Origin of the sequence: Rhizobium deserti (genome assembly GCF_004358025.1) — a bacterium.
Taxonomy (GTDB): domain Bacteria; phylum Pseudomonadota; class Alphaproteobacteria; order Rhizobiales; family Rhizobiaceae; genus Neorhizobium; species Neorhizobium deserti.
The window spans coordinates 1-56,471 of sequence record NZ_SMTL01000003.1; the positions used below are offsets into that span (position 1 = coordinate 1).

Below are 56,471 nucleotides of genomic sequence, written 5' to 3' on the forward strand. Positions count from 1 at the left end.
CGGAAACCGACTGGTGCAGGAGTATGCACGTCATGTTCGGGTTGAAAGATAGCTCCCTCGCCTCCTTGGTCAACCCTCAAGATGAGGGGCTGGTGGATTAAATCCGCATCCTCCGAATTCTCCTCAGGACGCTTGTCGGTTTGGTGCGAGCCGCCATAATGTTCTTGAGGCATAATTCTATTGAGGGATTGGCATGTGGACTATGCCTCACCCATGCCCGTGCGATCGAATGGATGAATGATGGCGGCGAAGGCACGAAACAAGCGAGGACAGAATGTTGACCGGATAGGCGACGATGCCGATAGCTATGCCTTGACGCGTGAGGAGCCCAACAAGAACCGCGGCGCCGGCTGGTCGGTTGGCATTCGCCGGCGTGGCCACAGGATCGTGCGCTTGTTCAAGGACAGCATCTACGGCTCATCGGAGGCAAGCTATGCCGAAGCACGTGCCTACCGTGACGCCGTCATTTCGGCTCTGCCACCGCCGACCAATGTTGAGCAGGCCGTCCTCCTGCGCAGGAACAACCAGAGCGGCATTTCCGGCGTGCGGCTTGTTGACACTAAGAGCGGTGAGGCTTGGCAGGCCACCTTGATGACAAAGGAGGGTCAGAAGCGGGAAACCTATCCTATTTCCAAGTATGGATCAGCGGCGAAGTCGATGGCAATCAGCCAAAGGACGCGCTGGCTTGCAGATCTTCCCGTCAAGCATCTCGCTTATGCCCATCACGCCGAGGAGGTGACGCGGCAGACATTCGAGGATCAGCTGACGCCGGCAACTGACGTGATGCAGCAGGTGCAGATCAGCGAACAAGAGGTTTTGGCCCGGCTTGCTGATATCAATGCAAGGTTTGATACCGACCGCCCTCCCCGCCTCAAGGTTCGTGTCAAAAGCTACGGCAAGGGCCGGTTGTCCGTTGCCGTGTCGGATGGTGGCCAGCCGGCGCAACGTAAACTGATCCAGCTGAATACGGCATCTCTTGCTCATGGTGGCCTTCTGGTTGCGGCGGGCAAGATCCAGGAGATCATCACGGAGTTCTACAGTGCCGACGTGGCGGCCTGGTTTGCACAGGAACATGCCAAGCATCTGCTTGATCCGGACCGCTTCAATGCGACCGCAGGGTTGAACGTGACGCTCTGGGTGCCGAGGGGACTTTCATTCTGCGCACGATGACCGCCGGAGAAGGCGACCTGCAGGCTGTGGACCACTAGGGCAGTTAAGGAGCTTCAAAGCTGGCTCCTCCACCATTCCTCCTGACGAACCTCAAGGCGAACCGACACCCAGCCATGGCCAGGCGGCCAACGCCATTGCCGTGAGCGAGGTCATAAGTATTTGCCAGCCTTTGAACCTTTGCTGCGCGTAGACCCAGATTGGCGCTGCCCCTTTAAGGCATGGCCACTTAACGTCGTGTAACTGCAATCAGCGCCCGGTTAACTGCAATCTGAAGCCGCGAGACGACAATCTTCCACCGTGTAACTGCAATTTCTGACGACTTTCGATTGTAAGATATCCGCAGATCGGCGCGAATAGTGCGGATTTCGTCATGCGAATGCTGCTGAAACTTACAGGTTTGGCCCGCCCGATCAACGGGCGAAAATCCTATCCTGCTGAAATTACGACATTTTCTTTAGAGCGCGTGCCATTTCCTGTAATCGGACGGCAAGGGACACACGCGAAGAAATAAATCCCCAGCCAGTTCCATATTTCTAAGCGATATCGTTTCGAAACCAAATAATACACACTTGTCGCCTTAGGCGTTGAGATCGATACGGGCAGACTTCATGTCAATATACTGATCCTGCTCCACCACCAGCTTCACGCCCTTCATGGTGATCGTGCCGTCCGGTTTCATGATGATCTCCGATTTGCCGCAGCGGAGGCAAATTTCTCGAGCTTGAGCCACTTGGGCCCTGAGGAATATATATATATGTGACACTGCGCAGTGGCGACCGAATCAGGTAGACCGCCGTGAGGTCGGGCTTCAAGCGCTACGCCGCGCGCTGCCAGCGATCCCATGCCCGCAGATCAGGCCTGGTTCGGGGGCGGCTGAACAAAAATCCCTGAAACTCGTCACAGCCGATTTCCTGGAGAAGCGCTGCCTGATCGGCAGTTTCCACGCCTTCCGCAGTGACCGTCATGTGGAGGCCATGAGCAATATCCCTGACCGCCTGCACGATGATCTGGCAGTCCGACCGCTCCGCGATGTCGGAAATGAAAGATTTGTCGATCTTCAGTTTGTCGAAGGGGAAGATGCGCAGGTAGCCAAGCGACGAATATCCCGTGCCGAAATCATCGAGCGCGATCCGAACGCCCAAAGCGCGAATGCGCCTGAGGATATCCAAGGCGGCCGAAACTTCCTCGACGAGCAGGCTTTCGGTCACCTCGATCTCCAAACGGGAAGGCGGCAGGCCTGTTCGTAACAGGATGGCCAGGATCCGCTCCGGCAGATCGTGGTCACGAAATTGCACCGGCGAAATGTTCACCGCAACGCGTCGAGAATCCGGCCATTGTACCGCCTCCTGGCAGGCCTGATCAAGGACCCAGTCGCCCATGGGCACGATCAGACCTGTCGCCTCGGCCAAAGGAATGAAATCCGCAGGAGAGATAAGGCCTTTCTCTGCATGCTGCCAGCGGATCAAGGCTTCGCAACCGGTTACCGCGCCCGTGCGGGCGTCGATGAACGGCTGATAAACCAGGCGTAATTCCTCCCGGCTCAAAGCCAAACGCAGGTCATGGGCGAGGCGGTTCCTCGTTTGAACCTGAAGATCCATTTCGGCGCCGAAGAACCGGAACGTTCCGCGTCCATCACGCTTCGCTCGATAAAGAGCCGCGTCGGCGTTCTTGAGCAGATCAGCTGATGTGGCACCGTCCTTGGGTGCGAAAGCAACGCCTATGCTTGCGCCGACCGACAACTCGAAGCGATCTATCTCGACATGCGCTTCGATCACCTTCAGCAGTGTCAAGCACAGGGCTTCGACATTGTCCGGGTCGCAATCGAAGGTCAGCATCATGAACTCATCACCGCCGAACCGGGCAAGGAGGCCGGTGGTCGATGCCAAGGATGCCAGCCGTCGTGAGATTTCCACCAGGAAAGCGTCCCCAGCCGGATGCCCATAGCCGTCGTTAATCGGCTTGAAGCCATCGAGATCTATACTGAGCAACGCGAAGGGTCGGCCCGACTGCTGGGCGGCTTCCAATGCGGAGGTAAAGTTCGATCGGTTCGGAAGGTCGGTCAATCCGTCGTAGAGTGCGAGATGGCGAACCTGCTGTTGAGCCTGCTGCGAGGTGCTGACATCGGACATAACGCCCCGGAATCCCAAGGGATGATTGTCGTTGCTCAGGATCGGACGCCCTGAAATCGCGAACCAGCGAGGCGCGCCATCGACCGTAATCGGGACGATATGGTCGCGAAACGAACGGCTCTCTCGCATCTTGTCCAAAAGTCCCGTGACGGCCTGCTCGTTGTGAGGTTGCAACCGCTCCAAGAGAATCGCCGCCAGGCCTCGACCATCGATAGCTTCGGGAGCCTGGCCGAAGGCGGAAGCAAAGCGCGGCGAAGGACGCACGATCCGCAACTGGGCGTCGACTTGCCACAGCCAGTCGCTTGACTGGTCCTCATGCTCCCTCAGCAGAATCCCGATCACCTCGTTCTGTTTCGCCAGCGTTACCTGCTGGAGGACGGATTCTTTGAAGGTTTCCGAATGTTGCCTGATGAGGCTGTAGCCGCTGCCGACGCCGATGGCGAAGAGGACGAAAAGGATCATGTTGTCCCAGCTGGGGGCTGATGCGGCAGCAATGCCCGCGAGTGTCAGTTCCGTCACCATGAAAGCGAGCGAAGACCGGAACACAGGCGCGTGAACGAAGCTTGCCGACCAGAACGTGCCGATCGAGAGGGCGAGCATGAAGGCAAAGGCCAAGCCACTCTCGTGCATAATGATCCAGGTCGGGAAACTAAGCATGATGGTCGCTGACAGAACGGACCAAACTAGGTAAAGCCGGATCTTGCCTTCAGAAAGTAGAACTGGTGGCTTGCCGATGGTACGTCGGGCAAGCACGATACGGGTTACATTGGCCAGAAAGACAAGTGCAAACCAGCATACGGAGGCGATTGGATAGGACTGGTAGAAGAAGACAACGGACACGGCGGCCGCGATGATAAAGCTGATCAAGCCCCGTTCTACATTTTGTTCAACGGCATAAACCTGACGTCCACGCAGGTAATCATCCACATTAGACACAATCGCTTGGCCCATGTCGTCAGGCGGCAGACTGCCGGTGTCAGTAACCTCAGCCTTGCCGCGCATGAAAGCCTCCGTCGGGAATTGGCGGAACCCTCGCACCTACAAGTAAACAACGTCTTATAAGGTCTTCAAATTCAGCCCCTTAGCGTAAACCTTTCGTTGCAGTCCAGTTTACTGCGACGGGTGCCCCCGCCTCCGTAAGACATGCTGAGCGCGACTTCCTTAGGGGCGCTGTGAAGGCGTCTCGTCGAAGCGGCTGAAACGGCCGCAAGTGTCGCATTTGATGTTGTTGATCAGTACTTCTGGATCGGGCCTATATCCTACAAGCAGGCTCTCGTCACAGTGAGCGCACCTGACGATGTAGCCCTCGGGATCGTAGTCAAATGTCACGGACTTGGCACTGACCGGCATGCCGATGTCTTGGCCAGGCTGGAGCTTCCATTCTTTCATTGCACTCTCCTTGGGCAGTTCATTCACCGACAGAACTGCGGTGCCCTCAAGTAGATCCAGCAATCTGAGAATGAACTGCTCGCGGCGCTGTAGGCTTCACTTGCGGAACCACCTGGCAGTCCACGCGTTACAGGCGGGTCGCGAGGGTAAGCCCTCCCCCTTCGGATTCCCTTCCCCCGGAATTCTCTGCTCTCACGACACCCCGCCTATGAGGTGGTGTTGATGTTGCAGAAAATCGTTTTCGCGGCGACGAGCGTGCTCGGGCTCTTTGTCACCCTTTGCCTTGCTCAATCGGTTCTGTTCTTCGTCCGTTAACGGCGCTCCCCAGATCGCCAGCCCGCGGCTAAGCTCACCAGCCTTACGCATTCTCCTGTTTCAGTCTAACCTTGCCGGATCGGCTGTATGAGTTAGGTTTGTCCATATGATCTGCGTCGGCGCGGCGCCTGCTTCGGCGATCCCCAGTTGGCGCCAGCAGCCATGAGGATGGTACGCAATGGCTTTTTTCCCAAGCGGCACGGCCAATAGCGGCCGAGATTGGGCCGTCGGCCTCGCTCTAGCGTGCCTCATCGTGCTTGCCTGGATGAGCGTTCACATCTGCGCCATCTTCCTCGTCGACTGGACACAGCCAGGGCTCCTGCTTGCGGCACCGTTGGTGATCGCCCTGCAGTGCTGGCTGAGCGTCGGGCTGTTCATCATCGCCCATGATACTATGCATGGATCCCTGACCCCGGGGCAACCCCGGCTCAATCGAACAATAGGAAGGTTCTGCGTCTTCATCTATGCCGGCTTTTCCTATGACAGGCTTTTCGAAAACCATCACTCCCATCATCGACATGCCGGCACTGCCGATGATCCGGATTTCGACGTCGAACATTCCTCAAGCTTCTGGCCCTGGTATGCAAAATTCTTCCGGCATTATTTCGGCTGGCGCGAATTCGGCATGCTCACCATCGCTGTCGTCCTCTACCTCCTCATCCTGCGCGAGCGCTTCCCGACCATGCTGGTGTTTTGGGCGCTGCCGGCCATCCTGTCGTCGATCCAGCTGTTTTACTTCGGCACCTATCGGCCGCATCGCCTCGACGACGAAGGTTTTGCAGATCATCACCGGGCGCGCAGCAATGATTTCTCCCCGATTATGTCTTTGCTGACCTGCTTCCACTTTGGATATCATCATGAGCATCACGACGCGCCCTGGGTGCCGTGGTGGAAGTTGCCCGCGCAACGTCAGTCAGTCCAGCGCGCAAGAGCCAACTGAGGTCGAGAATGGAAAGCCTGATAGATTACCTGGTCCCGACCTTGCTGGTGATCGGCACCGTCGTGTTCATGGAGTGGTTCGCCGCTTGGTCGCACGAACATATCATGCATGGCTGGGGATGGCGCTGGCACAAGTCTCATCATGAGCCGCATGACGAGACTTTGGAGAAGAACGATCTTTATGCCGTCATCTTCGCTGTCTTCGCAGTTGGCCTCTTTTGGATCGGCTCGCACTGGTTCTGGCCCTTGTGGTGGATTGCCGTCGGCATATCGATCTATGGGATCCTGTACTTCTTCATGCATGACGGATTGGTCCACCAGCGCTGGCCGTTCAAATACGTCCCGCGCAAGGGATATTTGAAGCGCGTCTACCAGGCGCATCGCCTGCATCATGCCGTGGAAGGCCGCGATGGCTGCGTTTCCTTCGGCTTCGTTTACGCCGAGCCGGTAGACCAGCTCGTCAGACAGCTTCAGGACAACAAGCAGAAGCTCGGGTCGAAGACGCAAAGGGAAGAAGACCAGCGTGCCCCTGCCGAGTGATCGTCGGCTGATCGATCACGTGATCAGTCGAGCGACTATGGCCGCTGCCAAAGACCAGCGCGCGAGACGTCCGATTTCGTCAAACGCGTGCGTGCCACATCGCCGAGCGCGAGCGCCAACAGTGCCGCCTTTTCTGCCTTCGAGGTGGAAACCCGTTCGTTCCAGGCTGCAGGTCCGCCGGCCCGCAACTTGCTGCCGATCGCCCTATAGACACGGCGCGCTGCGGCAATCGCCCAAGCCGACCGTGGAGGAAGGGCCCCAATGCCGCAAAACGCCGACGCGTAATAGGTCTCGGCCAGGTCCAGAAGCTCGAGCGCAGCCGCATATAGCGCCGGCCGTTGTGACAGGTCTTCCGGATCCGGCCTGTCAATCCCATACCGCGCGAGCAGCTCAGTGGGAAGGTAGACCCGCCCTGCCCGCGCGTCCTCGACCACGTCCCGGGCGATGTTCGTCAACTGAAAGGCAAGGCCAAGGTCGCAGGCCCGATCAAGGGTCCTTGCCTCGCGCACGCCCATGATCATGGCCATCATCACGCCGACAACGCCGGCCACGTGATAGCAGTAGTCCAGCGTCTCCGAGATGGTCGAATAACGGCGGTCCGTCACGTCCATCTCGAAGCCGGTGAGCAATTCCTCCGGATGTCGGGCCGGGATCCGGTGGCGTTCGACGACCCTTCGGAGTGCCTCGAAGACGGGATCGGATGTCCGCTCACCCTGCAATGCCGCGGCCGTCTGACGCCGCAGAATATCCAAGCGTTGCTGCTGGCCGATCCGGAAGTCCTGGCTCTGGGCATGGCCCAGCACCTGTCCGTCGACGACATCGTCGCAATGGCGGCACCAGGCATAGAGCATGACCGCATCGTCGCGGGTTTGGCGATCGAACAGCCGCGCCGCCGCGGCAAAGCTTTGCGACCCTTGAGCGATGGCGACTTCGCTGATTGCGACCACGGCATCGCTCATGCCCGGGCATCCGCGATCATCAAGCCGGCCGTGGCCTTGGCCGAACCGACGACGCCGGGTATGCCGGCACCCGGATGGGTTCCGGCACCGACGATATACAAGTTCGGGATCTGGTCATCGCGATTGTGGGGGCGAAACCAGGCGCTCTGGGTCAAGATGGGTTCGACCGAGAAGGCCGAGCCGAGATGGGCGTTCAGTTCCTCGCGGAAGTCGAACGGCGTAAAGTGCCGCACGGTTACCAGATCTTCCAGAAGGCCGGGAATATAGTGGTCGTTGAGGTATTTCAGGATGCGGTCCCGGTATTTCGGGCCTTCGACATTCCAGTCGATCTCGGCAGTACCCAGATGCGGCACGGGTGACAGCACATAATAGGCGCTGGATCCGGGCGGTGCCAGGCTGTCGTCGGTCACTGAGGGGGCATGCAGGTAAAGCGAGAAATCTTCGGCCAGACCATCGGTGCCGAAGATTTCGGTGATCAGTTCGCGGTAGCGCGCACCGAACAGAACCATGTGGTGCTTCAGTTCGGGATGGGTGGTCTTGAGGCCGAAATAGACGACGAAGAGGGACATGGAGAAGCTCTTCTTTTCCAGCGCCCGAGCGTTCGACTGACCGCGTGCGGTGTCCCGCAGCATGTGCTTGTAGGTATGCACGACATCGGCATTCGAGGCGATCTGGTCGAAGGCGTGACTTCTGCCGTCCTTTAGGATGACGCCGGTCGTACGGTTTTCCCTTGTCTCGATCCGGTCGATTTCCGTGCTGAGATGCACCACTCCTCCAAGATCCTCGAAAAGCTTGACCATGCCGGCAATGAGCGCACCGGTACCACCCTTGGCAAACCAAACGCCGCCCTTGCGCTCCAGGGCGTGGATCAGTGCATAGATCGACGACGTCCGGAACGGATTGCCGCCCACGAGCAGCGAATGAAAGCTGAATGCCTGGCGCAGCTGGTCGTCCTTGATGAACTGGCTGACCTTCGAATAGACGCTGCGATGGCTTTCAAGCCGCATAAGCTGCGGCGCAACCTTGATCATCGACCAGAAATTGAGAAAAGGAACAGTGCCGAGCTTTTCATAGCCTTCCCGGTAAACGTCTTCCGAATAGGCCAGGAACTGGCGGTAACCGGCCACATCATCCGGTGATTTGAGGGCGATCTGCCGATCAATCTCCGTCTGGTCATTGGCGTAGTCGAAACGGAAGCCATCCTCCCAGCACAATTGGTAGAAGGGCGTCACGGGCAGCAGTGTCACGTAATCGGACAGGCGCCTGCCCGAAAGCGCCCAGAGTTCCTCCAGACAGCCCGGATCGGTAATAACGGTTGGACCCGCATCGAAGGTGAAGCCGTCGTCGGTGTAAACATAGGCCCGGCCGCCGGGCTTGTCGCGCTTCTCGAAGATCGTCGTCTGGATGCGAGCGCTTTGCAGGCGAATGGCGAGCGCCAAGCCGCCAAAGCCGGCACCGATCACTGCCGCTGTCTTGATCTGACTGTTCATGGGCTTCCATTTTTCAGCAAGGGCGCTTCCCGCAGACATGCAAGCGCGCGATGGATGGGAACGGGAGGCTTCCCGATGAGAATGCGTGCAATGTCTCCGCGGCTCGTTCGGCCGGCATAGAAGCGTTCGATCAGTGGCTGGGGAAGCTTGTAGAAGCGCTCCAGCACAAGATGGCGCCGGTCCGGACGGGCGGCTCGAAACAGCATCCGGTTGAGCAGGCGGTAGAAGCCGTGTCTTCGGTAGTGCGCCGAAGCATATTGCCGGATGATACCAGCGAGCGTCGCGCTGTTGCTTGGCCACCGGGCGGCGATCAGATTGGCGAGCCGTACCGCTTCCGGAAGACTGTATCCGGTGGTCGGATGAAAGAGCCCGGCTCGCAGACCCGCCTGTGGAACATCGGTCGGCAGTTCGGACCAGAACCGCTCGAAATCATGTGCAAGGGTGATGGGCAAGACGCCCCGCTCCCGGCGGATGATCCGGTCGATAGTCCAGTGCTGGGCGGATGCGTAGTCGCGGACGTCTTCAGCCAAGGCTGTTTCGTCCAGGTTTCGGTCGTCCGAATAGCGCGTGTCCTCGATCAACAGCCGCGTCGGAGAAAGCGGCAGCACGTAAAGGAAGCGGTAGCCGTCACGCTGGTCGACGGAGGCATCCATAATGACCGGGTCGATTAGCGCATGCGGTTGGCGAAGCTCCACTTCGAGACCTAGGAATTTCTGATAGCCCAGCACCATGGCCCGGCTGAGCCGGTAGCCGCGGCAATCGATGACGCAGGAGGCATATTGCGAGGTGCCATTCGACAAGGTGACCTGGTCCGGATGCAGCGCCACCGCGGGCGTGTTCTTCCGCAGCTCGACATTGGCCAGGCGCTCCATCGCAGCGATTACAGAGGCGGAGGTCAGCGAGGAATAGCCGGAGGTCAGATGCCGCCGGTGATTGCGAAACTGAACCGACTGGCCATTCCAGTGATGCGCGACAAGGGGCTGCAGCCATGTCAGGTCGGCAGCCTCCACATCCGCATCGTGAAAGGACCAGGTATGTTCACCAAAGGGTGTGTCGCTGCTCTCCAGGATGAGGATCCGGCCTGGATTTTCTCGGCAGGAGAGTCGCTGCGCGATAATGGCGCTGGCGATTCCTGCTCCAACCAGAACGAGCGGGGGCTGTTCGTCAGGCAAAACTTCCGCTCCCTTTGTTGTCGGCTGAAGCCTTCAAGCCAAGGCTAAGCGTCCGCTGCCACAAGGCGTGCGGTGAGGTCGTGACGGCAATGGTCGGTCCGATTGAATAGGTCATTCCCCGAACGGAACGGCCTCCATTCTGGCGCGGCGCAGGTCTGCCAGGGTGGCCGATCCGGTGCAAAAGCAGGCAACGCGCAATTGCGCCGACATGATCTTGAAATGCTCCGCCACGTCTTCCGGAGACGAAGTGGCCGACTTCAGGACGGAAGCGGCCTGACCGACCAGATCCGCTCCGATGCGGATGGCCTTTGCAGCATCAACTCCCGTGCGAATGCCGCCCGAACCGATGATGAATGCGTGGGGGCTCGCCTTGCGCAGCGCGGCGATCGCCCATGCCGTAGGCTGGCCCCAGTCGCCAAAGGCAGAGGCGACGGCGGCCTCGGCTGGCGTTCTGGCGCGCAACGCTTCTACTGCGGCCCAGCTCGTGCCGCCCGCGCCGGCGACATCGATGATCTTCACGCCGACGGCATCCAGCGTGGCGGCTATGGAAGGAGAGATCCCGGAGCCCACTTCCTTCACCACCACCGGAACGTGAAGAGTTTGGCACAGAGATCCGATCTTCTGGGTGAGCCCGGTCCAATCGCGGTCGCCTTCCGGCTGGACCGCCTCCTGCAAAGGGTTGAGGTGAATGATCAATGCATCGGCATCGATCATCTCCACCGCCCTGCGCGCCTGATCCAGTCCATAGCCGGTATTGAGCTGAGCTGCTCCAATATTGGCGAGGATCGGAACGGAGGGAGCAAGACGCCGGAGCTCTAGGTTCATGCCCCAGTCCGCATTCGTATCGATGGCAACCCGCTGAGATCCTACGGCAAAGGGAATGCCGATCGCTTCACAGGCGATAGCGATATTGTGATTGATCTGTTGAGCCTTCTCCGCACCGCCCGTCATCGAACTGACCAGGAAAGGCATGGCAATCCGCTTGCCCAGAAAATCTCCCGATAAATCAATGGCTGCCATGTCGATTTCCGGCAAAGCGACATGCTCGAAGCGTATTGCCTCAAAACCGGTTGCTATGCTTCCAGAAACAGAACTGCCGGCCAGAACAATATCGAGATGCTGTTTTTTTCGTTCGGCGAGCATTTGGTTCTTTCATCCGGCGATGCGTGCCACAGATATAGTTTGCATAACCGGCAAGCCGGCACTGGAACTACGATATAGGTTAGGCTTGCGGAATGTCCTGCACACTCACTCAATTTTCTGTCACTCCGGATGATGTCAAGGAGCCTGAACTGCAGATTAGCTGGATGCAGAAGAACCCACTGCAGGAAGACTGTCGGCTTAAAATCCAAAATATTAAGGCAAAGGTCGAAGACAGACTGGATCTTCTCCTAGAGGGCAGTGAGTATACGCCGACTAACCTTCTTGCGGCGATGAGACATGCACTGCTCGGCGGCGGCAAAAGGTTTCGGCCACTCCTGTTCATCCTGACCATGCCGGAAGGCAAGCATGAGGACGCCGCCATAGACATCGGCTGTGCGTTCGAAATGGTTCACACGGCTTCGCTGATCCTTGACGATCTGCCGTGCATGGACGATGCCGACCTGCGACGGCAGAAGCCGACGACCCACAAGATGTTCGGCCAGGCAACAGCAATCCTTGCTGCCATCTCTCTCCTGACCCGCGGCATGAACATCGTTGCCTCGGTAGAGGGCGTACCAGCCGAAAGACGGGCTAGGCTAGTCGCCATCTTGACCCATGCCGTAGGTCACACCGGCTTGGCGGCCGGTCAGGAGGTCGATCTGACAGATGCGGTCGACGCTCCCATGGACGTGGAGCAGAAAAACTGGCTGAAGACCGGGACGTTCTTTTCAGCAATGGCGGAAATGGCTTCTATTGTCAGCAATCGGAATGATGCAGAAGCTGCAGCACTTTCAGAACTCGCTTTTCATGTCGGTTCGGCCTTCCAGGCGCTCGATGACCTCTTGGACGCGACAGCGCCGACCAGCCTGCTCGGCAAAGACATCGGCAAGGATATCGGCAAGAGCTCGATGATCAACGACCGGGGCGAGGAAGCCACCCGCCTGGCCTATCTGTTCCATCTCGACTCGGCCAATGCTGCCCTGGCCCTCTGCGGTGTCGAGGAGGAGCCGGTGCGCCTGATCCTGAGGTCCGTTCATCAGATGGCGTTCCGGCAGGAAATGGCCGTCTAACGACGCCCTGTTAACTGGCGCTGCCGGGGCCGTGCCCGGCGGCGGCCTCTATGATGGTGACAGCCTTAGCCAGCCCGCCAGCGACAGCGATGGATGTGCCGACCTGTCTTGCCCGCTCCGCATAACCGGTGTCCGAGAGCAGCGTGCTGATGGCATTCTTCATCTTCCCGGCAGTCAGGAACCGGGAAGACAGGCGCAAACCCAGGCCGTGATGTAGGATGCGAGCGGAAACGCCCGGTTGATCGAAGGCGATCGGCAGCGCGAGCAGCGGTGTCCCGAATTCCAGTGCATCCATGACCGTGTTGAGCCCGCCATGGGTGATGCAGAGATCCGCGCGCGCGAGCACCGCCCTCTGCGGGGCAAAATCGGTAACCCAGGTCGCACCCAAGGCGGCTTCCTGCTTCTTGGTCAAGCCGCCGCAATGGGCGACAAGCAGTTGCACATCAAGCTCCCGGCAGGCCATCGCGGCGGCGCGAAACAGCCGGTAGCGGTGGCCCTGCAGCGTGCCGAGCGACATGAAGATAAACGGCCGATCCGGGTCTACGGCAAAGGGGATCTCCCCTCCTCCGCTCTCTCGTCGCAAGGGTCCGACCATGTGCAGGTTTCGGTCGGAGTTCTGACGGGGGAAGTCGAAGGCCACGGTTGTCTGGGCGATTGTGGCGAGCCTGGAAAGGCAGGTCTGCAAGTCTTCCAAAGGCTCCTGCAAACCAAAACCGCGAGCCCATCGCCTGATCATCCGCCTTTGCTCGGTCAGCAGGAGGCGGGCAATGCGCTCACCTCCGCGGTTGCGCCGGATGCCTTCCTCACTGGGGTCGTAGGGCCATGGCAGGAACGGAAGCGGGATACCGACATCCCGCTCCACAGGCAGCGCGCAGGCAATCAAGATCAGCGGAAGGCCGAGATGCCGCGCCACCAGCCCCGCCGCCGGTTCCATCTGGTCGCCGAGGATTGCATCGACACCCAAAGCCTTGATATGTGCCGGCGCGTTCCGGCAGATCGCGTCCGTCAGCACCGCCGTGTCGTGAACGGTCTTGAGAATCCCAAGGAAACCGCTCGGCCTCGACGCGCGGGTTATGACGGCATTCAGCCGCCGCTCGTCCGTCCCCTCGACCGGCTGAACGTCGAAGCCTGCCGAAACATACTGCTCCGCCCCCTTGTGCACGAGGAAGCTGATGCGATGACCTCGACGACCAAGCTCCTCACCGATCGCCTCGAAAACAGCAATATGGCTCTTGAACGGAGGGCAAACGAGGGCGAAATGCAATGAAGCGCTCCTGTTTTTTTCAGGCTTTTTGGCTAATCGAAGCCTTTATTCGAGGGCGGCAGTCGTCCTTGAGGGCATCGTCAGATCGTCGTCGCTGACACGATAATACGCAGCATCCCTGCGACGACGCTATCGCCTATCAGCAGAAAAGTCGCCAGCTCGAGCCCGATCATGGCCGACACCGTCCAGCCTGTGCGCAGACGGGATGCGACTAAGAAACCAAGAATGGCAATCACCGTATCGGCGAATGAATTGGCAATGCTGTCGCCGGAATAACGGAGGCCGCTGCCTTCGGTACCAAATATTTGGATGATGAAGGGAAGATTTTCGAAAATCTCCCACAAGACACTGCTGGCGAGCGCATAGGTCGCACGCCGGGCTAGGTGCCATTGTGGCCTGATCGCCTTCAGCCACAGAAACAGCCCGCAGCCGAATGCCAGATGGAGGAAAGAATAGGGATCTGTCAGCTGCTGCGAATTCTGAGCCGGGTCCAGGGCTCCTTGCCATAAACGCACCGATCCACAGGCGCAAAACCATTGCCGATCCAGCAGCAGCAGAACCGTGATCTGTAAGACAAGGATCACGAAGGAAATGAATATGTAACGGCCATAAGGACTATGCGCGCCCGCTTCAGCTCGCGACACGACGCTCATCCTATCGCTCATCCATCCTCCTGCGGCTTGATCGGTCTCGCCGAATACCTCGACCAGAGCTCGACCAAAGACATAGGGCAGAGAACGGCTGCAGCCAGACCTGCGATCAGCCGAACCGGATGTTCACCCAGCCGGGTGGCTGCGACTTCGAATATGCGCAGCAAACATCTATGGAGAGGCTGGCTCGCCTACGGGCCAAGCGGCAAGCGCCTGCTCGGCAACCGCCTGAAGCTTCTCACGGCAGAAGCCGGCTTTCGCCTGAACAGCGATCCCGTGGATAACGGCAAGCACATAGGCGGCAAGAACGTCGGGCCTGGCAGTCTTGGGTAAATCACCTTCGTCCCTTGCGCGCTCAAGGCGTTGGCGAAGCTGTTCCTCCACCCCTGCCCGCGCCTCTATCAGCGCTTGCCTGACAGGCTCGGCATCGTCCGATCCGGCGAGAACTGCATTGATGCCCAGACACCCCGGATGATCCGAATAGCGGGTGTTGTGGTTTACCGCGTTGGTGAAGAGGTGAGCGACAACTTCACGCGACGTAGGCAACTTCAAAGCAAGGGGAACGTAGTCCAGGTATTGCTCGTAATAGCGGACAAGGACCTTGCGGAAGAGCTCCTCCTTGTTGCCGAAGGCGGAATAAAGCGCCGGCCTTTCGATACCTGCCGCCTCGGTCAAGTCGGCATAGGACGCGCCCTCATAACCCTTGCGCCAAAACACGCAGAGGGCGGCATCCAGCGCCTGCTCGACGTCAAACTCCCGACGGCGTCCCATCAGCTCTGCTCAGTTATTTTCATAATGGTCATTATTAAACCGCTTGACCTATCCTGTCAATTTTCATACCGTCCATTACTGTAATGATCGTTACGTAAAACTTGGCGGCGCGATCAGCATCGGAAGTCATCATGGAAGGTTCCAACATGTCGAACATACTCAAAGGGAAGGTTGCGCTCGTAACAGGAGGCTCACGGGGCCTGGGTGCGGCCACCGCAGAAGCCTTTGCGGATCACGGCGCAGACGTGGCCATCAGTTATGCAGCCTCGGCCGACAAGGCGCAGGCGGTTGTTGAGAGGCTCAAGGCGAAGGGCGTACGCGCCATTGCCGTGCAGAGCGATCAGGCCGACCTCAGCTCTGCCAAGCCGCTGATCGACCGGGTCATGGCCGAGTTTGGCAAGCTCGACGTACTCGTCAACAATGCCGGCATTGCCATTCAGGGTCAGCTGGTGGACGATCCCGAACTCGATGGCGAAACCTACAATCGCCAATGGCAGGTCAATGTGCTTGGCACGATCGCCAATACCCGCGCCGCGGCACCTAAGCTTACCGACGGCGGCCGGATCATCTTCGTCGGCTCGCTGCTCGGATCATCCATTCCCTTTCCCGGCGTGGCCGACTATGCCGGCACGAAATGGGCATTGGCCGGATATGCCAAGGGCATTGCCCGAGATCTTGGACCCCGCAACATCACTGTCAACATCGTCCAGCCGGGCATCATGCCAACCGACATGGCCGCAGACGTGGCCGGTGAACTGCCCAACCGCGATGCCATCCTCGACATGCATCCGATCCGCCGCATCGCAACCCTTGAGGAAGTGGCGGCAACCATCTGCTTCCTGGCTGGGCCGCATGCCGGCTACATCAATGGCGAGACGATCAACATTGCCGGTGGCCTCGGCATCTGATTTGCCGAAAGCACGATCCTCATCAGCACGTCAGGACACCAAGTCTTTTTTTCTTGGATCCCGTTAGAGCAAGGCAGCTCTGGTGAGGAGCGATGGATGGTCGGCGCCGCCTGACCGGCCGATCGGGATGATTGAGCTCCGTCATCCCGATCGGTCAAGACAAGCTCAACTTGATGACTAGTAAACAAGCTAGATTGAAGATCTGCATCGCCGCATTAGATGAGGCGAATCCCGCTTCTGCAGCCTATCTATAAACTGGCTGCATAAGTGCCAGCGCAAAACGGTTCTTATCTTCAGAAACCGTGCGGCTACATAGGCATGGAACGGCACATGTCCGCCAAGCAAAGGAGCGTCAGATGAAGATCGACAAGAATGGTTCGCAGCCATCAGCCAAAGGCCCTTCCGACTGGTTTACCGGAACGGTGCGCGTCGATCCGCTGTTTGCACCGAACGAGGCGCGCCGAGGCGCCGCGGCAGCCGTCACCTTCGAACCGGGTGCCAGGACTGCCTGGCATACCCATCCGCTCGGACAAACGCTGATCGTAACAGCCGGATTGGGTCTGGTTCAACGCGAAGGCGGCCCGATCGAAGAAATCCGTCCAGGCGACGTGGTCTGGTTCGAGCCGGACGAAAAGCACTGGCATGGAGCATCGCTGACAACAGCCATGACGCATATCGCCATTCAGGAGAACCTGAACGGAAAGGTCGTCGACTGGATGGATCATGTTACAGACCAGCAGTACCAGGGTGAGCCGTAATACCATCGAGAGTGAGAGGCACGCATGCGGCCACGTATCATCTGCCATATGACGAGCTCGGTCGATAGCCGCCAGCGGGTCGACCGTTGGACGAAGCCGGCGGCGGGTATTTCATCAGACGTGCTCCTGGGCCACTACGACCAAGTCTACACAAGGCTCGACACCAGTGGATGGATCGTAGGGCGCAAAACCATGGGCTATTATGCGGAGGAGCATCAGCCTGAGAATATCAGTCTTGACCCAGCTGATAGACACCGGCTTTGCGAGAGACGGCGATGACGGACTTGCCGATGCCCTTGATGCAATTGGCTAAGGCTGGGAGCCGGCTTAAGCTTCAGCCTGCCCTGTCAGGATCTCGCGCACCTTCTGTGCGAGGTCGTCTATGGCAAAGGGCTTGGTGATCATTTCCATGCCCGGCGCCAGGAAATCACCTCTGGAGGCCGCCGTCGCCGCGTACCCGGTGATGAAGAGGACCTTGAGCTTTGGCCGATTACTCAGAGCAATTTCTGCGAGTTGGCGGCCGTTGAGGCCCGGCAAGCCGACATCGGAGATCATCAAGTCGATGCGTTCCTTGCCCTCCAGAAGCGGAATGGCTTGGTTGCTATCGACTGCCTCTATGACTTGATATCCAAGGTCCTTGAGGACATCGACGACCAGCATGCGTACCGAAGCGTCGTCCTCCACGACAAGGACTTTCTCGCCTTCCCCACGGGGCGGAACGTAAACCGGATCCTCATCCAGAATGGCCGCAGCGACGTCTTCGTGGCTGCCGGGAAGGTAGAGCTTGACGGTGGTGCCAAGGCCCGTCTCGCTATAGATGCGCACATGCCCGCCCGACTGCTGCGCAAAGCCATAGATCATCGAGAGGCCAAGACCTGTACCCTGGCCGATCGGCTTGGTGGTGAAGAAGGGATCGAAGGCCTTGTCGATAGTCGCTTGCGACATGCCAATGCCGGTGTCGCTGACCGCAATCACCACGTAGTTGCCGGGCTGAAGGCTTTCTTTTTGGGCAAGATCGGCCTCTCCCAGGGCCGCATTGGTTGTCTCGATGGTCAGCTTGCCGCCTTCCGGCATGGCATCGCGGGCATTGATGACCAGATTGAGGATGGCGCTTTCCAGCTGGTTCGGATCGGTGACGGCTTTCCAGGTATCCGCAGCAATATTGATCATCAACTCGACCTGCTCGCCAAGCGTGCGGCGAAAGAGATCTTCCATGGAAGAAACCAGCTGCTTGACATCGAGGGATTGACGGTCGAGGGACTGACGTCTGGAAAAGGCAAGCAGCCGGTGCGTCAGTGCCGCGGCACGCTCGGCGGAACTGGTGGCCGCATCGATAAACTTGTCGAGTTCGTCGAGCCGTCCGGCAGCAATCCTTCTTCGGATAACGGAAAGAGCACCGATCACTCCCGTTAACATGTTGTTGAAATCGTGGGCGATTCCGCCCGTAAGCTGGCCTACTGCTTCCATCTTCTGGGCCTGGCGCAACTGCGCCTCGGTTTCCTGAAGCGCCGCCCTCTGCTCCTTTTCGATCGTCACGTCGCGGCCATAGGCATACACCACGTCGCCTTCATGCGAAGTGGTCCAGGAAATCGTCCGCGGCGTGCCGTCCCGGTGCGTCAGACGGATTTCGAGGTCAGAATGGAGGTTCTCAATGACATCCTTCAGGAGTGCCCTGATCTGGTCGCGGTCCTCGGGCCAGACGGCGTCCAAAACCCTGCTGCCTATTACGGCCTGCGGCTCGGTCCCGAGAATGGTAGACCAGGCCGGATTGACGTCGCGAAAGACGCCGTCAGTGCCTATGACGACCAGAAGGTCACGCGAATTCTGCCAGACACGGTTCCGCTCCTGAATGCTTTCCCGAGCCCGCTCTGCCAGAGCCTGGTTGGCTTCTCGCAAACGCTGCTGGGTCCGCTTGGCGTCCGTTACGTCAAAGATGACGCCAATATAGCGCCGGCCTTCGGCCTCGATGTCGTCGACATATTCGCCTCGCCGGGCCAGCCATCGCTCGGCACCGTCATCCGGCCGAGTAATGCGGAACTCGGCGTTGCTTTCATCCTGGAAACCATTCGGGTTCTGCAGGTTGATGATAGGATTGTCGTCGGGATGGATGAGTAGGTTGAGGGTGCGCACGGGAAGCACCTTGGCCGGATGCAGCCCGAACAGGCGACAAAATTGTTCCGACACATTGATCGTGCCGTATCCGGAAACATATTCGAACGTGCCGATCCCGCCCGCCACCTGCGCAATGCGCAGCCGTTCCTGGGTTCGCTTCTGCTCGGTGATATCGACCAGCATGCCGATGAATTTCACCGGCTCGTCATTATCGTCGTAAAGAGCCCTGCCGCTGGCGTGGACCCAGCGAAAACCCCCGTCATCGCGCAGCAGGCGGTACTCGCGGGAAAACAGGGCCGAGCCTCCAAGGATGCCCGCGACCGCCAGCTTGACGCGCTTCAGATCATCGGGGTGTATGGCATTAAAGAAATGCTCGGTTGATACACCTTGCGCCAGGACAAGCGGGTCCTGATTGGTGATGGCCGCAAAACGAGCGTCGGCGGTAAGCCGCTTTGCCGGGATGTCCCATTCCCAGCCGCAGGTCGCCCCGGCGGCATCGATCATCAGCTTCAATCGCTGGCGCGCAAGGTCCAGCTCCGCGTTCAGCCCGCTGTCCATAGAGGATAATGTTACCTGACTCATTTTAAGTTGCGATATCGCCTTGGCTTTGCGTTCACGTCACACGCTCGATGAAGTCAGCGATCAGCATTTTTAGTTTATCCAGCGACGGCAGATCCATGATCATGGCTATATAGCCGCGAATATCATGCTCGCGCACCGAAAAGTTGATATACAAGAAAAGCACGAAGCTATCCTCATTCGATGTCTCGAGAACGTCGAACAGGTGCTCGCTGTCGCCGCGCAGGACATCAGGTAGCGACATCTTCAAGCTGTGCTGCAGCATGTTGGCCATGGAGCCAAGACAGCCGTTGAGAATGATATTGCCTGTCTCGGTCAGAGCCTCGTCTTCCATGTCGATCAGCTCGTCTTCGGTCATTTCGCCGCCGACGATGGCACGCGCGAGCGACAATCCGTTGCTTTCCGGGAAGATAAGCAGAGCCCGGCCCGAAAATGGCCCTTCGAAATGCTGTTGTACGGCGATCAGGCCTTCGCTTTCGCGCTGGCCGATGAGAGCTGCAGCCGACCTGCGTGTGACGATCGCGATGGATGGAACAGACAGGATAACCTGCTTGTTGACCATTTTGCGCAGGCTGGCCGCCGCTCTGCTAACGCCGATATTGACGACCTCGGTGAGCGCGTCTCGTTCCAGTTCGCCAAGGAATATTTCCGCCTGCGTCATGGTGCCGCCTTCTTCAGCCGAAGGGCGGCGCCCGACAGGAAGCCGCTCAAGGCCTCCTGGGTGACGGGTTTGGCAACGAAAGTGGCGTTCAGCTCACGGACACGAAGAATGACTTCGTCCTGAACATTGGCGGTGATGATGGCGATCGGCATGCTGGCATTTTTGGCCCGAATTTCCGCGGCCAGTTCCAGTCCGTCCTTGTCCGGCATATTGAAGTCGAGGATCGCGACGTCGATCTGCTGCTCGTCGAGGATCTGCAAGGCGTCTGCAGCGCTTCCAGCCTCGATCCGCTGCCAGTCGGGCTGCAGGGCGGCTATTGCCTTGCCGGCGACAATACGCGCCAGCTTGCTGTCGTCGACCACCAATACTGCTACCATTCCCGGCCCCTTACTTAGCAATGCCTCACAATTTTATCCATATTGCGCTCCCCCTCCGACCGCAAGCTTGCAATGGCCTGCTCAACCTGCCTTGGCAAGCCTGAAAGCCATTGCTAAAAGCACTTTCTCCGGCATGGACGATGCCGCATCCAAGCCGGCAATCTTCGGCTGAAGGAACATCAGTGCCTGCCAGATGGACGTGTGAATATCGGTCGCGCCGCCCAGATCGACGGCAAGCCCGGGATGGCTTTCCAGATGCGCCACCAGCGTCTCGACCTCTTCGACGCCGCACTTGCCGCTGAGAATGACGGTATGCGGCTCCAGACTGACGGTCATTGGACGAGCTCCTCCAGATTGAGCACCAGCAGCACCTTACCATCGCCGAGCAGAGTTGTTCCGGAAACACCCGGTATATTACGCAGAAGGCCGCTCAGCGGGCGAGTTAAGGTTGCGGCCCTGTCGGCTATGCCGTCCACGGCAATGCCGAGGCGTTCATTACCGACCTGGACGATCAGGACCTTGAGGTCGCCTGCCTTCGCCTGGGCTTGCGGCATCTGCAAAAACTCGCCGAGATAAAGCAGAGGAACTGTCTGATCGCGAAGCACGAAGGCTTGCCCCGCCCTGACCGACTGCACGAGATCGCGGCGCAATCGATGAGTTTCGACGATCTCGTCGATCGGTATGCCATATCGTTCGCTGCCGACCTCCACGACCATCAGCTGCGACATGGAGAAACTGACCGGCAAGCGCAGGGAGAAGACCGTGCCCGCACCAGGGTTGCTAGCGATCTCGACGACCCCGCCGAGTCGGTGAAGCGCGTTTCGAACGGCGTCCAGGCCAACCCCGCGCCCCGATAGATCAGTGACGGCGGAGGCGGTCGAGAAGCCCGGAGCGAAGATAAGCTGCAGCGTCTCCTCGTCGGAAAGCTGCAGCGCGCGGCTTTCCTCGATGAGGCCTTTCGCGACAGCAGCGCTTCGAATACGCGCAGCGTCGACGCCTCTTCCGTCATCGGATAGCTCTATCACCACCTGATCGCCGCGCTGACGTGCCCGCAGGACCAGCCGTCCCCGAGGCGGCTTGGAAGCCGCCAACCGCTCCGCCTCCGGCTCAATGCCATGATCCATGGCATTGCGCACCAGATGAAGCATGGGCTCGAACAAATGCTCAACGATTTCGCGGTCGGCCTCGACTTCCTGTCCTTCGATGATGAAGTCGACCGACTTGCCCAGCCGCGACGCAGTTTCCCGAACCAGCCGTGGAAATCTTCGGAAGGTCTGGTCGAGCGGAATGAGCCGCGCCCGTGTGACAGCGCTATAGAGCGAGCTCACGAGACGGTCTATTTCGTGCTGACTGGCCAGTATAAGACGAGCCAGTCCTTCATTCTCCGCTTCCCGTGCGGTTCGCGCCAGCGGCAGAAGGCCGTTTTTGGCAGTGATCAGCTCGCCAGCTATGCCTAGAAGCGCATCGATCCGCGCTACATCGACCCGCATTGTCATGTTCTGCAGCTCGGGCGCTCCCACGGCTGCTCCGGCTTGAGGTTCGGGTGTGGTCAGCTGGGACGTGCTGCGGGAAGTCAGATCAACGAGACGGACCTGGTCGGGCAGAAGGCGGAAAATCGCTTCAACATCCGCAAGCGGGCTGCCGGACAGCGCCTCGATCACCAGGTTACAGCGAAAGGGATCGTAATCTGCCTTTGACGGCAATGGCTCCTTCAGGAAGACGTCCACATGACGGAGGTCGGAAAGCCGGGCCATGGTGGCGAGAGGATCATCCCCGTGAAAGAAGCATTCCGGATGCGGCTCGTAGCGGATGGCGACGAGATTGCCGCCTTCGGCCATAGAACCTCCGGCATGCTCACGCAGTGCCAGCGCCCAATCGGGAACGGCATCGACCGCAGGCGCTGGGGGCGTCGAAGCTTCGGCCACGCTTCCGACCTTCAGGAGCGCAAGAAGACCGGCCGCCTGCTGGTTCTGCTCGTCGGATAGGCGGCCTGCAACCGTCATGGTATCGAGGTTCCGGTCGATCCACTCGATGACTTCGAGCAATGGATCGATCAGGGCCACATCCACCTCGACATCGCCGGCACGTGCACCGACAAGCAGATCCTCGGCGCAGTGCAAAACAGCCAGTGCAGCACCGAAATCGAAGAGCCCGACCGATCCCTTCAGGGTGTGAATGGCGCGGAACAGGCTTTCCAAGCGCTCCCGATTATTCGGCTCCCGCTCGAGTGCCAGCAGATCATCTGAGGCCTGCTGGATAAGCTCGCGGGCTTCGATCGAGAACTGCAGCATCAGTTCGTCCATCATCGCCCTCCTGCGATCCGGTAGACAATGGCATCCGGAAATCGGACCGGCTCAAACCTTTGGGAAATCCGCGACATGGATTCCGTGTGTCCAAGGCAGATATAACCCTGAGGATCCAGGAGATCGTGAATGTTCTGCACGGCCACCTGCCGTGCTGCATCGTCGAAATAGATGAGCAGGTTGCGGCAGAAGATCACGTCGAATTTGCCGACCGCTGCAAGGCTTTGCCGATCGACGATATTGCCGGGCACGAAGGTCACCGATTCCCGCAGATCGGCGATCAGGCGTCGCTGCGACGAGGTGGTCTCCGGCTCGAAGTAGCGCTCCAAGACATCCGGCGGCAGCTTTGAAAGAGACCTTTGGCCATAATATCCTTCGACGGCCTGCTGCAAGATTGCCGTATCGATGTCCGAGCCAACGATTTCGACATTGTAGGCGTCGACGAGCGGCCAGTTCTCCAGCAGCCAGATGGCGATTGAATACGGCTCCTCTCCACTGGAGCAGGGCATGGACCAGATCCTGATGCGATCGCCGGGCCCTTTGGATCTGATGATAGACGGCAGGATCGAATTGCCGAGGCACGCAAGCTGATGGGATTCACGGTAGAAAAAGGTTTCGTTGACCGTGAAGCTGTTGACCAGAAGCTCGGCTTCCCGCGGGTCACGGCGTAGCGAGACGATATAGCTGCGGGCCGAGGTCATGCCGCTTTGCACAGCAAGATCGGCGACTCGCCTTTCAATGTAGTAGCGCTTGTTTTCCCCGAAGACCATGCCGGTCTTCTTGTAAACAATGGCACATATTTCTTTGAGCTCGCTTGCCGAAAGAGGAAAGGGAGCTGTTTCGGCACTGAGTTTGGGGGGCATTGCCATCAACCGATCCAGCCCACCAGATGGTCGCCGATCTCGTTGAGCGGCCTGATGACGCTCGCGCCATTCAACCGGACGAGTTCGCCCGGCATGCCCCAGACCACGGCGGTCTCTTCCGCTTCGGCTATCGTACGGCCTCCGGAAGCCTTCAGTTCGGCCATGGCAGCTGCGCCGTCATTGCCCATCCCGGTCATCATCACGCCAATGAGATCGCCGGGCGGCACATGCTTCAAGGCCGATTGCACCAAGCGTTCGACGCTTGGATGCCACCGATAGGCAGGACTTTCAGGCGCCACCATCGCCACCAGCGACCCACCTCGTTTCGAGACTAGAATATCGGCATCGCCACGGGCGATATAGATATTGCCTGCTGTAAGCCGCGTCTGGCCCGTCACCTCGGTGACTGTCATTGGACATATCTTGTCAAGCCGACGCGCAAGAGGTCCGGTGAATGATCCGGGCATATGCTGCGCCACGACGACCGGCCAAGGAAAATCGGCCGGTAGCCGGGACAGGACCGCATCCAGCGCTGGCGGCCCACCTGTGGACGTGCCGATCAGAACAAGGCCAGGAACGGAGCTTGCCCCGGGCGACGGTCCGGCAACCGGCCTGCGTACGACAGGTACGCCGCCCTGCGCCATGCGAACCCGTTCCGCCAGACGACGGCTGCGCCTGATCCGCACAGCGGCGGCCAAGCGGACCTTTTCCACTAGCGGAGGTGCCAGTTCATCCATTTTCAGGGAGATAGCGCCGCTCGGCTTGGCTATGAAATCAACGGCCCCGATCTCGAGCGCTGCCAGCGTTTCCTCTGCACCTTCTTCGGTCAAGGAGGAAACCATGACCACCGGACAAGGATGTTCCAGCATGATCCGGTCGAGGCAGGTCAATCCGTCCATTGAGGGCATGTGGATGTCGAGCGTCACGACGTCCGGTTTGAATGTCTGGATGATGTTCAAGGCTTCGGTGCCGTTTCGGGCAAATTCAACCTCGAAATCGCCCTCTGCCACGAAGATCTGGCCGAGCAGTTTGCGCATCAGCGCGGAATCTTCGACGATCAGAAGGCGGATCACGTCGGCGTCACCGCTGTCTTTTCCCTAGCAATCGAGGCGACCACATCCCGTTCGGCCTTGGATAAAAGCTCCTGCGGATTGACGATCAGGACCATGCGTCCTTCGGATTCGAAATGCGCCACACGGTCGAAGACTTCCGTTTCGTCCGAAGAAAATTCCGGCGCTGCGGAAAGTGCCTCGGGGGAAACCGCCTTGACTTCGGATACGCTGTCGACGACGAAGCCGGCCTGCAGCGCACCGATGGTCAGGATGATGGCCCGTGCCTGGCCGCCGCTCTTGGTTTCGGCCAGGTCGAAGCGGGTCCTCTGGTCGATCAGTGGCACCGCCTTTCCGCGCAGGTTAATAACGCCGGACACGAAACTCGGCGCCCCCGGCATCCGCGTGATGTCTTGGGGCACGCGAATGACTTCGTCGACGGCGGCGATCGGCAGGCCATAGGTTTCTTCAGCCAGCCTGAACAACAGGAACTGCTCCAGCGGGGCTCCGCTTTCCGAGGCTGCGGCCATGGTTGACGCTCCAGGCTTTCTTTCGATGACTTGGCTCACCGTCGCATGGCCGAACAGCCTTTCAGGCGACAGGATGGAGATCAGGACGGCGCCATTGTCGATCCGGCCGATCGCATGGATTTCCGCCGTGCCGCGGCCCCTTTGCAGCACCGCAGGCACGGTGTCGATGGCGCTCGGTGGCAGCCGGCGGATCATATCCAGTTCACTCACGACGAGCCCCACCAGTGCCTTGTCGTATTCGATTACTATGATCCGGCTGCCGGCTCCTTCAGGACTTGCGAGCTGCAGTCCGAGAAGGCCGGCAAGCGAGACCACCGGCAGGACAACATCACGCATGGACATCATGCCGAGGACGGCTTCATCCGCATTGGGCACTGCCGCAATCTCGCCGCCCAAGTGCGCAACTTCCCGCACGCTTTCGAGCGGCAGCCCATAGAGTTGCCCGCTAACGCGGAAGGAAAGAAACGTGCTGAGGTCAGCGGAAACCGGACCTGCGGCAGACTGGCTCGCCTCTTGGCCGCGCGCCACCCCTGCCCTTTTTTCGAGCTTGAAAGCACTCTGGAGCGTTTCGTCCAAGTCCAGGACTTTGATTGCGTCGCCGCCCGTTTGCGAGAGCTGCAAAACGTCGTCCACCAGCAGGCCAATTATTCCACTATAGTCGCAAACGATGATCTTGCCGCCGGAAGTTTTCCGCGGCTCCGGATTATGGCTCAGCAATCTTTCCACCGACATGACCGGCAATGGCTGACCACGCAGGTTGACAATCCCGGCGAGCGCCGGCGGGCCGTGAGGCACGCGAGTGATATGCGGCACGGGAAGCACTTCCAGCACCCGCCCCGCGTCAATTGCATGGACCTCCGAGCCAAGCCGGAACAGAAGCCGTCTCTTGCCGTGATCGCTGTCTGGGGGCGATGTCATCCCTTAAAGCCTGGAGACTTGCAGTTCCTCGGCAAGCGAGGCTATCTCTTCGACTGCCGCGGCCAGATCTTCAGCGCCGCGGGACTGTTGCCGCGCTGCGGTTGCTGCCTGTTCAGCCGCAGCACTGGCCTGCTGGGCAACAGCCGCAATCTGCAGCGTCCCCGCCTGGACCTGTTTTGTCGCGACAAGGATGGCCTCGGCGGCATCCAGCACTCCTGTACTACTCTGAACCATGACCTCTATGGCGGCTTCAGCTCCATTCAGCCTGTCGATGATGATGCGGTTTCGGGCAATCTCGGCCTCCGACGTCACGATGATCGATTCCAGTTCGCGCTGCACAGTGGCGATCTGGATGCGGATGGCGCGCACGATGTCCTTGACGCCATCGATATTTTCGCCGGCATCCTGGGCCAACTTTCTAATATCGGTCGAGACGACGGAAAAGCCGCGGCCTGCTTCGCCGGCGCGCGCCGCTTCCACGGAACCGCTGACAGCAAGCATGCTGGTCTGCACCGCGACCAGGATGATGCGATCGACCGTGCGCTCGATTTGAAAACCGATCTCGCCGAGAGCATTCAGTCTCGTCAGCGCATCCCGTGTGTCAGCAAGTGCGCCGGATATTCCGGCGCTGATGGTTTCGAGGCCCGTGCGGTTTTGTTGCAGCAAATCGCGCACTTGGGCGGTTTGGAGCCCCGCCTGCTCGGCACTTGCCCGGACTTGATCGGTACTTCTCTCGATCTGCGCCATGGCGGCATTGGCTTGTTGGGTTGCGGCCGCCTGGGCCTGGGCGCCCCTGCTGATCTGCTCGATGGCGATCAGGATCTGCCCGGCAGCGCCCGAAAGTTCCTGTACGGTCGAGGAAAGCTCCTCTGCGGCGGATGCGACCTCTTCCGCTTGGGAGGAAAGACCTATGTCCGTCATGAGATCATCGGCCAAAGCTGCTAGCGCTTGGGCGGTTTGCTGGCTTTCGTCCAAAGCTGCCGTTTGCTGCTGCACCGCCCGCTGCGCTTCGCTGGCTGCAGCAGACTGCTGCTCGGCCGCGGCCGCGACCGTCTCGGAACCCTTTTGGGCCTCGCGGGTGGCAACTTCCGCTTCAATGGCGGCAACCAGAATGGTCTGGCTGCCTTGTGAGAGCTGGTTGAGGCTTGCGCGGATGGCACCGAGCTCGCCGGCCACTACCTTGCCGACCGTCGTCTGTTCTCTTGCCTTGTCGGCAGCCGACTTGACCAGGTCGGCAATTTCACGGACGCCGCTGACAATTGTTTCGGCATGCTTGGTGACGTCGCGCGAGCTGCGCTCAGCGGTTTCGGCCAGAGCTCGGACCTCGTCTGCAACAACCGCGAAGCCCTTGCCCTCCTCGCCGGCGCGTGCCGCCTCGATCGCCGCATTTAGCGCAAGCAGATTGGTGCGATCGGAAATATCGGCGACGGCAACTGTGGTGGCGCCTATGCTTTCAGCATGAGCCTGCAGATTGTCGATGACAGTAACCGAACCAATTTGACGCGCGGCGTTGGTTTCGATCGCCGTCACCGACCCTTCTATCTGGGCCGCAGAATCAAGAACGATCGCTTGCAGCTCCTCCGTTCTTCGGCGCGCGGCCTCGGCTTCGGCGCGCGTTTCCGAGAAGCGGACCGAGAGATGTGTGGTCGCGGAAAGCGATTCATGGGCGGCACCGGCAGCTTCCTCGGCACCGGACGCGATCTGCTCAAGGGCTCGGCGCAGTTCCTCGGCAGCCGAGGCTGCTTCGGCGACGCCGCTTGCCAATTCTTCCGTTGCCGCACCAATCCGCTCGGCAGCCTTCTGCTGGCGCAGCCGCGAGCGGTCCTGCGACCGGCGGACGACAGCGGTTTTCTCGGCGCCAGGAGCGAGAGGCCCTGCCTTGCTTGCCTTTGCCTTCGCCGCCAGTTGAGAAGTCTTCACGAGCGCCATCGGATGTCCATCATTTTGATTGGCCTGACTGGTTGAAATGCCGCAAGTTGCGATCATGCATAACCAAGGCTGCTGAGATTGCCGAATTGTATGGCGCAAAGGCCAACCCAAATCAATGATGGCTCCATCCGTCTTCGCATTACGGTTACCTTGAGGCTGACGCCGGCAAAGGGGCCGGTTCTTGAAGAGGTTTCACGATCAGCGAACACATGTCGCTCCGGTCGATACCGACGCAGAAACGTCGCAAGCTGCCACGCAAGATAAAGAGATGACCGCACTGCCAGCTCCCGAGCAGCAAATTGCGCCTCCGTCAGCATGTCAGGGAACGAAAATCGACGCACGGGGTTGACGGACCGCAAAGATAATAATGAATCAGGAGCTCATCATGGGTCGCGGTATTCTTCTCTGGCTGCTTGGCATTCCATTGCCGATCATCATTCTGCTCGTTCTCTTCATGCGTTGAGGGGAACTCAGATGGCGTTCACAACATCAAGCGGGACATCGGCCTTGCCGGTCGAGTCCTCGAAATCGGCGATTAGCTGGGGCCCAATTATTGGCGGCGCAGCGTCAGCCATCGGCGTCACGCTGATCCTCGTCATGTTCGGCTCCGGCCTGGGTCTGACGATGATTTCCCCATGGTCGGATCAGAGCAGCTCCGCTGAAACGGTGGGGCTCAGCGCCGCTATCTGGCTCGTCGTCGTGCAATGGCTTTCGGCTGCTCTCGGCGGCTACCTGACGGGACGCCTGAGAACGAAGTGGGCAGCGGTCCATACGGACGAAGTCTTCTTTCGCGACACCGCACATGGCTTCGTCACCTGGGCGATTGCTACCATCATCGTGGCGGGCTTCCTTACGTCTTCGCTGACATCTCTTGCCGGTGCTGGCGCCTCTGCTGTCGGAACAGCAGCACAGACGGCAGGGATTGCGGGATCCGCTGCAGCGGCCTCATCCAGCGATGACACGTCGAGCAACCCAGCCACGGGCTACTTCACCGATGCTCTTCTTCGTCCGCAGCAGATCTCTGCCCGCGCCGAAACAGACAATGGTGCCGCCACGGCTGAAATCTCCCGCATTCTCGCCAATGGTGCAACAGCCGGCGGCGTGCCGGAAGAAGACAAGGCTTATATGGCTGGCATCGTCGCTGCCCGTACCGGCCTTTCTCCGGAGGAAGCCAGAGGCCGTGTCGATGGCGTCCTGAAGCGGGTAGAAGACGCCAAGAATGCTGCCCAGCAGGCAGCCGACGAAGCTCGCAAGGCAGCCGCGACCACGGCCCTGATCGGCTCGCTCTCGCTGCTGGTCGGCGCTTTCATCTCCTGCGCAGCGGCAGCCTTGGGCGGCCGGCAGAGAGACGAAGAAGAAGACCTGCTGATCACCCGGGTCTGATTTCAGCCAATACCGAAAAGGGGCGCACAGGCGCCCCTTTTTTTGAGTCTCTTTCCTCGGCATCGGTCGGCTAGCCCATTGTCATTGCCGCATAAAAGGCGCATGATGAAGGCTTCAGCAGCCATTTAAAGGGCACTGCTGCTCGGGGCCGCAACCTCGGCCCCAAGGAAAGGAGGACGCCATGTCTTCCGAAATGAACGCACCCATAACATCCCGCAATCTGGTCCGCATCAGCGGATACGGATATCGCGAAAGCATACAGATCCAGCAGTCCCTCAACAGTAGCTTGGGCGACGTGCTCCCGGTGGGCCTGATCGGGGCGAACCTGACGTTGTCACGGTTCGGCAGCGCCCACCTGAAAAGGATGAACACCGCTCCATCAACAGGCGTTCGTCTCGACTGACGTTGTGCCGGGTTAAGCGAGTTGCGGTTCGTTGTGCCTGCTGTCACAGAGTTACAGCCGCATTCGTTCTTGGCCCGGCGCGGCGCGCACAGATCACAGCAGTTCGACATAGTGTCGTCAGCAATGGGAGATCGACATGGCAAAAGGCCAAGTACGCAGCAATCGCGAAACTCGAAAACCGAAGAAGGACAAGGCCGCCGCTGCGGCGCCCGCGACTTTGGGCTCGCAAGTTAAACTTGCCGGCGGGACAGAGCCGGGAAAGAAGAAATAGCAAAAATGGGGCGGCGCCACTCTGGCCCGCCGCACGTGCCTCTGGAACAGAGCATCCGCATTCAAACGGATTGCGGGTGCATCCATTCGTGATTGCGGCACCAGCCAGCTGCAAAGCCTTTACCTGCGGCTTTGCAGCTATGCTTCCTGGGTAGTTTCGGCCGGCTGAGGCCGCGGAATGAACAGACAGGCCGGCACGATCAGGACCGCAATCACCAGCATGACCACGAAGGTTGCGTGCAAGGCTTGCTGCAGCGCGAGGCGGACCGCTTCGCCGTCTGCCAGAGCCGTGGCAGTTCCATCCAGCAGGCCGCGCAGTTGTTCCGGTGTGATCGGCTGGCCATTTGTCGAGTGCGCCAGGCCATAGGTCAGGACAGCACCCAATACAGCGGCGCCGAGCGTGCTTCCCAGATTGCGCGAAAAGACATTGGATGCCGTCGCACTGCCACGTTGCGACCAGCTGACGCTTTCCTGAGTGAGAATCAGCGCACCGATATTCAGCAATCCCATGCCGATGCCCATGACCAGAGATCCCGCACCAGCGAGAATCGGCGAGCTGGAGGGGGACAGCAGGACAAGAAAGATCGTCCCCAACGGAATGAGGAAAGCCCCGGCCAGCATGATCGGCCGCAGGCCGAACCGTGGGAACTGGCGGGAAGCCACGGTCGCCCCGAAGGGCCAGCCGAGGAGCAGCATGGTCAGCGCGAAGCCAGCCACTAGCGGCGAGCGGTTGAGAACCGTCTGGACATACATGGGCAGAAAGGTCGTCAGCCCCATGATCGACATGCTGGCCAGGAAAACCGAGACATTGGCGAAAGCGATCGGCCGTTGCAGCCAGAGATCCGGCGCCACCATCGGCGCTTCGGCGCGCCGCTCCTGCCAAAGGAAGCCGGCAAGCGCGACCACGAAGACCACTGCTGCAATCAATGTATAGGTGGATGTGGCACTTTCCATTTCGGTCAAGGCGATCATCAAGGCGGAAATGGCGATGGCGAAGAGGCCTGCGCCAAGTACGTCGATCGACACGGAGCGCGTCTGCTTTTCCTCATGCAGGAACAGCATGAAGCCCAAAGCGGCCAGCAGGCCGACCGGAACATTGATCCAGAAGATCCAGGCCCACGGAAGATTGTGGATGATGACGCTGCCCAAAAGCGGCCCGACCACGGCTGAAAGCGCCCAGACGCTGGCGAGATAGCCCTGCACCTTGCCGCGCTGGTTGCCGGGAAAAAGATCGGCGACCACGGTCATGGCGACCGGCTGGATGGCGCCGGCGCCAATGCCCTGCAGCAGCCGGAACACGATCATCGAAGGCATCGACCAGGCAAATCCGGCAAGCACGGAGGCGGCGAGAAAGAGGCCTATGCCGAGCAGGATCATCGGCTTGCGACCGTAGATATCGGAAAGCTTGCCGAAAACGACGGTCATGGCCGTCTGGCTCAGCAGAAAGGCGGAGAAAACCCAGCTGTAAAGATTGATCTGGCCGAGTTGTGCAGCGATCTGCGGCATGGCAGTCGAGACAATCGTCGCCTCAATGGCGATCATCGCCATGCTGGCCATGACCGCGACGACCACCAGCCCGCGATGAGAAGTTTTATCTGTCATGGAGGATCCAAGGCGCGAGCGCGCCATACGGGGGAATCGGCGGTCAAACGGCCGTCAGCACATATCAGCTCGTACTAACCATCGGAGCCCGAAGGTCAAGCAGGAAGTTGATAGACGTCAAATCAAAGGCGGCGACTATCCAAGCAGCCGCCATCGATCCTGTCACGCGTCCTGCCGCTCATCGGCTTCGTGCAGCCGGTAGCCGACACCCGTCTCGGTAAGGAGATACTGCGGCTGGTCCGGCGTCTTTTCGATCTTCTGGCGCAGCTGGCGCACATAAACGCGCAGATACTGAACATCGGTAAGACCATCCCAGACATGCTCCAGCAGGAAGCGGTGGGTCAGCACTTTGCCTGCATGCTGCACTAGGATGCGCAGAATATCGTATTCCTTCGGCGACAGCTTCACTTCCCGGCCCGCCACCCTGACGATGCGTTTGACAAGATCGACCGATAAATCACCTGTCTGGAAGATGGGTTTTTCGCCCTGTGCCTGCAGCCTATGGCGCAACGCCACCCGGATGCGGGCAACGAGCTCGTTCATGCCGAAAGGTTTCGTGACATAATCGTCGGCGCCGAGTTCGAGCGCCTTGACGATGCCCGCCTCATCGGTCCGGCTGGACAGGATGACGATCGGCAGGTCGAGCCCCTCGCTCCGCCACCTGGCCAGGAGATCGTGGCCTGGCATATCCGGCAGGCCGAGGTCGAGGATAATGAGGTCAGGCTTGTCGGCCCTGGCGAGCTCGATCGCCACTTTGGCGTTCATCGCCTCGCTGATCGCATAATTCTGCGTTGAGAGGCCGACGCGCAGCAGCTTGCGGATCGGCGGTTCGTCGTCGACGATCAAAATGCGCACCGCAGTCGTGGTCATTGATGTTCTCCCAACGGGGGTGGCGCCGCCGGAACCGGCATGCGGATGGTGAAGACTGCGCCGGACGCATTCAAGCCATAGGCCGAGCGGTTGGCTGCCCGGACCGTGCCGCCCATGGCTTCGACGAAACCGCGGCAGATGGACAGGCCGAGCCCCGTGCCCGCCTGAACATGATCGCCTTTCCGGACCCGGTAGAAGCTGTCGAATATGCGCTCGAGGTCGTCGGGCGGGATGCCCGGTCCCTCGTCCATGACCGAAAACAGGACAGCGCCGCCGTCACGCCAGCCGCGGATGGTGATCAAGCTGCCCTCTGGCGCGTATTTTGCAGCATTGTCAATGAGGTTGAAAAAGACCTGCTCGAAGAGGACCGGATCGACCTTCAGCATCGGCAGGTCGGGCGCAATGGCAATATCGAGCCTGTGAGCGGCGATGATCTTGACCGCGCGGCTGAGCGCCGTGCCGACGATATCGCCGGCGAAGTGGTAGGCGTAATTCGGCTCCATGGCGCCCGAGCCGATGCGCGTCATGTCGAGCAGATTGGCGATAAAGCGATTGAGGCGCTCGGATTCATCGATCACCGTGGTCAGCAGTTCGGCGCGGGCATCCTCCGGAATGTCCGCGCCGAAGTCCCTCAGCGTACCGGCCGAACCCATGATGGCCGCCAGCGGTGTTTTCAGGTCGTGGGAGATCGAGGTCAGCAGCGCGGTGCGCAGGCGGTCGGTCTCGGCGGCGAGTTTCGCCTTATCAACGTCGGAAACCAGTTGAATACGCTCGATCGCCAATGCCGCCTGATCGGCCAGGGCGTCGAACAGCCGCTGCTGATCGGGTGTCAGCAGCGGTCCTTGACGATCGTTGTCGAGACCGATGACGCCGACCGCCTCGCGGCCGGTGCGCAGCGGCAGATAAAGGCGCTTTGCTCCCGGTAGCGTGTCGGCAGCGCGGCCTGCGGGACGATTGTGCTCCCAGGCCCATTTGGCGGCGGCGATATCGGCGTCCACCAGCGTATCGTCGGGCGGATAGCCGGCCTTGACCGCAATCGTATCGCCTTCCGGCAGAAGGATGACGACACGCAGCTTCAGCATGGAGGCGATCTGGAAGGCAGTCGCCCAAAGCACGTCATCCAGCGTTCCCGTCCCGGCGAGCTTCTTGGAGAAAAGGTAAAGGTCCTCGGTCGTGCGTGCCCGGTGGCGGGCGGCGGCGGCCTGTCGCTGAACGGCCGCGGTGAGGTTCGATGCGACAACGGCAACACCGAGGTAGAAGAACAGCGCCACAAGGCTTTCCGGGTCCTGCACCGTGAACGTGTAGCGTGGATCGAGGAAAAAGAAGTTGAAGGACAGCGCCCCAAGAACGGAGGCGAACAGACCCGGACCCAGCCCGCCCCGCACCGCGGCCGCGAGGACGGCCATGAGGAACACCAGGGCCAGATTGCGCACATCCAGCGTCTGATCGAGAAAGTAGCCGACCAGAACGGCAAGCACGACGAATATGCCGCTCTTGACATAAGGTTTGATCCTGACCGGCGTCGGGGCTGGCGCTGTCTTGACGCCGCGGAGCGGCTCACCCTCATTCGCATTGCCGGATATGACATGGACGCTGATGTCCCCCGCATGGCGGATCAGCTCGTGGGTGACCGAGCCCTGCAGGATCTGCCGCCAGCGGGGTTTTCCCGGCCGACCGACGATGATGTGGGTGAAGTTGTTGGCATTGGCATAAGCGATGATATCCCGCGACGGATGAAGCGCCGGCAAAGTGACCGTTTCAGCCCCGAGTTGCTGGGCAAGCCGCATATTGGCGGCAAGGCGATCCTTCTCGTCGTCGGAAAGGCTGATCGATTGCGGTGTTTCGAGATGCAGCACCGCCCAGGGTGCGCGCAGCCGATCGGCCTGCCGACGGGCATAGCGCACGAGGCTGGCGCCATTGCGGCCATGGTCGAGACAGACCAGGAGCCGCTCGCCTGCCGCCCAGGGTCCGGAGATCGCATGGGCTTGCATATGGTGCAGGAGCTGCTCGTCGACCCTTTGCGCGGTGCGCCTCAGCGCCAGTTCGCGCAACGCCGTCAGATTGCCGGGCGAAAAATAGTTCTCAACCGCCCGCCGCGCTGTTTGCGGCACATAAACCTTGCCGTCCTTCAGCCGCTTGATCAGATCATCGGGGGTGATGTCGATGATCTCGACGTCGTCGGCCTGATCGATGACCAGGTCGGGTACCGTCTCGCGCACCCGAACGCGGGTGATCTGCGCCACTACGTCATTGAGGCTCTCGACATGCTGGATGTTGAGCGTCGAATAGACGTCGATGCCCTGGGATAGGATTTCCTGCACATCCATATATCGCTTGGGATGACGGCTGCCGGCGGCGTTGGTGTGGGCAAGCTCGTCGACCAGAACGAGAGCCGGACGACGCGCGAGAATGGCATCGAGGTCCATTTCATCCAGATTCTGGCCCCGATAGTCGATCAACCTGCGTGGGACGATCTCGAAGCCCCGGATCAGTGCCTCCGTTTCCTGGCGGCCATGCGTTTCCACCACGCCGATCACGACATCCAGACCGTCTGCTTTGCGCGCGCGGCCCGACATCAGCATTTCATAGGTTTTGCCGACGCCCGGCGCCGCACCCAGGAAAATCTTCAGCCGACCTTGAGACTCGCGTGTCGCATGCTCGAGCAGCGCGTCCGGCGATGGCCTGGTGTCGATCTCACGGCCGTTTTCTCGGTGGGCGTCGGGCATGCGGTACCTTTATCCCGGAAGGGAAAGCTGCGGCCATGGCAATCATGATCGCAGCCATTTCAGATCAGGAGCGGCCCGCGTCAAGGGCCATGTTCAAGGCAAGCACATTGACCACGGGTTCGCCGAGGAAGCCGAGTTCGCGGCCTTCCACATGCTGCTCCACCAGCGCACGGACCGCAGCCTCATCCATGTTACGCGCCTTGGCAACGCGCGGCACCTGATAGAAAGCGGCTTCTGGCGAGATATGCGGATCCAGCCCGCTGCCGGAGGCGGTGACAAGATCAATCGGCACATCCGCACCGGGATTGGCAGCCTTTTCAGTCTCGGTCGAAGTCTTGACCCGATCGATCAGTTTCTGGCTGGTGGGTCCGAGATTGGAACCGGACGAGGCGGCCGCATTGTAGCCGTCGCCGGCGGCCGAGGGGCGACCGTGGAAATACGTCTCACCGGCAAAGGCCTGGCCGATCAGCGTGGAACCGACCACTTGGCCTTGCTTCTCGATCAGGCTGCCATTGGCTTGGCTCGGAAAGACGCTTTGGGCAATTCCGGTCATGGCGAAGGGGTAGACGAGGCCGGTAATGATCGTCATGGCAATGATCATCACCAAGGCGGGACGAAGTTGTTTCAGCATGGAATTCACTCCTTAAGCGAGGCCAATGGCGGTGATGACCACATCGATCGCCTTGATGCCGATGAAGGGCACAAGGATGCCGCCGAGGCCGTAAATCAGCAGGTTGCGGGACAACAGGGCTCCGGCGCCGACGGCGCGGTATTTGACGCCCCGCAGGGATAGCGGGATCAGCGCGATGATGATCAGCGCGTTGAAGATGATGGCCGACAGGATCGCGCTCTGCGGCGTGGCCAGCCCCATGATGTTCAAGACGCCGAGCTGCGGGTAGAAAGCCAGGAACATTGCCGGGATGATGGCAAAGTATTTGGCAATATCATTGGCGATCGAGAACGTCGTCAGGGCGCCGCGGGTCATCAGGAGTTGCTTGCCGATCTCGACGATCTCGATGAGCTTTGTCGGGTCGCTGTCGAGATCGACCATATTGCCGGCCTCGCGGGCAGCAACCGTGCCGGTGTTCATGGCAACGCCGACATCGGCCTGGGCGAGTGCCGGCGCATCATTGGTGCCATCGCCGCACATGGCCACAAGCTTGCCCTTGGCCTGTTCCTCGCGGATCAGTGACAGCTTGTTTTCCGGTGTCGCCTGGGCAAGAAAGTCGTCCACCCCGGCTTCGGCCGCAATGGCCGCCGCCGTCATTGGGTTGTCCCCAGTGATCATCACCGTCCGGATACCCATACGGCGCAGTTCCGCGAAACGTTCCCGGATGCCGCCCTTGACGATATCCTTGAGCTGGATGACGCCAAGCAGTTTTCCATCCCGTGCGACTGCCAGCGGCGTGCTGCCGGCCTTGGCGATCTCCTCGGCAATCGCCTGCAGTTCCCCAACCACATCGGATTGCGGCCGAGCAGCGATCATCGCATTGCCGGCAAGTGCAGGAGCACCCGGCTCGACATAGGAAAGCACCGCATCAACGGCACCTTTGCGGATCTGCGACCCATCGAGATCGACGCCGCTCATGCGGGTCTGGGCGGTGAAGGGAACGAAGGTCGCCTTGAGCCCTGCCATGTCGCGACCGCGGATCGCGTACTGCTCCTTGGCGAGCACGACGATCGAGCGCCCTTCCGGTGTTTCGTCGGCAAGCGAGGCGAGTTGTGCCGCGTCGGCGAGATCCTGTTCCGAAACGCCGCGCACCGGCCGGAACGAGGTTGCCTGACGATTGCCGAGCGTGATCGTGCCGGTCTTGTCGAGCAGCAGCGTATCGACGTCGCCAGCCGCCTCGACCGCACGGCCGGACATGGCGAGCACGTTGAAGCGCACGAGGCGGTCCATGCCGGCAATGCCGATCGCCGACAGAAGCGCGCCGATCGTGGTGGGGATCAGCGTCACGAACAGCGCGACCAGCACGATGATAGGGATCGAGCCGCCGGCATAGGAGGCAAAACTGGGGATCGTTGCGGTGGCGAGCACGAAGATCAGCGTCATCCCCGCCAACAGGATGTTGAGGGCGATCTCGTTCGGCGTCTTCTGGCGTTCGGCACCTTCGACCAGCGAGATCATGCGGTCGATGAAGGTCGAGCCGGCGGCGGCGGTGATGCGCACCCGGATCCAGTCCGAGAGAACCTGTGTGCCGCCCGTCACGGCCGATCGGTCGCCGCCGGATTCGCGGATCACCGGCGCGCTCTCACCGGTAATGGCCGCCTCGTTGACGGAAGCGACGCCTTCGATGACTTCGCCGTCGGACGGGATGATGTCGCCGGCCTCGACGAGCACGACGTCGTTGACCTTGAGGCTGGTCCCCGGCACCTGCTTGTACTGCGTGCGATCGCTGCCGGTCAGCAGCTTGGCCTGAGTTTCGGTGCGGGTCCTTCGCAGCGATTCCGCCTGCGCCTTGCCACGGCCTTCCGCAACGGCTTCGGCGAAATTGGCAAACAATACGGTGAACCAAAGCCAGATGTTGATCTGCAGCGAAAAGCCCAGGTTTTCGCCACCCAGGATCAGGTCCCGGAGGAAGAGCACCGTGGTCAGCACGGAAACCGTCGCCACGACGAACATGACCGGGTTGCGAGAAAGCGTCCGGGGGTCGAGCTTGGCGAAGGCTGCGCCGACGGCGGGAACGAGGATGCGACTATCCATGATACTCGCGGACTTGGATTGGCTCATAAGAGACTCCAGCTTGAGAGGATGCGGCGTGACGACGAGCCTTGAGCCGTTCGGTCAGCCGGGAAGAATTTCGATGGCGCAGATGGCGGCGAACAATCCAACCATCATCGTGAGGATGACATTGGAGGCGCACCACCTCCTGGTCGCCTTGTCTCGCTTTCGCGAGGCAAGGCTGGACTGACTGCGGAGCGACTGACGGATGCTCATGGTCTTTCCTTAAAAAGTCTGTCCGGCGATCATGACCAGGTGTTCGACAACGGGGCCGAGTGCCAGAGCCGGCATGAAGGTGAGCCCGCCAACGATCAGGATTGTGCCAACCAGAAGTCCTACGAAAAGCGGGCCGTCGGTTGGAAAGGTTCCAGCCGAAGCGGGGACCGTCTTCTTGGCGATGAGCGACCCGGCAATGGCGAGCGCCGGAATAATGACCAGGAAGCGGCCCATCAGCATGCTAAGCCCGAGCGTGACATTGTACCAGGGCGTATTGCCGGTCAGCCCGCCGAAGGCCGAGCCGTTGTTAGCCGCCGCCGACGTATACGCGTAAAGGATTTCGGAAAAGCCGTGCGGTCCGGCTGTGCCGATTGAGGCGACCGCGGAAGGAAGCACCGTGGCAATGGCCGTGAAGATCAACATGGCGAGCGGCAGGCAGAGGATGGCAAGCACGGCCATCTTCATCTCCTTTGCCTCGATCTTCTTGCCGAGATATTCCGGCGTGCGGCCGACCATCAGGCCTGCCACGAAAATGGCGATGATGATGAAGAGCACGATGCCATAAAAGCCTGCGCCAACGCCGCCGACGATGACCTCGCCGAGCTGCATGTTGATGAGCGGGATCAGGCCGCCGAGCGCCGTGAACGACCCGTGCATGGCATTGACTGCCCCGCAGGAGGCCGCCGTGGTGATGACCGCAAACAGCGAGGACATGGCGATGCCGAAGCGGGTTTCCTTGCCTTCCATATTGCCGCCCATAAGGCCCAGCTGGTGCATGAATGGGTTGCCGGAGGCTTCTGCCCAATACACAACGCCGACGCCGGTGATGAACAGCAGGCCCATGGCAGCAAGGATTGCCCAACCCTGGCGCTGGTTGCCGACCATACGGCCGAACACATTGGTGAAGGCGGCGCCGATCGCGAAGATCGAGACCATCTGGATCATATTGGAGATGTTGTCGGGATTCTCGAAGGGATGCGCCGAGTTGGCGTTGAAGAAGCCGCCGCCATTGGTGCCGAGCATCTTGATGGCCAGCTGCGAGGCGACCGGGCCAACAGCGATCGTCTGCCTGGCGCCTTCGATCGTCGTGGCTTCCACGTAAGGACCAAATGTCTGCGGCACGCCGAGCCAGACATAGACCAGGGTCAGCAGGATGCAGGCTGGCAGAAGCACATAAAGCGTGCCGCGGGCCATATCGACCCAGAAATTGCCGATGGTTTTCTTGCCGCTCAGCCCGACTGTACCTGATGTACCCGACGCGCCGGAAAAAGCGCGGATGAGGCCTATCGCGATCGCCATGCCGGTTGCCGCCGAGAGGAAGTTCTGGACGGTAAAGCCTGCCATCTGGGTGAGATAGGACATGGTGCTTTCACCGCCGTAATTCTGCCAGTTGGTGTTGGAAACGAAACTGACGGCCGTGTTAAAGGAAAGCTCCGGCGGCACGGCCGCCATGCCGGCTGGGTTCAGGGGCAGGATGTCCTGGAACCTTAGCAGCAGATAGAGAACCAGCGTGCCGAAGAGGTTGAACATCAAAAGCGCGAAAGCATAGGCGGTCCAGTGCTGACTTTCACGCTCACTGGTGCCGGCTAATGCGTAGAGGCCCCGTTCGATCGGAACGAGGACCGGCGATAAAATTGTGCGCTCGCCCGAAAAGACGCGCGTCATATAGGCGCCGAGCGGTTTGACGAGCACCAGGACGATCCCGCAGAAAACGAGGATCTGTAGCCATCCATTGAGGGTCATTGGGAGTAACTTTCAAAACCCGGCTGCTTGGCAGCAAGCGCCGGCCGCGATTAGAGCGTTCCGGTTAGAAGCGTTCTGGGCGAATGAGCGCATAGGTCAGGTAGGCCGTCAGGAAGACGGTCACGGCGCCGCTCAAGAGATAATCGAACAACATGGGCGCGCTCCTTCAAAGCCAGTCGCAGACACGTGCATAAGCAAAGCAGAGAGCGAAGAAGACGGCGGTCGTGCCGACGAGAATGACATCCATCATCGATGGTGACTCCTGGTTTCCATGAACAAAGCTCAGACAGGACGAAGGGCGCCGTCGCTGGCGACGGCACCTTTGGGCTTGTTGGCTGTGAGGCGATCTGATCGATCTCCGATGCTCAATATCGGCGGAAGTGCATAGCCGTTCGAGAGCGTGGAGGCTGGAAAAATATAGGAATCTTATAGGAATTCCGGCTCGGGGTGGGCTGATGAGACTACGCGCTGCACACTCACCCACCCGCAAAAGAGGTGCCCCGAGCCTTGCGATCTCAAGCCGCCGCAAGCGTTATCGCATAAGCTAGACCGAGAAGGGTCACTATCACACCGAGCATGCCCAGAATGATTTCCAAAGCGTGCAGGCTGCTGCGCCCCGCAACCACGCGGGTGCGTGGATAAACATGACCACGCAGGCAAGCTAGAAGATTCAACATGATCGGACTCCTCAAGTCCTGCCCGCGGCTTTCATACCCGGCTGCGTCCAGCGTCCATCGAAAGCCGCGTTGGGGCCGAGCGTCACCTCCTCCGGCACGCACAAGACTGCGCCCGGAACATGATCGCTTTCGAACATCGCGAAATGAACGGCAGCCGCTCGGTTGGTGAAGATTCCGCCAACCAGGCCTTTGCGGTCCGAAACCACCCAGCGACCTCCAGCATCGCGACCGACGGTAAAACGGATGCCGTGCGGATGTATCTCTGGCTCGAATGAAGCTCTACCCATGGCCATTCTCCTCAACTGAGCCGCAGTGCAACGGCACCCGCAACACAAAACAGGAGGAGAATGACGCCAAACAGCCTCAGAAAAATGCCCGCTTCCGGGCTTGCAAGGCGGGAGGCGATCGCTGCCCGCTGCCAACGGGGTGCATCAGCACGCTGCGTATGATCCGGCAGATGAATGATACCGAAACGACCGTACATGAATTCAATCCTTATTAGGCGTAAGGCCCTGGCGACGGAAGTGTCGCAGAAGCCGGCATCGAAAGCCGATGCATGTCACAAAGGTAGCGATCGCCGGATAGGCGTTCGATGGGTGGCAGGATGCGAAGAAATAGGGAATCCATAGTGCCGGCCGCGATTTTTCATTTGCGCCGCAGCATTCGGGGCGGCATGTTCGGCTGCATCAAAAAGACTTGGGGAATGGAAATCAGATCATGACAGCGGATGCAATTGTACTCGGAGCCGGCATCATTGGGGTTTCGACGGCACTGCAACTGGCACGGCGCGGCAAATCGGTCGTCCTCGTGGACCGCAAGGAGCCCGGCCTTGAAACCTCTTACGGCAATGCCGGCCTTATCCAACGCGAAGGCGTCGTGCCCTACGGTTTTCCGCAGCAATTTGGCCTGATCCTGCGCTATGCGCTCAACAACCGGATCGACGCGCATTTCCATTGGAGGGCCATCCCGCAGGTCTCGTCATTCCTGGCCAAATATTGGTGGCATTCCAACCTCAGCCGGCATCAGCTGATCGCCCGTGCCTATGCGCCGCTGATCGAGCATTCGATCGCCACCCATAACGAACTGATTGAGGAAGCCGGAGCGCAGGACCTGATCGCCAAGGATGGCTGGACGGAAGTCTTCCGCACCAATGCCAAGCAGGATGGCGAGTTTCGCGAAGCGGAAAGGCTCAACAAGGAATACGGGGTCGCCTTCAAACGGCTCTCGCCGGGCGAACTTGCGGAACAGGAGCCCAATCTGTCCGGTGATTTTGTCGGCGGGCTGCGGTGGGAAGATCCCTGGTCGGTCAAGGACCCGCTGGCCCTTACCCGCGCCTATGTGAAGCTTTTCGAAAGCCTTGGTGGCCGCGTCCTGAAGGGCGATGCCAAAAGCCTTTCCAAGACCGCGACCGGCTGGCAGGTGGTTGCCGGCGACGGCCTGATCCAAGCCAAGGACGTAGTTGTGGCGCTCGGCCCCTGGTCCGATACGGTGACGAAGCCGCTCGGCTACAATTTCCTGGTCGGCGTCAAGCGCGGCTATCACATGCACTACGCCGCCAAGGGCAATGCCAAGCTCAACGGCTGGACCATGGATGCGGAGCGCGGCTATTTCCTGGCGCCGATGAACCAGGGCATTCGCCTCACCACCGGCGCGGAATTTGCGCGCCGCGATGCGCCGAAGACACCGGTGCAGCTGGCCCGCGCCGAAGCGGTGGCGCGGGAAATCTTTCCGCTCGGGGAGCGGCTCGACCAGGAGCCCTGGATGGGCGCCCGACCCTGCACACCTGACATGATGCCGGTGATCGGCAAGGCGCCGCGCCACCAGGGCCTGTGGTTCGCATTTGGGCATGCCCATCACGGCCTGACGCTCGGTCCCGTGACCGGCCAGGTGATCGCGGAGGCAATGACCGGAGAAAAGACTCTGATCGATATTTCGGCCTACCGGCCGGAAAGATTCGGCTAACACCGACAATTGTTGCTGTATGCGGCCGACGTCGAACAGGACGCCCATATCCGGATAGGGTAACCATGATCCTCACAAACACCGACAATCCGCGCCATACGAACTCCTGGTATGCAGCCTCGGCCAATGACAAGCGTGTCCGCCCACTGCTCGAAGGCGAGGCCGAAGCCGATGTCTGCATTATCGGCGCCGGCTTCACCGGAATTTCCGCCGCCCTGGAACTGGCCGAACGCGGCTATTCCGTCGTGGTGCTGGAAGCCGAGCGTATCGGCTTCGGCGCTTCGGGCCGAAATGGCGGGCAGATCGTCAACGGCTACAGCCGTGATCTCGAAGTGATCGCCGCTCGCTACGGGCACGAAAAGGCCGTCCAGCTCGGTGAAATGTCGCTCGAGGGCGGCGAGATCATTCGCGGCCGCGTCGCACAATATGACATAGACTGTGATCTGGTGCATGGCGGCTTCTTTGCGGCCTTCAACGAAAAGCAGATCCGTGAAATGGCGCGCTCCAAGGCGTACTGGGAGAAGCATGGCCATACGGACCTGGAAATGGTTTCCAAGGCCGAAGTCTTCCGATATGTCAGGACCGCCCGCTATGCCGGCGGCATGATCGACAAGCGCGGCGGCCATGTCCACCCGCTGAACCTGGTGCTCGGAGAAGCGGCAGCGGTGGAAAGCCTCGGCGGGCGCATATTCGAAGGCTCGCGCGTGATCGGCATGGATATGGGCGACAGGCCGGTGGTTCGCACGCACAGCGGCTCGGTCCAGGCATCCTATGTGCTGGTCTGCGGCAATGCTTATCTTTCGCCGCAGTTTCCCGACATCAGCGGCCGGATGATGCCGGTCTCGAGCCAGGTCATGGCAACGGAGCCGCTTGGTCCGGACTTGATCCAAAGCCTCATGCCGGCCAATTACTGCGTCGAGGATGCAAACTACATCCTCGACTATTACCGCCGCACTGCCGACAACCGGCTGCTTTACGGCGGCGGCATCGGCTATGGCGGGACCGACCCGAAGGATCTGACGGGGGTGATCCGTCCCAACATGCTGAAAACCTTTCCGCAGCTGAAGGACGTCAAGATCGACTATGCCTGGAGCGGCAATTTCGCGCTGACGCTGACGCGCGTTCCGCATATGGGCAAGCTGTCGGACAAGGTTTATTTCTCGCACGGCGATAGCGGCCACGGTGTCACGACCACCCATCTGCTGGGCAAAATTCTCGGCGAGGCCGTCGCTGGACATGCGGAACGCTTCGACGTCTGGGCGTCGCTGCCCAACCTGCCGTTTCCCGGCGGCAAGACATTCCGCGTGCCCCTCACCGTTCTCGGCGCCTGGTGGTACGGATTGCGGGACCGGCTGGGGTTCTAGACGGACGCGGGAAAGCTGCCGGTAAAATAGAAAGTGGACTGCGTCCTGACGATCGATTTGAACTGCGCAACGATCTTGGCGGCCTCTTCGGCGGGAACCATCAAGGCAAGCCGCAAGGTTGCTGCAGCCATGTGGAACATGACGAACAGCGTGCGCAGGTAATTGTCGCGCTGGTCACTCTGAACGAACTGCTTGGTCGCCCCGAAAAATACCTCGGCCTGAAAGCGGGTTTCGGCAATATCCACATCCGCGAGCGTCTTGTCGGCTTGGATCGCGTTCAGCAGGTCCTGCGTCGATGGTCTTTCACGCATCCGGTGATAATAAAGATCGAAGAGCACGTCGGTTGCCTGCAAGGCCTCTTCCGGCGTGGAAATCTTACCCACATGCTCCGAAATCAGGGACCGGACGTCGTCGACATACCGCTCGTGGAGCATGGCTATGATGGCCGACTTGTTGGGAAAGTACTGGTAAACAGAGGCGATCGGTCCACCTGAAAGCGCCGCAATCTCCTTCATGGTGACCGCGTCTATGCCTTTCTGCCCGATAAGCTGCATGGACACTTTCAGGATCTCGTCGATGCGATCCCGGCTTCTTTCCTGTTTCGGCACCCGTCGAAGTGAACGTCGTCCCAGGCCCTGCATCATATCTGGCATCCGCATTCCGTCTCCTCAAACACCTGACATCGATACGGGATGCGGCCAAAGAAAGTTTCAGCAAGCCGCGATATTCAATGTACAAGTCCTCTTTATACGGAGCTTGAGTAGCTTCGGATCACATATGCCGATAAGCTTTCACGAATATATTGAAGTGGGTCAGGCTTAGGACGGGAGCGCGATCACCGGCGTTTACCCGATTTTCCTGAGCCCGGCCTCAGCCTTATCGACAATCACCTCGACACTGTCGTCGATATCGACCGTCACGACGCCGTCTTCGCCTTCAGGGCTTTCCAGTGTCGCAAGCTGACTTTGCAGCAGCGAGGTCGGCATGAAATGGCCTTGCCTTTCGCCCATGCGCGAAGCCAGAAGCTGCGGGCTGCCGCTGAGAAACACGAAGTAGAGCATGCCATTGCTCGCCTTGCGCAGCCTTTCACGATAAACCCGCTTGAGAGAGGAGCAGGTGACCACGACGCTTTCGTTGCGCGATCTCGCTGCCGCCAATACGCCGCCAATGAGGTCCAGCCAAGGCCATCTGTCTTCGTCGGTCAAAGGAATGCCCTCGGCCATCTTGGCGACATTGGCCTTTGGATGAAGGCTATCTCCTTCAACGAAGGCGCAGCCGAGACGGCTGGCCAACAGTTCCGCAATCGAAGTCTTGCCGGCACCACTGACGCCCATAACCACGATCGCTCTGGATGATTGCCTGTCCATTCCCAACTCGCCTCCCGATGTACTTTGCGGATGGCATTCCTAGACCATTCGATCGGTTTGGAAAACCAGTCTTCAGGAGGTAGTTGGAGCCTCAGCCACACAGCATGGCAAAAGCAAATGGCCCGCAAATGCCGGCCATTTCAACGAGCTCATTGGACTCCTGGGCAGATCAAGCTGCCGGGGCTGCCATTTTCGGCAAATGCAGCAGGTCGATGCCTAGCAGGAAGTTGATCTGTGGGCGAGCCTTGACGAGGTCATCGATCGTGTATTCCGCCAGGACCTCAAAGAAGGCGTTCAGCGCCTTGCGCAGCGCAGCATTGAGGCCGCAGCTGTCGACCAGCGGACATTCCACGGCGCCGTCCTCGAAGCATTCTGCCATGGCAAAGCTATCTTCGGTGACCTTGATGACATCGAAAAGGGTAATGCGATCGGCAGCGCGGCCAAGCCTGACGCCACCATTGCGACCGCGGACGGTTTCCACCAGTCCAGCCTTGTTGAGCGGCTGCAAAATCTTGAAAAGAAACAGTTCAGATACGCCATACGCCCTGGCAATCTCGGGGATGCGGCTGAGATGCCCCTCATTGGCGGCGCAATACATCAGCATGCGAACAGCGTAATTCGTTTGTTTGGTCAAACGCATTTTCGTCTCCCGAGACTCTTCGAGTGCTTATATAAAGGCATTAACAGTTTTGAACAATTCCAAAATAAGAAAATTGCGCTCAGGTTTCCCGTACCCTTGCCAGGAGCTGCACTGCCTGTTCATCAGCCCGTTTCCATGCCAGAATGCAGCATGGTCGAGCCCGATTTGCATAATGTTCTGCTGATACTTTACAATGCGGGTGCCACGCGCGTGCCCGCAAGCGAGGTGCAGTGGGAGAGCCAGATGGCTCCGGCCCTCAACCGGGCAATGAGCATGCAGTATATCGTTTACCGGGACACATCGAAGGGCCGCCGCTTCTCGCTGACAGAAGCCGGGTATGTAGCGATAGGCCAGGAACCGCCGAATTACATGTCCGTGTCACGCATGCTCCGGTCGCTTCTCGGCCTCGGCAAGTGACTGCGGACGGCCTTCAGCTGTAAAAGCCGAAGCTGATGGCGATCCATGCCGGAACGACGACAACGACGACGGCCGCGAGCATACTCAAGCTTGTTTTTGCCAGGCGCGAACGGCGAGCCCGGCTGGCGTCCCACTCATAAACCATTGAACTCACTCCCACCCTACTCCAGCGGCCAATCTAGGCTGGTATGCAAGTACGTCAATAGCCAGACAGAATGCGGCCCCCTAGCACCGTGACGAGGCATTTCAGCCTCGTCACGGGGGAAGCTAACAGTTCAATTACTTCATCGTCGGCATGACGAACTCGGCGCCGTCCTTGATGCCTGACGGCCAGCGTGCGGTAATCGTCTTGGTCTTCGTCCAGAACTTGATGGAGTCCGTGCCGTGCTGATTGAGGTCGCCGAAGGAGGAGGCTTTCCAGCCGCCGAAGGAATGATAGGCAAGCGGAACCGGAATCGGCACGTTGATGCCGATCATGCCGATATTGATGCGGCTTGCGAAGTCCCGAGCAGCATCTCCGTCGCGGGTGAAGATGGCGACGCCATTGCCGTATTCGTGCTTCATCGGCAGATCAAGCGCTTCCTCATAGTTCGTAGCGCGCACGACGGAGAGAACCGGGCCGAAGATTTCCTGCTTGTAGATGTCCATGTCGGGGGTGACGTGGTCAAACAGCGTGCCGCCGACAAAATAGCCGTTCTCGTAACCCTGCAGTTTGAAGCCGCGGCCATCGACGAGGAGCTTGGCGCCCTCTTCCACGCCCTTGTCGATCAGGCCGTTGATGCGTGCATGGGCTTCCTTTGTCACGACCGGGCCCATGTCGGCCTTGTCGTCCGTATAAGGGCCGATGCGCAGGGATTCGATCTTCGGCACCAGCTTTTCGACAAGGCGGTTGGCGGTTTCCTCGCCGACCGGAACGGCAACCGAAACGGCCATGCAGCGCTCGCCGGCCGAACCGTAGCCGGCGCCCATCAGCGCGTTGACTGCCTGGTCTAGGTCGGCATCCGGCATGATGATCATGTGGTTCTTGGCGCCGCCGAAGCACTGAGCGCGCTTGCCGTTGGATGCAGCGGTGCCAAAAACGTAACGCGCGATCGGAGTGGAGCCGACAAAGGAAATGGCACCGATATCCGGGTCCGTCAGGATCGCATCGACCGCCGCCTTGTCGCCGTTGACGACGTTGAGGATGCCGGCTGGCAAGCCCGCCTCGATCATCAGTTCGGCAAGCCGGATCGGCATGGACGGATCGCGCTCGGACGGCTTCAGGATGAAGGCGTTGCCGCAGGCAATGGCCGGCGCGAACATCCACATCGGGATCATGCCCGGGAAGTTGAACGGCGTGATACCGGCGCCGATGCCGACCGGCTGGCGGATCGAATACATGTCGATCTGCGGGCCGGCGCCTTCGGTGAATTCACCCTTGGACAGATGCGGAATGCCGATCACGAACTCGCAGACTTCGAGGCCGCGGACGATATCGCCCTTCGAATCCTCGACCGTCTTGCCGTGCTCCTTCGACAGCATTTCCGCCAGCTCGTCCATGTTCTGGTTGAGCAGGTCGACGAATTTCATGAAAACGCGGGCGCGGCGCTGCGGATTGGTGGCCGCCCAACCGGGCTGCGCCTGCTTGGCATTCTCGACCGCCGCACGGATTTCCGACATGCTCGCCAGCGCCACTTTGGCCTGTACTTCGCCGGTTGCCGGGTTGAAGACATCGGCGGTGCGACCGCTGGTTCCGGCGACCCGCTGACCGCCGATGAAGTGCCCAATCTCGCGCATTTTATGCTCCTCCCTTGAATGATGTCCAGAGCATAAGGCGCGGTTTGCACAGCGCAACGCTTTAGTTTACGCATCCGCTGTGCAAATTTCGGCATCAGAGCATCTTCATGAACTGGGATGATGTGCGTCTTTTCCTGGCCGTGGCGCGCGCCGGCCAGATTCTGGCTGCGGCGCGGCGGCTCGGCATCAATCACGCGACGCTTGGACGCCGCCTGACCACGATGGAGCAGGATCTACGCACGCGCCTCCTGATCCGTCGCACCAATGGCTGCGAGTTGACGGCAGAAGGCGAGATCTTCTTTCGTGCGGCGGAACGGATGGAAACCGAGATGCTAGCAGCCCAGGCGGCAACGGGTAAGATCGACAGCGCAATTTCGGGTACGGTCAGGATCGGGGCTCCGGACGGTTTCGGCGTTTCCTTTCTTTCATCGCGGCTCGGCCGGCTGACGGAGCGGCACCCGGAGCTGAAACTCCAGTTGGTGCCGATACCCCGCTCGTTTTCGCTTTCGCAAAGGGAAGCCGACATCGCTATCACCATCGAGCGCCCCGAACAGGGACGCCTCGTTTCCTCCAAGCTTACGGACTATACACTTGGCCTCTATGCTTCCGAAACCTATCTCCGCGATAACGGAAAACCGGAAAGCACGGATGAACTCAAGCACCACAGGCGCGTCGGCTACGTGGAAGACCTGATCTTTTCCCCGTCGCTCGATTTCACAGGCGAAGTGATGCGCAACTGGGACGCCGGCTTCGAGATCTCCAGCGCCATTGGGCAGACGGAAGCCGTCAGGTCCGGCGCTGGCATCGGCATTCTGCACAATTATGTGGCCCGGCACTACTGCGAGCTTGCGCGTGTGCTGCCGGACATCACCATCCGGCGGTCCTATTGGACAACCTATCACGAAACCACGCGGGATCTGGTGCGGGTCAAGACAGTGGTGAATTTTCTAAGGGAGTTGGTCGACGAGGAGCGACATATTTTCACCGGCGAGGGTGAGGCAGACAAGGCTGCAGGCCCCGGCCCTTAAGGGCCGAAGCCTTGGCTGGGTCAGGAAGTCTTAACGGCAGAAACCGGAACCTTCAGAACGGCAGCGACCCGTTTCAGTTTGCCAGGGTCGATATCGGTTCCGTTTTCGATGCCGATGATCTCGTCGTTGATCAGGCCGGTCGTAACCGCAAGATCGTCGACGCTGTAGCCCAGCGCGAGACGCGCTTCGGCAACCAGCGAAGCAACCTGGCTTGCTGCCAGTGCACTATTTTCAGCAGCTTGGAAATTGTTGATGCAAACTGTCATGATCGTTCCTTCCATCCAGGTCCTGCCAGGTAGGGCAGGTGAAGGGGGCAAAAGCCCGAGACGTGAATGTCCAAAATTTTGGCATTACCGGACTATTAGATAAGCACTTCCGCTTTTTCGGCAATAGGTTTCTGCTGCATTGCACAAAATATCTTGTAAGCTGTCGCCGGATCCCAAAGGCGAACTATTTCCCATTTCAGGCGTTTCCAACCCAAACAGGGAATGCCACATGCGCCAGTCATCGCATGCGAACCGGGAAGCCAAGAACGAAAAAGTGTCGCGGCCGCAGTCGGATGCACAAATTCTGGAGGCCGCTCATCGGCTGGTCGAACTCTACTTGGTTTATCTGCGAGAGCACGAAACCGGCAACGATATTTTCGATACGCGGGAATTGCCGACCTCCAAGGATGCTCTGGTGAACGCCTTTCGAGTGGTCATTGCCACGGAAAACCGCCCAAATGTTCGTGCCCTTCTAGTAAAGGCCGGTATGACGCTCGCGCAGTTCCAGGACAATATTGGAGAACCGCTGCCGGTAAGGCCGGTGGCGGATGTAAACGGTCGCCGCCAATGCTCCAATGGCAGGATCGGGACGGGCCGCATCCGAAAGTTCGATCGCGTATTGATCCAGCTGGACGAAGAGCGCGTCCGGCTCGGCGACATCTTTCAAAGCGCCCTGCGGATGGCCGAGAACAAGCCGGTCCACCATGCCTGAAAATTCGGATGCAGCGCCCAAAATCTGCTAAAGCCGATCTTCAAGTCCTTCCGATAATGGAAGGCGTCCTAGCGTTATCAGGTCCTCATGAGCGTTGTTGCATCTTATCTTTACCGCGACGGCAGGCGCGCCGAGCCATTCGACATTCATCAGGGTCAGGTACCGCAAGCCAACAATGAATTTGTTTGGATCGGCCTGCACGACCCGCACGAGGAGGAACTGCTCGTCCTTCAAAAGACGTTCAAGCTTCACGCGCTTGCGGTGGAAGATGCGCTGAGCACACGCCAAGTGCCCAAAGTCGACGTTTATGACGACCAGCTCTTCATCGTCGCTAAGACCGCGCATCTCGAAGGCGACGTGATCGACTATGGCGAAACCGCGATCTTTCTCGGCCCCCGCCATGTGATCACGGTGCGACATGGATCCGACCGCGGGCACAGTTCCCTGCGCCAGCAGCTCGAAGCGGCGCCCCAGATCCTCAAGAACGGTCCGGATTACATCCTGCATGGCGTGCTGGATTTCATTGTCGATGGCTATCTTCCATTGATCGAGACCATCGAGGATCGGGTGCTCGGCATGGAGCAACGCATGCTCGATGCCTTTCTCGGTCGAGAGCAGATCAAGCGCCTCTTCCGGCTTCGCCGCCAGTTGATACGCTTTCAGCGGGTGCTCGGGCCCATGTTGGAAGTGTGCAGCAAGCTCATCAATCTCGACCTGCCCTGCGTCGATCGGGAAGCACGAAAATACTTCCGCGACGTTCATGACCATGTGCGTCGCGTCGAGGGGATGGTGACCGGACTGAAGGATGTCATCACCTCCGTCTTCGAGGCGAGCAATCTGCTGGAGCAGCAGCGGCAGGCGACGATCACCAAGCAGCTTGCCGCCTGGGCCGCGATCGCAGCGGTTCCGACGGCGATCGCCGGAATCTATGGCATGAATTTCGACAACATGCCGGAACTGAAGACGCAGTACGGATACTATGTCGTACTTGGCGTCATCTTCGCACTGTGCGGGATGTTGTTCTTGCGCTTCAAGCGATCCGGATGGCTCTGAAGGAGCCGGGCTTCACAATGTTACCGGGAAAAATGGTACGGTTGGGGGGTCTCGAACCTCCGACCTCAGGTGCCACAAACCTGCGCTCTAACCAACTGAGCTACAACCGCACATCACGCCGTCAGGCGTTGCGGGGTCAAATACGGCCATCGACCGTGTTTTGCAAGCCCCTTTTGCAAATAGAAAAGGCCACCAACGGCCTTTTCAGTCTCCGCTGCCGATCAGGCGGCTTTGAAACTTGCCATCGCTTTTTCAGCAGCTTGCCTGCCGGGCTCGACGACATTTTTAGCAAGCTTGCGGGTAGAATCCTGCATCGCCCGCGCCTGCTCTAGTGTGAACTCTGTTTGCTGGCGGATAAATGCAGTCTGCAATTGCATGAATTCTGAAATGGATCTTGCGCTGAACAGCTGTTCCAAATGCGCAAGCGACATATCGGCATTGGTCCGTATCGCATCCATCGCTTGGAGACCGATTTCGAGCGTGCCCGCCTGAGCCGACTGGATTGTGGATTGAGCCGCTGTGGTGGCTTCCTCCGCAGTCATTTTCATCTTAGCATAGGCCTCGCGGGACTGGTTGACGCCCTTTTCGGCCAAGTCGCGGAAGCTCTCGTTCATCTTCGATGGGTCGAAAGCTGCAAAGGAGAACATGTCGTCAGTTCGGTATGCCATCGTTGGTTATCCTCGTGACGGGTCTTCGGCCTCAAAAAGAAGCCAATGTCGAAGATCTTATGCCTCAAATATAGCCTATGATCTGGTGGCTCGCAATATAAATTGTGCAGCGCACAATAACGGGATCGCGTTAACCCTGTTGGAGGTTTGAGGTACTGCTCCTGTGGACCGCCAAAGGTCACCGGGTTATTAACGATCTGTTAATTTTCAGCGAAAAGACGGTCACCAACCGACAGGTCGCCTTATGCCAGCAGTTCAATACCCGTTTATCGACATCGCCGTGCACGAGCGCGTTCGCGCCCACTTTGCGGCTGGAGAAGCCGTTGTGCTGTTCTCGCCGGATATGAGCGCTGCTCTTTGGGCGAATGGCCCCGGCGCTGACCTTTTCGGTTTTCCCTCCATCTACGATTTTCTCGACAATGGCCCGAAGCCGGCGGATGTCGCGTTTCGCCAGACCGAGGCAGCAGCGCGGCAATTGGTCAAAATCGGCGACCTGCGCAATGTCACCGTCCGCGTTACATCAGGCTTTCAGCGAGTTACCGTGCAGGCGGCCTGCGAGCTGATCGAGGTCCAGGGCCAGGCTGCCGTGCTGTTCAGCGCTGCGGTGGATAAAGGCAGCATTACCAAGACGGCAAGTGCCACACGGATGATCGAAGGCTTTGACGATCCGGAAACCCATATGGCGGTGCTGGATGAAAATGCCGAAGTGGTTGCCGCGTCCGAGCATTTCGCACGGCTTCAGATTTCCCCCCAGACGGCAAGGATGCTGGTGAACACGGCGAACGCGGATCCGAGCCGCCTCGTCAAGCGGCCGATCCCGACGATCAACGGCTACCTGCCGGCCGCGGTCGGAAAGCCTTCCGACGATCCTGCCCTCTACCTCCTCTTCACGGTCGACACGACGCAGATCCGGCCGGCAGCAGAGCTCGAACCGGGTCCCTTGGAAGAAGCCACGCCCGCACCGACAGAGACTGTCCCCTCGTCGCCGGACGGTTATGCCGAAGCCATTGCGGCTGTCGCGCAGATCGAGGAGGCGGAGGAACAGGAAGAAGAAGTAACGCTGCTGACCGAGCCGACGCTGGCGGAACCGACCCTCGGCGGCCAGACGCTTGATGAAGTGAGGCTCGCTGGCCAGGCTGGCGGCGAAACCTTTGGCGACGAAGCGCCCGCCGAAAGCCATGTGCAGCAAGTTTTGACTTCGGAGAACCTAGCGAACCCGACCGCCGAGCCTCAGACAAATGAGCCGGAGCCGTCAGGCCCAGATACTGCCGAGGCTGCAACTATAGACGCACCTGCGGTAACGTCAGCCGCGGCAGCGACCTCTACCGCAACTTCGGACGACCCGGGAGGCTTCACCTTCCAGCGGGACGCGCGGGCCGTACGCTTCGTTTGGAAAATCGATGCCGACGGTCGCTTTACCGAGGTGTCGAAGGAATTCGCCGCGGCCGTGGGCCCTCATGCTGCCGATATCAACGGAATGGCATTTGCGGATCTTGCGGCGCTTTTCCATCTGGATCCGGACGGAAAGATAGCCGAGCTTCTGAACAAGCGGGATACCTGGTCCGGCAAGACGATCTGGTGGCCAGTGGAAGGCACTTCGCTTTTCGTGCCCGTGGATCTCGCCGCCTTGCCGACCTATACGCGTACCCGCGAGTTCGACGGGTTCCGTGGCTTTGGCATCGTCCGCATTGCCGATGCCTCGGAAGATCCGAATGCCACTGGTCTGACGCTGACGCCCCGACTGGAGGAAGATGAGGCCGACGACATAGAAGTGGATGTCGTCGCCGAGACAACAGACGTAATCACCGAAGCGCTCGACATCCCGGACGATGCCGACGTCGCCCCGCAGGTAGAGCCGTCAGCAGATGAGGCTTTTCAGGCCGAGGCGGGCAGTTACGAGTTGAGCCCGCCGCTCGACAACGGGAACGAAGCCGATATCGAAGAACTGCTGGAAGATCCGGCGCAGTCTTCACTCGAAGAAGACAGCGGTTTGAACGAAGTTACCGACACCGTTCCAGCATCTGAAACGCCTTCGGCTCTCGATTGGCCTGCAGGCGAGCGCCCTGCCCTGCGCTTGGTCGAAACTGCCGGCCGCCGGTATTCGGATAAAGTGGTTCAGTTCGAGGATCGCCGCTCGCGGCTGACGCCCGTCGAACAGGCGGCGTTTCGAGAAATTGCCCGTCAACTCGATCGGTTCATTGGCCAGGACGAGCAGAGCCCGGATGAGACGGCGTCCGCAGGTGAAGCGCCGATACCGGAGGTCATTTCCGAACCGCCGGTGGAGGCGCAGCAGGACGTTCAAGCTTCGGCTACCCGGGAAGAAGAACAGACGGAAGCCGACTCAGTCAATCTGCCGGAGCCAGCAAACTCCATCGACAGCGAAGATGCCGCGCTGGTGGAAAGTGCTGTAAGTGACGACGACGGACGTGTGGGTGAAGACCTCGAAGAAGCCGCCGCTTCGATGGAGCCGGTGGTCGAGCAAGAGCTTGTTCCCGAGCCGGCCCCCGCAAATGTTTTGGACGCCGAAGCCGAGCCGGTTGCGGAGACGGACCTGTCCGACCGCGATCTGCTCGGCCAGATGATCCCGCTTCGCGAGCGGATCGGGCTTTCCGCCGATATCATCGATCAGATGCCGGTGGCGCTTCTCGTCCATGCCGGGGACGACCTCATTCACGGCAACCCAGAATTCCTGAAGCTGACAGGCTATGCGTCCATAAATGAACTCGCCGAAGTTGGTGGTCTGGATGCCCTGCTGCAGCGCCAGGAGCTCGAAAACAAGACGTCCGAAGCCAGCGGCATGGTGGTCGTGCGCGCCGATGATACCATCGTTCCCGTCACTGCGCGCCTGCAATCGGTTCGCTGGGGCGATACAACGGCGCTGATGCTGGCCCTGATGCCGGTGGCGGCGGAAAGCGAAGCTCCGGCATCTGCCGAGAACGGCGAAACGCGGGTCCTTCCCTTGCAGCCCATGCGGCCGGCCGACCAGCTTGCCCGGCTGCATGTGGAAGTCGAGGAACTGCGCGCCATTCTCGAGACAGCGACCGATGGCGTCGTCATCATCGACGAAAAGGGCGATATCCGCTCAATGAACCGTGCTGCCAGCGGCCTCTTCAATTACGACAATGAAGAGATCAACGGTAAACCCTTCGTCGTTCTCTTCGCCCATGAAAGCCAGCGCGCTATCCTAGAATATCTCAGCGGCCTGTCAGGCCACGGCGTTGCCAGCGTGCTCAACGATGGTCGCGAAGTGATCGGTCGGGAAGCCTCCGGCGGGTTCCTGCCGCTTTTCATGACGATCGGCCGGCTCACCTCCTCCAACGGCTACTGCGCCGTCATCCGCGACATCACGCAGTGGAAGCGGACCGAAGAGGAATTGCGTACTGCCAAGCGCGCGGCTGAAACGGCGAATGCTCACAAGAGCGACTTTCTCGCGCATGTGAGCCACGAAATCCGAACTCCGCTCAACGCCATAATCGGCTTTTCCGACATGATGGCCGGTGAGCGCTTCGGTCCTATTGGTCATCCCCGCTATATCGAATATGCCAATGACATTGGCCGGTCCGGCCGTCACGTGCTCGACATCGTCAATGATCTCCTCGACATTTCGAAGATCGAAGCCGGCGAGATGGAGATGGACTTCATCGCCGTCGGCCTGAACGAAAGCATTTCAGAGGCCGTTTCCCTTGTCCAGCCGCAGGCCAACGGCCAGCGGGTGATCATCCGCACTGCCTTGTCGAACGCCGTGCCGCAAGTGGTTGCCGACCTTCGCTCGGTCAAGCAGATCGTGCTCAACATCCTGTCCAACGCGATCCGCTTCACGCCCTCCGGAGGACAGATCGTCGTGTCCACTGCTTATGAGGCAAACGGCAATGTCGTGCTGCGTGTCCGCGATACGGGCATCGGCATGACGCGTTCCGAACTGGAGCTTGCCATGAAGCCTTTCCGGCAGGTGGCAGGTGCGGCTCGCAAGCGGGGCGATGGCACTGGCCTTGGGCTTCCTCTGACAAAGGCGATGGTCGACGCCAACCGCGCGGTGTTTGCCATCAGCTCCGCTCCCAACGAAGGCACGCTGGTGGAGATAACCTTTCCGTCCCAGCGCGTGCTCGCCGACTGATCATAGGCAGGCAAGGCGTATTTCGGGCGCGTACCAATCTAGGCGTGCATGCGCTTGCAAAAGAAAGGCAGCATTAGCTGCCTTTTAAGTCGAATGCTGTCTAACGAAGTGGTGGAAGACATCATGTCTACGGAAGCGTGCGGCTTCGCTTCTCCCATACACGAAATGACTCCATGTCGCTTCACTCTTGATCAATGTGACTTAACATCAGGTTAAAGATCGATCGCTCAGGCACCTTCATTGCGGAATGTAGGAGCACAGCAGGAGCCTGTGAGCCGGATCAGCTGCGGAGCTCCGTGAGGTCGGCGAAGAGATCGAGAGCCTCAGGGTTGGCCAGCGCTTCCCTGTTCTTGACGGAGCGTCCGTGCACAACATCTCGAACCGCCAATTCAACGATCTTGCCGGACTTGGTGCGTGGTATGTCTTGAACCTCGATCACCTTGGCGGGGACATGGCGGGGCGAGGCACCGGAGCGGATGCGGCTCTTGATGGCGCCGACCAAGT

Annotated in this window: 52 protein-coding genes and 1 tRNA gene (1 of these 53 running past the window's edge); 16 read left to right on the forward strand and 37 right to left on the reverse strand. The window is 59.7% G+C overall.

The genetic code is table 11. The features are described from left to right. Window positions 1–237: 237 nt before the first annotated feature. Window positions 238–1,170 (forward strand): hypothetical protein, encoded by a 933-nt coding sequence (locus E2F50_RS12120; protein WP_245515397.1) that lies wholly within the window; start codon window positions 238–240, stop codon window positions 1,168–1,170. Window positions 1,171–1,985: 815 nt separating this feature from the next. Here the strand turns inward: E2F50_RS12120 and E2F50_RS12125 are convergent. Together E2F50_RS12125 and E2F50_RS12130 are read right to left on the reverse strand one after the other, a co-directional pair. Next, the gene (locus tag E2F50_RS12125) at window positions 1,986–4,301 is read right to left on the reverse strand and encodes a putative bifunctional diguanylate cyclase/phosphodiesterase (RefSeq protein ID WP_133316437.1); all 2,316 of its coding nucleotides are present in this window, start codon (window positions 4,299–4,301) and stop codon (window positions 1,986–1,988) included. Between the two features lie 159 nt (window positions 4,302–4,460). Continuing rightward, window positions 4,461–4,688, reverse strand: coding sequence for a hypothetical protein (locus E2F50_RS12130; RefSeq protein WP_133316438.1), 228 nt, complete (start codon window positions 4,686–4,688; stop codon window positions 4,461–4,463). 493 nt (window positions 4,689–5,181) lie between these two features. Here E2F50_RS12130 and E2F50_RS12135 point away from each other — a divergent pair, with 493 nt between their 5' ends. Beyond that, complete coding sequence (locus E2F50_RS12135; RefSeq protein WP_133316439.1) at window positions 5,182–5,943, forward strand: fatty acid desaturase; 762 nt, start codon at window positions 5,182–5,184, stop codon at window positions 5,941–5,943. Between the two features lie 8 nt (window positions 5,944–5,951). After that, entirely contained in the window at window positions 5,952–6,482 is a 531-nt protein-coding gene (locus E2F50_RS12140) for a sterol desaturase family protein (protein ID WP_133316440.1), read from the forward strand. A gap of 35 nt (window positions 6,483–6,517) precedes the next feature. On the opposite strand, the gene E2F50_RS12145 is transcribed toward E2F50_RS12140, so the two are convergent. The 4 genes from E2F50_RS12145 to fni all read right to left on the reverse strand — a co-directional run bounded on the left by E2F50_RS12145 (window position 6,518) and on the right by fni (window position 11,246). Continuing rightward, window positions 6,518–7,441, reverse strand: a complete 924-nt coding sequence (locus E2F50_RS12145) for a phytoene/squalene synthase family protein (protein WP_133316441.1) — start codon at window positions 7,439–7,441, stop codon at window positions 6,518–6,520. Then, window positions 7,438–8,931, reverse strand: coding sequence for a phytoene desaturase (locus tag E2F50_RS12150; RefSeq protein ID WP_133316442.1), 1,494 nt, complete (start codon window positions 8,929–8,931; stop codon window positions 7,438–7,440). The genes E2F50_RS12145 and E2F50_RS12150 overlap by 4 nt, the downstream gene beginning before the upstream one ends. Further along, on the reverse strand, window positions 8,928–10,103 hold the full coding sequence (gene crtY, locus E2F50_RS12155; protein ID WP_133316443.1) for a lycopene beta-cyclase CrtY: 1,176 nt from the start codon (window positions 10,101–10,103) through the stop codon (window positions 8,928–8,930). Before crtY ends, E2F50_RS12150 begins: the two co-directional genes overlap by 4 nt. A 111-nt stretch (window positions 10,104–10,214) precedes the next feature. Next, on the reverse strand, window positions 10,215–11,246 hold the full coding sequence (gene fni, locus E2F50_RS12160; protein ID WP_133316444.1) for a type 2 isopentenyl-diphosphate Delta-isomerase: 1,032 nt from the start codon (window positions 11,244–11,246) through the stop codon (window positions 10,215–10,217). Between the two features lie 164 nt (window positions 11,247–11,410). On the opposite strand from fni, the gene E2F50_RS12165 reads away from it, so the two are divergent. Next, window positions 11,411–12,316, forward strand: coding sequence for a polyprenyl synthetase family protein (locus E2F50_RS12165; RefSeq protein ID WP_161974121.1), 906 nt, complete (start codon window positions 11,411–11,413; stop codon window positions 12,314–12,316). A gap of 10 nt (window positions 12,317–12,326) precedes the next feature. On the opposite strand, the gene E2F50_RS12170 is transcribed toward E2F50_RS12165, so the two are convergent. The 3 genes from E2F50_RS12170 to E2F50_RS12180 all read right to left on the reverse strand — a co-directional run bounded on the left by E2F50_RS12170 (window position 12,327) and on the right by E2F50_RS12180 (window position 15,001). After that, entirely contained in the window at window positions 12,327–13,580 is a 1,254-nt protein-coding gene (locus E2F50_RS12170; protein ID WP_133316446.1) for a glycosyltransferase, read from the reverse strand. Window positions 13,581–13,660: 80 nt separating this feature from the next. Continuing rightward, window positions 13,661–14,245, reverse strand: coding sequence for a DUF2585 family protein (locus tag E2F50_RS12175; protein ID WP_133316447.1), 585 nt, complete (start codon window positions 14,243–14,245; stop codon window positions 13,661–13,663). A 156-nt stretch (window positions 14,246–14,401) separates the two neighbouring features. Next, a complete protein-coding gene (locus tag E2F50_RS12180) occupies window positions 14,402–15,001 on the reverse strand; it encodes a TetR/AcrR family transcriptional regulator (protein WP_133316448.1) in 600 nt (199 codons plus the stop codon). Window positions 15,002–15,147: 146 nt separating this feature from the next. Here E2F50_RS12180 and E2F50_RS12185 point away from each other — a divergent pair, with 146 nt between their 5' ends. Both E2F50_RS12185 and E2F50_RS12190 read left to right on the forward strand, forming a co-directional pair. Beyond that, the gene (locus E2F50_RS12185) at window positions 15,148–15,909 is read left to right on the forward strand and encodes an SDR family NAD(P)-dependent oxidoreductase (RefSeq protein ID WP_133317093.1); all 762 of its coding nucleotides are present in this window, start codon (window positions 15,148–15,150) and stop codon (window positions 15,907–15,909) included. 356 nt (window positions 15,910–16,265) lie between these two features. Further along, complete coding sequence (locus E2F50_RS12190) at window positions 16,266–16,667, forward strand: (R)-mandelonitrile lyase (RefSeq protein ID WP_133316449.1); 402 nt, start codon at window positions 16,266–16,268, stop codon at window positions 16,665–16,667. A 327-nt stretch (window positions 16,668–16,994) separates the two neighbouring features. Here E2F50_RS12190 and E2F50_RS12195 read toward each other — a convergent pair whose 3' ends face one another. From E2F50_RS12195 to E2F50_RS12235, 9 genes are all read right to left on the reverse strand, one after another. Continuing rightward, window positions 16,995–19,361: a PAS domain-containing hybrid sensor histidine kinase/response regulator gene (locus tag E2F50_RS12195; RefSeq protein WP_245515398.1), complete on the reverse strand. Its 2,367-nt coding sequence runs from the start codon at window positions 19,359–19,361 to the stop codon at window positions 16,995–16,997. 31 nt (window positions 19,362–19,392) lie between these two features. Next, window positions 19,393–20,019 (reverse strand): chemotaxis protein CheX, encoded by a 627-nt coding sequence (locus E2F50_RS12200; protein ID WP_133316450.1) that lies wholly within the window; start codon window positions 20,017–20,019, stop codon window positions 19,393–19,395. Next, complete coding sequence (locus E2F50_RS12205; RefSeq protein WP_133316451.1) at window positions 20,016–20,396, reverse strand: response regulator; 381 nt, start codon at window positions 20,394–20,396, stop codon at window positions 20,016–20,018. Before E2F50_RS12205 ends, E2F50_RS12200 begins: the two co-directional genes overlap by 4 nt. 81 nt (window positions 20,397–20,477) lie before the next feature. Continuing rightward, window positions 20,478–20,732 carry a hypothetical protein gene (locus E2F50_RS12210; RefSeq protein WP_133316452.1) on the reverse strand — a complete coding sequence of 85 codons (255 nt, stop codon included), beginning with the start codon at window positions 20,730–20,732 and terminating at the stop codon, window positions 20,478–20,480. After that, window positions 20,729–22,699, reverse strand: a complete 1,971-nt coding sequence (locus E2F50_RS12215; protein ID WP_133316453.1) for a chemotaxis protein CheA — start codon at window positions 22,697–22,699, stop codon at window positions 20,729–20,731. The genes E2F50_RS12210 and E2F50_RS12215 overlap by 4 nt, the downstream gene beginning before the upstream one ends. After that, on the reverse strand, window positions 22,699–23,568 hold the full coding sequence (locus E2F50_RS12220) for a CheR family methyltransferase (RefSeq protein WP_133316454.1): 870 nt from the start codon (window positions 23,566–23,568) through the stop codon (window positions 22,699–22,701). The genes E2F50_RS12215 and E2F50_RS12220 overlap by 1 nt, the downstream gene beginning before the upstream one ends. Then, window positions 23,568–24,635 (reverse strand): protein-glutamate methylesterase/protein-glutamine glutaminase, encoded by a 1,068-nt coding sequence (locus tag E2F50_RS12225; protein WP_133316455.1) that lies wholly within the window; start codon window positions 24,633–24,635, stop codon window positions 23,568–23,570. Before E2F50_RS12225 ends, E2F50_RS12220 begins: the two co-directional genes overlap by 1 nt. Then, window positions 24,632–26,059 carry a chemotaxis protein CheW gene (locus tag E2F50_RS12230; RefSeq protein WP_133316456.1) on the reverse strand — a complete coding sequence of 476 codons (1,428 nt, stop codon included), beginning with the start codon at window positions 26,057–26,059 and terminating at the stop codon, window positions 24,632–24,634. The genes E2F50_RS12225 and E2F50_RS12230 overlap by 4 nt, the downstream gene beginning before the upstream one ends. 3 nt (window positions 26,060–26,062) lie before the next feature. Next, complete coding sequence (locus tag E2F50_RS12235) at window positions 26,063–27,988, reverse strand: methyl-accepting chemotaxis protein (RefSeq protein WP_133316457.1); 1,926 nt, start codon at window positions 27,986–27,988, stop codon at window positions 26,063–26,065. Between the two features lie 474 nt (window positions 27,989–28,462). Here E2F50_RS12235 and E2F50_RS12240 point away from each other — a divergent pair, with 474 nt between their 5' ends. The 3 genes from E2F50_RS12240 (at window position 28,463) to E2F50_RS23545 (ending at window position 30,045) form a co-directional block, all read left to right on the forward strand. After that, window positions 28,463–29,371, forward strand: coding sequence for a hypothetical protein (locus E2F50_RS12240; protein WP_133316458.1), 909 nt, complete (start codon window positions 28,463–28,465; stop codon window positions 29,369–29,371). A 181-nt stretch (window positions 29,372–29,552) separates the two neighbouring features. Further along, on the forward strand, window positions 29,553–29,774 hold the full coding sequence (locus E2F50_RS12245; protein WP_133316459.1) for a hypothetical protein: 222 nt from the start codon (window positions 29,553–29,555) through the stop codon (window positions 29,772–29,774). A 136-nt stretch (window positions 29,775–29,910) separates the two neighbouring features. Beyond that, on the forward strand, window positions 29,911–30,045 hold the full coding sequence (locus E2F50_RS23545) for a hypothetical protein (protein ID WP_281029202.1): 135 nt from the start codon (window positions 29,911–29,913) through the stop codon (window positions 30,043–30,045). A 137-nt stretch (window positions 30,046–30,182) separates the two neighbouring features. Here the strand turns inward: E2F50_RS23545 and E2F50_RS12250 are convergent, their stop codons facing one another. From E2F50_RS12250 to E2F50_RS12295, 11 genes are all read right to left on the reverse strand, one after another. Next, on the reverse strand, window positions 30,183–31,646 hold the full coding sequence (locus E2F50_RS12250) for an MDR family MFS transporter (protein ID WP_133316460.1): 1,464 nt from the start codon (window positions 31,644–31,646) through the stop codon (window positions 30,183–30,185). 162 nt (window positions 31,647–31,808) lie between these two features. Beyond that, window positions 31,809–32,516, reverse strand: coding sequence for a response regulator transcription factor (locus tag E2F50_RS12255; RefSeq protein WP_133316461.1), 708 nt, complete (start codon window positions 32,514–32,516; stop codon window positions 31,809–31,811). Beyond that, entirely contained in the window at window positions 32,513–35,242 is a 2,730-nt protein-coding gene (locus E2F50_RS12260) for a sensor histidine kinase (protein ID WP_133316462.1), read from the reverse strand. Before E2F50_RS12260 ends, E2F50_RS12255 begins: the two co-directional genes overlap by 4 nt. 64 nt (window positions 35,243–35,306) lie before the next feature. Beyond that, the gene (gene kdpC, locus E2F50_RS12265) at window positions 35,307–35,873 is read right to left on the reverse strand and encodes a potassium-transporting ATPase subunit KdpC (RefSeq protein WP_133316463.1); all 567 of its coding nucleotides are present in this window, start codon (window positions 35,871–35,873) and stop codon (window positions 35,307–35,309) included. A 12-nt stretch (window positions 35,874–35,885) separates the two neighbouring features. Next, on the reverse strand, window positions 35,886–37,973 hold the full coding sequence (kdpB, locus tag E2F50_RS12270; RefSeq protein WP_133316464.1) for a potassium-transporting ATPase subunit KdpB: 2,088 nt from the start codon (window positions 37,971–37,973) through the stop codon (window positions 35,886–35,888). A gap of 54 nt (window positions 37,974–38,027) precedes the next feature. Continuing rightward, entirely contained in the window at window positions 38,028–38,180 is a 153-nt protein-coding gene (locus E2F50_RS22950; RefSeq protein WP_161974123.1) for a hypothetical protein, read from the reverse strand. 9 nt (window positions 38,181–38,189) lie between these two features. Continuing rightward, window positions 38,190–39,923: a potassium-transporting ATPase subunit KdpA gene (gene kdpA / locus E2F50_RS12275; RefSeq protein ID WP_133316465.1), complete on the reverse strand. Its 1,734-nt coding sequence runs from the start codon at window positions 39,921–39,923 to the stop codon at window positions 38,190–38,192. Window positions 39,924–39,987: 64 nt separating this feature from the next. After that, entirely contained in the window at window positions 39,988–40,077 is a 90-nt protein-coding gene (gene kdpF / locus E2F50_RS12280; protein WP_133316466.1) for a K(+)-transporting ATPase subunit F, read from the reverse strand. A 361-nt stretch (window positions 40,078–40,438) separates the two neighbouring features. Next, entirely contained in the window at window positions 40,439–40,600 is a 162-nt protein-coding gene (locus E2F50_RS22955) for a hypothetical protein (protein ID WP_161974125.1), read from the reverse strand. 11 nt (window positions 40,601–40,611) lie between these two features. Next, window positions 40,612–40,887 (reverse strand): hypothetical protein, encoded by a 276-nt coding sequence (locus E2F50_RS23215; protein WP_133316468.1) that lies wholly within the window; start codon window positions 40,885–40,887, stop codon window positions 40,612–40,614. An 11-nt stretch (window positions 40,888–40,898) separates the two neighbouring features. Beyond that, entirely contained in the window at window positions 40,899–41,084 is a 186-nt protein-coding gene (locus E2F50_RS12295; RefSeq protein ID WP_133316469.1) for a hypothetical protein, read from the reverse strand. A 233-nt stretch (window positions 41,085–41,317) separates the two neighbouring features. On the opposite strand from E2F50_RS12295, the gene E2F50_RS12300 reads away from it, so the two are divergent. Both E2F50_RS12300 and E2F50_RS12305 read left to right on the forward strand, forming a co-directional pair. Continuing rightward, a complete protein-coding gene (locus tag E2F50_RS12300; RefSeq protein ID WP_133316470.1) occupies window positions 41,318–42,562 on the forward strand; it encodes an NAD(P)/FAD-dependent oxidoreductase in 1,245 nt (414 codons plus the stop codon). A gap of 65 nt (window positions 42,563–42,627) precedes the next feature. Beyond that, window positions 42,628–43,926 (forward strand): NAD(P)/FAD-dependent oxidoreductase, encoded by a 1,299-nt coding sequence (locus E2F50_RS12305; RefSeq protein ID WP_133316471.1) that lies wholly within the window; start codon window positions 42,628–42,630, stop codon window positions 43,924–43,926. Here E2F50_RS12305 and E2F50_RS12310 read toward each other — a convergent pair. From E2F50_RS12310 to rirA, 3 genes are all read right to left on the reverse strand, one after another. Then, the gene (locus E2F50_RS12310) at window positions 43,923–44,585 is read right to left on the reverse strand and encodes a TetR/AcrR family transcriptional regulator (RefSeq protein WP_245515399.1); all 663 of its coding nucleotides are present in this window, start codon (window positions 44,583–44,585) and stop codon (window positions 43,923–43,925) included. The genes E2F50_RS12305 and E2F50_RS12310 overlap by 4 nt on opposite strands. A gap of 186 nt (window positions 44,586–44,771) precedes the next feature. After that, window positions 44,772–45,293 carry a gluconokinase gene (locus E2F50_RS12315; protein WP_245515400.1) on the reverse strand — a complete coding sequence of 174 codons (522 nt, stop codon included), beginning with the start codon at window positions 45,291–45,293 and terminating at the stop codon, window positions 44,772–44,774. Window positions 45,294–45,462: 169 nt separating this feature from the next. Beyond that, window positions 45,463–45,933: an iron-responsive transcriptional regulator RirA gene (gene rirA / locus E2F50_RS12320; RefSeq protein WP_133316472.1), complete on the reverse strand. Its 471-nt coding sequence runs from the start codon at window positions 45,931–45,933 to the stop codon at window positions 45,463–45,465. Window positions 45,934–46,083: 150 nt separating this feature from the next. Here rirA and E2F50_RS12325 point away from each other — a divergent pair, with 150 nt between their 5' ends. After that, window positions 46,084–46,350, forward strand: coding sequence for a hypothetical protein (locus E2F50_RS12325; RefSeq protein WP_133316473.1), 267 nt, complete (start codon window positions 46,084–46,086; stop codon window positions 46,348–46,350). A gap of 279 nt (window positions 46,351–46,629) precedes the next feature. Here E2F50_RS12325 and E2F50_RS12330 read toward each other — a convergent pair whose 3' ends face one another. Further along, complete coding sequence (locus E2F50_RS12330; RefSeq protein WP_133316474.1) at window positions 46,630–48,126, reverse strand: CoA-acylating methylmalonate-semialdehyde dehydrogenase; 1,497 nt, start codon at window positions 48,124–48,126, stop codon at window positions 46,630–46,632. Window positions 48,127–48,233: 107 nt separating this feature from the next. Here E2F50_RS12330 and E2F50_RS12335 point away from each other — a divergent pair, with 107 nt between their 5' ends. Continuing rightward, window positions 48,234–49,154 (forward strand): LysR family transcriptional regulator, encoded by a 921-nt coding sequence (locus E2F50_RS12335; protein WP_133316475.1) that lies wholly within the window; start codon window positions 48,234–48,236, stop codon window positions 49,152–49,154. 20 nt (window positions 49,155–49,174) lie between these two features. Here E2F50_RS12335 and E2F50_RS12340 read toward each other — a convergent pair whose 3' ends face one another. Next, window positions 49,175–49,420, reverse strand: a complete 246-nt coding sequence (locus tag E2F50_RS12340) for a helix-turn-helix domain-containing protein (protein WP_133316476.1) — start codon at window positions 49,418–49,420, stop codon at window positions 49,175–49,177. A 229-nt stretch (window positions 49,421–49,649) separates the two neighbouring features. On the opposite strand from E2F50_RS12340, the gene E2F50_RS12345 reads away from it, so the two are divergent. Together E2F50_RS12345 and corA are read left to right on the forward strand one after the other, a co-directional pair. Next, entirely contained in the window at window positions 49,650–50,132 is a 483-nt protein-coding gene (locus E2F50_RS12345; RefSeq protein WP_133316477.1) for a hypothetical protein, read from the forward strand. An 87-nt stretch (window positions 50,133–50,219) separates the two neighbouring features. Then, a complete protein-coding gene (corA, locus tag E2F50_RS12350; RefSeq protein ID WP_133316478.1) occupies window positions 50,220–51,185 on the forward strand; it encodes a magnesium/cobalt transporter CorA in 966 nt (321 codons plus the stop codon). Between the two features lie 33 nt (window positions 51,186–51,218). Here corA and E2F50_RS12355 read toward each other — a convergent pair. Beyond that, window positions 51,219–51,295, reverse strand: a tRNA-His gene (locus tag E2F50_RS12355). A gap of 111 nt (window positions 51,296–51,406) precedes the next feature. After that, a complete protein-coding gene (locus E2F50_RS12360; protein ID WP_281029203.1) occupies window positions 51,407–51,832 on the reverse strand; it encodes a phasin family protein in 426 nt (141 codons plus the stop codon). A gap of 265 nt (window positions 51,833–52,097) precedes the next feature. On the opposite strand from E2F50_RS12360, the gene E2F50_RS12365 reads away from it, so the two are divergent. Then, on the forward strand, window positions 52,098–55,967 hold the full coding sequence (locus E2F50_RS12365; RefSeq protein ID WP_133316480.1) for a sensor histidine kinase: 3,870 nt from the start codon (window positions 52,098–52,100) through the stop codon (window positions 55,965–55,967). 280 nt (window positions 55,968–56,247) lie between these two features. Here E2F50_RS12365 and E2F50_RS12370 read toward each other — a convergent pair whose 3' ends face one another. Then, on the reverse strand, window positions 56,248–56,471 hold the final stretch of the coding sequence (locus E2F50_RS12370) for an acetoacetate--CoA ligase (RefSeq protein WP_133316481.1). It continues 1,729 nt past the right edge of the window; only the last 224 of its 1,953 coding nucleotides appear in the window; its start codon lies off the right edge, out of view; its stop codon occupies window positions 56,248–56,250.

Excerpts from the sequence above, each read along its gene's own strand:
- E2F50_RS12125 (WP_133316437.1), bottom strand. The coding sequence starts at position 4,301 with ATGCGCGGCAAGGCTGAGGTTACTGACACCGGCAGTCTGCCGCCTGAC.
- E2F50_RS12220 (WP_133316454.1), bottom strand. The coding sequence starts at position 23,568 with ATGGCAATGCCCCCCAAACTCAGTGCCGAAACAGCTCCCTTTCCTCTT.
- E2F50_RS12135 (WP_133316439.1), top strand. The coding sequence starts at position 5,182 with ATGGCTTTTTTCCCAAGCGGCACGGCCAATAGCGGCCGAGATTGGGCC.
- E2F50_RS12310 (WP_245515399.1), bottom strand. The coding sequence starts at position 44,585 with ATGCGGATGCCAGATATGATGCAGGGCCTGGGACGACGTTCACTTCGA.
- kdpB (WP_133316464.1), bottom strand. The coding sequence starts at position 37,973 with ATGAGCCAATCCAAGTCCGCGAGTATCATGGATAGTCGCATCCTCGTT.
- E2F50_RS12215 (WP_133316453.1), bottom strand. The coding sequence starts at position 22,699 with ATGGACGAACTGATGCTGCAGTTCTCGATCGAAGCCCGCGAGCTTATC.
- E2F50_RS12150 (WP_133316442.1), bottom strand. The coding sequence starts at position 8,931 with ATGAACAGTCAGATCAAGACAGCGGCAGTGATCGGTGCCGGCTTTGGC.
- E2F50_RS12260 (WP_133316462.1), bottom strand. The coding sequence starts at position 35,242 with ATGCCCGACGCCCACCGAGAAAACGGCCGTGAGATCGACACCAGGCCA.
- E2F50_RS23215 (WP_133316468.1), bottom strand. The coding sequence starts at position 40,887 with ATGGGTAGAGCTTCATTCGAGCCAGAGATACATCCGCACGGCATCCGT.
- E2F50_RS12360 (WP_281029203.1), bottom strand. The coding sequence starts at position 51,832 with ATGTTCTCCTTTGCAGCTTTCGACCCATCGAAGATGAACGAGAGCTTC.
- E2F50_RS12305 (WP_133316471.1), top strand. The coding sequence starts at position 42,628 with ATGATCCTCACAAACACCGACAATCCGCGCCATACGAACTCCTGGTAT.
- E2F50_RS12205 (WP_133316451.1), bottom strand. The coding sequence starts at position 20,396 with ATGGTAGCAGTATTGGTGGTCGACGACAGCAAGCTGGCGCGTATTGTC.
- E2F50_RS12180 (WP_133316448.1), bottom strand. The coding sequence starts at position 15,001 with ATGGGACGCCGTCGGGAGTTTGACGTCGAGCAGGCGCTGGATGCCGCC.
- E2F50_RS12335 (WP_133316475.1), top strand. The coding sequence starts at position 48,234 with ATGAACTGGGATGATGTGCGTCTTTTCCTGGCCGTGGCGCGCGCCGGC.
- E2F50_RS12185 (WP_133317093.1), top strand. The coding sequence starts at position 15,148 with ATGTCGAACATACTCAAAGGGAAGGTTGCGCTCGTAACAGGAGGCTCA.
- E2F50_RS12140 (WP_133316440.1), top strand. The coding sequence starts at position 5,952 with ATGGAAAGCCTGATAGATTACCTGGTCCCGACCTTGCTGGTGATCGGC.
- E2F50_RS12255 (WP_133316461.1), bottom strand. The coding sequence starts at position 32,516 with ATGACCACGACTGCGGTGCGCATTTTGATCGTCGACGACGAACCGCCG.
- fni (WP_133316444.1), bottom strand. The coding sequence starts at position 11,246 with ATGCTCGCCGAACGAAAAAAACAGCATCTCGATATTGTTCTGGCCGGC.
- E2F50_RS22955 (WP_161974125.1), bottom strand. The coding sequence starts at position 40,600 with ATGTTGAATCTTCTAGCTTGCCTGCGTGGTCATGTTTATCCACGCACC.
- E2F50_RS12340 (WP_133316476.1), bottom strand. The coding sequence starts at position 49,420 with ATGACAGTTTGCATCAACAATTTCCAAGCTGCTGAAAATAGTGCACTG.
- kdpF (WP_133316466.1), bottom strand. The coding sequence starts at position 40,077 with ATGTTGTTCGATTATCTCTTGAGCGGCGCCGTGACCGTCTTCCTGACG.
- rirA (WP_133316472.1), bottom strand. The coding sequence starts at position 45,933 with ATGCGTTTGACCAAACAAACGAATTACGCTGTTCGCATGCTGATGTAT.
- E2F50_RS12345 (WP_133316477.1), top strand. The coding sequence starts at position 49,650 with ATGCGCCAGTCATCGCATGCGAACCGGGAAGCCAAGAACGAAAAAGTG.
- E2F50_RS12200 (WP_133316450.1), bottom strand. The coding sequence starts at position 20,019 with ATGACGCAGGCGGAAATATTCCTTGGCGAACTGGAACGAGACGCGCTC.
- kdpA (WP_133316465.1), bottom strand. The coding sequence starts at position 39,923 with ATGACCCTCAATGGATGGCTACAGATCCTCGTTTTCTGCGGGATCGTC.
- corA (WP_133316478.1), top strand. The coding sequence starts at position 50,220 with ATGAGCGTTGTTGCATCTTATCTTTACCGCGACGGCAGGCGCGCCGAG.
- E2F50_RS12175 (WP_133316447.1), bottom strand. The coding sequence starts at position 14,245 with ATGAGCGATAGGATGAGCGTCGTGTCGCGAGCTGAAGCGGGCGCGCAT.
- E2F50_RS12145 (WP_133316441.1), bottom strand. The coding sequence starts at position 7,441 with ATGAGCGATGCCGTGGTCGCAATCAGCGAAGTCGCCATCGCTCAAGGG.
- E2F50_RS12195 (WP_245515398.1), bottom strand. The coding sequence starts at position 19,361 with ATGAGTCAGGTAACATTATCCTCTATGGACAGCGGGCTGAACGCGGAG.
- kdpC (WP_133316463.1), bottom strand. The coding sequence starts at position 35,873 with ATGCTGAAACAACTTCGTCCCGCCTTGGTGATGATCATTGCCATGACG.
- E2F50_RS12120 (WP_245515397.1), top strand. The coding sequence starts at position 238 with ATGATGGCGGCGAAGGCACGAAACAAGCGAGGACAGAATGTTGACCGG.
- E2F50_RS12365 (WP_133316480.1), top strand. The coding sequence starts at position 52,098 with ATGCCAGCAGTTCAATACCCGTTTATCGACATCGCCGTGCACGAGCGC.
- E2F50_RS12235 (WP_133316457.1), bottom strand. The coding sequence starts at position 27,988 with ATGGCGCTCGTGAAGACTTCTCAACTGGCGGCGAAGGCAAAGGCAAGC.
- E2F50_RS12295 (WP_133316469.1), bottom strand. The coding sequence starts at position 41,084 with ATGTACGGTCGTTTCGGTATCATTCATCTGCCGGATCATACGCAGCGT.
- E2F50_RS12165 (WP_161974121.1), top strand. The coding sequence starts at position 11,411 with ATGCAGAAGAACCCACTGCAGGAAGACTGTCGGCTTAAAATCCAAAAT.
- E2F50_RS12130 (WP_133316438.1), bottom strand. The coding sequence starts at position 4,688 with ATGAAAGAATGGAAGCTCCAGCCTGGCCAAGACATCGGCATGCCGGTC.
- E2F50_RS12330 (WP_133316474.1), bottom strand. The coding sequence starts at position 48,126 with ATGCGCGAGATTGGGCACTTCATCGGCGGTCAGCGGGTCGCCGGAACC.
- E2F50_RS12300 (WP_133316470.1), top strand. The coding sequence starts at position 41,318 with ATGACAGCGGATGCAATTGTACTCGGAGCCGGCATCATTGGGGTTTCG.
- E2F50_RS12315 (WP_245515400.1), bottom strand. The coding sequence starts at position 45,293 with ATGGACAGGCAATCATCCAGAGCGATCGTGGTTATGGGCGTCAGTGGT.
- E2F50_RS22950 (WP_161974123.1), bottom strand. The coding sequence starts at position 38,180 with ATGAGCATCCGTCAGTCGCTCCGCAGTCAGTCCAGCCTTGCCTCGCGA.
- E2F50_RS12250 (WP_133316460.1), bottom strand. The coding sequence starts at position 31,646 with ATGACAGATAAAACTTCTCATCGCGGGCTGGTGGTCGTCGCGGTCATG.
- E2F50_RS12230 (WP_133316456.1), bottom strand. The coding sequence starts at position 26,059 with ATGACATCGCCCCCAGACAGCGATCACGGCAAGAGACGGCTTCTGTTC.
- E2F50_RS12325 (WP_133316473.1), top strand. The coding sequence starts at position 46,084 with ATGGTCGAGCCCGATTTGCATAATGTTCTGCTGATACTTTACAATGCG.
- E2F50_RS12190 (WP_133316449.1), top strand. The coding sequence starts at position 16,266 with ATGAAGATCGACAAGAATGGTTCGCAGCCATCAGCCAAAGGCCCTTCC.
- E2F50_RS23545 (WP_281029202.1), top strand. The coding sequence starts at position 29,911 with ATGGCAAAAGGCCAAGTACGCAGCAATCGCGAAACTCGAAAACCGAAG.
- E2F50_RS12240 (WP_133316458.1), top strand. The coding sequence starts at position 28,463 with ATGGCGTTCACAACATCAAGCGGGACATCGGCCTTGCCGGTCGAGTCC.
- E2F50_RS12245 (WP_133316459.1), top strand. The coding sequence starts at position 29,553 with ATGTCTTCCGAAATGAACGCACCCATAACATCCCGCAATCTGGTCCGC.
- E2F50_RS12210 (WP_133316452.1), bottom strand. The coding sequence starts at position 20,732 with ATGACCGTCAGTCTGGAGCCGCATACCGTCATTCTCAGCGGCAAGTGC.